53 protein-coding genes and 5 tRNA genes (2 of these 58 only partly in view) are annotated in these 57,671 nt (G+C 39.3%); 27 read left to right on the top strand and 31 right to left on the bottom strand.

Translation table 11 applies throughout. The features are described 5' to 3' along the window. The 18 genes from rpoB to PREBIDRAFT_RS06835 all read right to left on the bottom strand — a co-directional run. Window positions 1–3,383 carry the 5' portion of a DNA-directed RNA polymerase subunit beta gene (gene rpoB / locus PREBIDRAFT_RS06920; RefSeq protein WP_004335854.1) on the bottom strand. The gene continues 427 nt to the left of window position 1, outside the view, so only the first 3,383 of its 3,810 coding nucleotides appear in the window; the start codon lies at window positions 3,381–3,383; its stop codon lies beyond the left edge, outside the window. 141 nt (window positions 3,384–3,524) lie between these two features. Beyond that, window positions 3,525–3,902, bottom strand: coding sequence for a 50S ribosomal protein L7/L12 (rplL, locus tag PREBIDRAFT_RS06915; RefSeq protein WP_004335855.1), 378 nt, complete (start codon window positions 3,900–3,902; stop codon window positions 3,525–3,527). A gap of 59 nt (window positions 3,903–3,961) precedes the next feature. After that, window positions 3,962–4,480, bottom strand: coding sequence for a 50S ribosomal protein L10 (gene rplJ, locus PREBIDRAFT_RS06910; protein WP_004335857.1), 519 nt, complete (start codon window positions 4,478–4,480; stop codon window positions 3,962–3,964). A gap of 18 nt (window positions 4,481–4,498) precedes the next feature. After that, window positions 4,499–5,191, bottom strand: a complete 693-nt coding sequence (gene rplA, locus PREBIDRAFT_RS06905; RefSeq protein WP_004335860.1) for a 50S ribosomal protein L1 — start codon at window positions 5,189–5,191, stop codon at window positions 4,499–4,501. Window positions 5,192–5,212: 21 nt separating this feature from the next. Further along, window positions 5,213–5,653 carry a 50S ribosomal protein L11 gene (rplK, locus tag PREBIDRAFT_RS06900; protein WP_004335861.1) on the bottom strand — a complete coding sequence of 147 codons (441 nt, stop codon included), beginning with the start codon at window positions 5,651–5,653 and terminating at the stop codon, window positions 5,213–5,215. A gap of 59 nt (window positions 5,654–5,712) precedes the next feature. After that, on the bottom strand, window positions 5,713–6,258 hold the full coding sequence (nusG, locus tag PREBIDRAFT_RS06895; RefSeq protein WP_004335862.1) for a transcription termination/antitermination protein NusG: 546 nt from the start codon (window positions 6,256–6,258) through the stop codon (window positions 5,713–5,715). 13 nt (window positions 6,259–6,271) lie between these two features. Then, window positions 6,272–6,463, bottom strand: coding sequence for a preprotein translocase subunit SecE (secE, locus tag PREBIDRAFT_RS06890; protein WP_004335863.1), 192 nt, complete (start codon window positions 6,461–6,463; stop codon window positions 6,272–6,274). 16 nt (window positions 6,464–6,479) lie between these two features. Continuing rightward, window positions 6,480–6,552: transfer RNA gene (locus tag PREBIDRAFT_RS06885), tRNA-Trp, on the bottom strand. A gap of 63 nt (window positions 6,553–6,615) precedes the next feature. After that, window positions 6,616–7,812 (bottom strand): elongation factor Tu, encoded by a 1,197-nt coding sequence (gene tuf / locus PREBIDRAFT_RS06880; protein ID WP_004335864.1) that lies wholly within the window; start codon window positions 7,810–7,812, stop codon window positions 6,616–6,618. 68 nt (window positions 7,813–7,880) lie between these two features. After that, a tRNA-Thr gene (locus tag PREBIDRAFT_RS06875) sits at window positions 7,881–7,952 on the bottom strand. A 6-nt stretch (window positions 7,953–7,958) separates the two neighbouring features. Then, window positions 7,959–8,031 (bottom strand) — tRNA-Gly (locus PREBIDRAFT_RS06870). 8 nt (window positions 8,032–8,039) lie between these two features. Further along, window positions 8,040–8,121: transfer RNA gene (locus tag PREBIDRAFT_RS06865), tRNA-Tyr, on the bottom strand. A gap of 28 nt (window positions 8,122–8,149) precedes the next feature. Next, a tRNA-Thr gene (locus PREBIDRAFT_RS06860) sits at window positions 8,150–8,223 on the bottom strand. 98 nt (window positions 8,224–8,321) lie between these two features. Continuing rightward, on the bottom strand, window positions 8,322–8,621 hold the full coding sequence (gene hpf / locus PREBIDRAFT_RS06855; protein ID WP_004335865.1) for a ribosome hibernation-promoting factor, HPF/YfiA family: 300 nt from the start codon (window positions 8,619–8,621) through the stop codon (window positions 8,322–8,324). Between the two features lie 21 nt (window positions 8,622–8,642). Next, window positions 8,643–9,515 carry a tyrosine-type recombinase/integrase gene (locus PREBIDRAFT_RS06850; protein WP_004335866.1) on the bottom strand — a complete coding sequence of 291 codons (873 nt, stop codon included), beginning with the start codon at window positions 9,513–9,515 and terminating at the stop codon, window positions 8,643–8,645. Between the two features lie 79 nt (window positions 9,516–9,594). Next, window positions 9,595–9,786 (bottom strand): 30S ribosomal protein S21, encoded by a 192-nt coding sequence (gene rpsU, locus PREBIDRAFT_RS06845; RefSeq protein ID WP_004335867.1) that lies wholly within the window; start codon window positions 9,784–9,786, stop codon window positions 9,595–9,597. A 198-nt stretch (window positions 9,787–9,984) separates the two neighbouring features. After that, window positions 9,985–10,764, bottom strand: a complete 780-nt coding sequence (locus PREBIDRAFT_RS06840) for a HincII family type II restriction endonuclease (protein WP_004335868.1) — start codon at window positions 10,762–10,764, stop codon at window positions 9,985–9,987. Beyond that, window positions 10,761–12,305: an Eco57I restriction-modification methylase domain-containing protein gene (locus PREBIDRAFT_RS06835; RefSeq protein ID WP_004335869.1), complete on the bottom strand. Its 1,545-nt coding sequence runs from the start codon at window positions 12,303–12,305 to the stop codon at window positions 10,761–10,763. Before PREBIDRAFT_RS06835 ends, PREBIDRAFT_RS06840 begins: the two co-directional genes overlap by 4 nt. A gap of 646 nt (window positions 12,306–12,951) precedes the next feature. On the opposite strand from PREBIDRAFT_RS06835, the gene PREBIDRAFT_RS06830 reads away from it, so the two are divergent. Next, window positions 12,952–13,938 carry a malate dehydrogenase gene (locus PREBIDRAFT_RS06830; protein ID WP_004335870.1) on the top strand — a complete coding sequence of 329 codons (987 nt, stop codon included), beginning with the start codon at window positions 12,952–12,954 and terminating at the stop codon, window positions 13,936–13,938. A gap of 130 nt (window positions 13,939–14,068) precedes the next feature. Here the strand turns inward: PREBIDRAFT_RS06830 and PREBIDRAFT_RS06825 are convergent, their stop codons facing one another. Both PREBIDRAFT_RS06825 and PREBIDRAFT_RS06820 read right to left on the bottom strand, forming a co-directional pair. Beyond that, on the bottom strand, window positions 14,069–14,746 hold the full coding sequence (locus PREBIDRAFT_RS06825) for a phosphatase PAP2 family protein (protein WP_004335871.1): 678 nt from the start codon (window positions 14,744–14,746) through the stop codon (window positions 14,069–14,071). Between the two features lie 48 nt (window positions 14,747–14,794). Further along, entirely contained in the window at window positions 14,795–16,873 is a 2,079-nt protein-coding gene (locus PREBIDRAFT_RS06820) for an LTA synthase family protein (RefSeq protein ID WP_004335872.1), read from the bottom strand. Between the two features lie 247 nt (window positions 16,874–17,120). Here PREBIDRAFT_RS06820 and PREBIDRAFT_RS06815 point away from each other — a divergent pair, with 247 nt between their 5' ends. Together PREBIDRAFT_RS06815 and PREBIDRAFT_RS06810 are read left to right on the top strand one after the other, a co-directional pair. Next, a complete protein-coding gene (locus tag PREBIDRAFT_RS06815; protein ID WP_004335874.1) occupies window positions 17,121–17,963 on the top strand; it encodes a DUF3737 family protein in 843 nt (280 codons plus the stop codon). Between the two features lie 82 nt (window positions 17,964–18,045). Next, window positions 18,046–19,209 (top strand): MalY/PatB family protein, encoded by a 1,164-nt coding sequence (locus PREBIDRAFT_RS06810; protein WP_004335875.1) that lies wholly within the window; start codon window positions 18,046–18,048, stop codon window positions 19,207–19,209. Window positions 19,210–19,224: 15 nt separating this feature from the next. On the opposite strand, the gene PREBIDRAFT_RS06805 is transcribed toward PREBIDRAFT_RS06810, so the two are convergent. After that, window positions 19,225–19,863, bottom strand: coding sequence for a DUF4294 domain-containing protein (locus PREBIDRAFT_RS06805; RefSeq protein WP_004339554.1), 639 nt, complete (start codon window positions 19,861–19,863; stop codon window positions 19,225–19,227). A gap of 472 nt (window positions 19,864–20,335) precedes the next feature. Between PREBIDRAFT_RS06805 and PREBIDRAFT_RS06800 the strand changes: the two genes are divergently transcribed. The 4 genes from PREBIDRAFT_RS06800 to PREBIDRAFT_RS06785 all read left to right on the top strand — a co-directional run bounded on the left by PREBIDRAFT_RS06800 (window position 20,336) and on the right by PREBIDRAFT_RS06785 (window position 25,542). Further along, on the top strand, window positions 20,336–21,655 hold the full coding sequence (locus tag PREBIDRAFT_RS06800) for an anaerobic C4-dicarboxylate transporter family protein (RefSeq protein ID WP_004335877.1): 1,320 nt from the start codon (window positions 20,336–20,338) through the stop codon (window positions 21,653–21,655). A gap of 52 nt (window positions 21,656–21,707) precedes the next feature. Continuing rightward, on the top strand, window positions 21,708–22,763 hold the full coding sequence (ansB, locus tag PREBIDRAFT_RS06795) for an L-asparaginase 2 (protein WP_004335878.1): 1,056 nt from the start codon (window positions 21,708–21,710) through the stop codon (window positions 22,761–22,763). Window positions 22,764–22,839: 76 nt separating this feature from the next. After that, window positions 22,840–24,036 carry a porin gene (locus tag PREBIDRAFT_RS06790; RefSeq protein ID WP_004339553.1) on the top strand — a complete coding sequence of 399 codons (1,197 nt, stop codon included), beginning with the start codon at window positions 22,840–22,842 and terminating at the stop codon, window positions 24,034–24,036. Between the two features lie 75 nt (window positions 24,037–24,111). After that, window positions 24,112–25,542 (top strand): aspartate ammonia-lyase, encoded by a 1,431-nt coding sequence (locus PREBIDRAFT_RS06785; protein ID WP_004335880.1) that lies wholly within the window; start codon window positions 24,112–24,114, stop codon window positions 25,540–25,542. 84 nt (window positions 25,543–25,626) lie between these two features. On the opposite strand, the gene PREBIDRAFT_RS06780 is transcribed toward PREBIDRAFT_RS06785, so the two are convergent. From PREBIDRAFT_RS06780 to purL, 3 genes are all read right to left on the bottom strand, one after another. After that, a complete protein-coding gene (locus tag PREBIDRAFT_RS06780) occupies window positions 25,627–26,091 on the bottom strand; it encodes a lipocalin-like domain-containing protein (RefSeq protein ID WP_004339552.1) in 465 nt (154 codons plus the stop codon). A gap of 651 nt (window positions 26,092–26,742) precedes the next feature. Then, window positions 26,743–27,147, bottom strand: coding sequence for a hypothetical protein (locus tag PREBIDRAFT_RS10795; RefSeq protein WP_050772581.1), 405 nt, complete (start codon window positions 27,145–27,147; stop codon window positions 26,743–26,745). Between the two features lie 61 nt (window positions 27,148–27,208). Continuing rightward, a complete protein-coding gene (purL, locus tag PREBIDRAFT_RS06765; RefSeq protein ID WP_004335883.1) occupies window positions 27,209–30,952 on the bottom strand; it encodes a phosphoribosylformylglycinamidine synthase in 3,744 nt (1,247 codons plus the stop codon). 271 nt (window positions 30,953–31,223) lie between these two features. Between purL and PREBIDRAFT_RS06760 the strand changes: the two genes are divergently transcribed. Next, a complete protein-coding gene (locus PREBIDRAFT_RS06760; protein WP_004335884.1) occupies window positions 31,224–32,087 on the top strand; it encodes an OmpA family protein in 864 nt (287 codons plus the stop codon). A gap of 274 nt (window positions 32,088–32,361) precedes the next feature. On the opposite strand, the gene rseP is transcribed toward PREBIDRAFT_RS06760, so the two are convergent. From rseP to tsaB, 6 genes are all read right to left on the bottom strand, one after another. Further along, entirely contained in the window at window positions 32,362–33,765 is a 1,404-nt protein-coding gene (rseP, locus tag PREBIDRAFT_RS06755) for an RIP metalloprotease RseP (RefSeq protein ID WP_004335885.1), read from the bottom strand. A gap of 44 nt (window positions 33,766–33,809) precedes the next feature. Further along, window positions 33,810–34,964 carry a 1-deoxy-D-xylulose-5-phosphate reductoisomerase gene (locus PREBIDRAFT_RS06750; protein ID WP_004335886.1) on the bottom strand — a complete coding sequence of 385 codons (1,155 nt, stop codon included), beginning with the start codon at window positions 34,962–34,964 and terminating at the stop codon, window positions 33,810–33,812. A 65-nt stretch (window positions 34,965–35,029) separates the two neighbouring features. Then, window positions 35,030–35,551 carry a ribosome maturation factor RimM gene (rimM, locus tag PREBIDRAFT_RS06745; protein ID WP_004335887.1) on the bottom strand — a complete coding sequence of 174 codons (522 nt, stop codon included), beginning with the start codon at window positions 35,549–35,551 and terminating at the stop codon, window positions 35,030–35,032. A 20-nt stretch (window positions 35,552–35,571) separates the two neighbouring features. Further along, on the bottom strand, window positions 35,572–36,885 hold the full coding sequence (murA, locus tag PREBIDRAFT_RS06740; RefSeq protein ID WP_004335888.1) for a UDP-N-acetylglucosamine 1-carboxyvinyltransferase: 1,314 nt from the start codon (window positions 36,883–36,885) through the stop codon (window positions 35,572–35,574). A gap of 6 nt (window positions 36,886–36,891) precedes the next feature. Next, window positions 36,892–37,488, bottom strand: a complete 597-nt coding sequence (locus PREBIDRAFT_RS06735; protein ID WP_004335889.1) for a DUF4290 domain-containing protein — start codon at window positions 37,486–37,488, stop codon at window positions 36,892–36,894. 72 nt (window positions 37,489–37,560) lie between these two features. Further along, window positions 37,561–38,253: a tRNA (adenosine(37)-N6)-threonylcarbamoyltransferase complex dimerization subunit type 1 TsaB gene (tsaB, locus tag PREBIDRAFT_RS06730; RefSeq protein ID WP_004339548.1), complete on the bottom strand. Its 693-nt coding sequence runs from the start codon at window positions 38,251–38,253 to the stop codon at window positions 37,561–37,563. A 92-nt stretch (window positions 38,254–38,345) separates the two neighbouring features. Between tsaB and PREBIDRAFT_RS06725 the strand changes: the two genes are divergently transcribed. From PREBIDRAFT_RS06725 to PREBIDRAFT_RS06670, 12 genes are all read left to right on the top strand, one after another. Next, entirely contained in the window at window positions 38,346–39,224 is an 879-nt protein-coding gene (locus PREBIDRAFT_RS06725; RefSeq protein WP_004339545.1) for a YicC/YloC family endoribonuclease, read from the top strand. A 64-nt stretch (window positions 39,225–39,288) separates the two neighbouring features. Next, window positions 39,289–39,861: a guanylate kinase gene (gene gmk, locus PREBIDRAFT_RS06720; RefSeq protein ID WP_004335892.1), complete on the top strand. Its 573-nt coding sequence runs from the start codon at window positions 39,289–39,291 to the stop codon at window positions 39,859–39,861. Between the two features lie 100 nt (window positions 39,862–39,961). After that, on the top strand, window positions 39,962–40,528 hold the full coding sequence (gene nadD, locus PREBIDRAFT_RS06715) for a nicotinate (nicotinamide) nucleotide adenylyltransferase (RefSeq protein WP_004335893.1): 567 nt from the start codon (window positions 39,962–39,964) through the stop codon (window positions 40,526–40,528). A gap of 331 nt (window positions 40,529–40,859) precedes the next feature. Beyond that, window positions 40,860–42,767: a phosphoethanolamine transferase gene (locus PREBIDRAFT_RS06710; protein ID WP_004335894.1), complete on the top strand. Its 1,908-nt coding sequence runs from the start codon at window positions 40,860–40,862 to the stop codon at window positions 42,765–42,767. A 6-nt stretch (window positions 42,768–42,773) separates the two neighbouring features. Next, on the top strand, window positions 42,774–43,838 hold the full coding sequence (locus tag PREBIDRAFT_RS06705; RefSeq protein WP_004335895.1) for an acyltransferase family protein: 1,065 nt from the start codon (window positions 42,774–42,776) through the stop codon (window positions 43,836–43,838). Window positions 43,839–43,841: 3 nt separating this feature from the next. Further along, window positions 43,842–44,870, top strand: a complete 1,029-nt coding sequence (locus tag PREBIDRAFT_RS06700) for an acyltransferase family protein (protein ID WP_004335896.1) — start codon at window positions 43,842–43,844, stop codon at window positions 44,868–44,870. Then, window positions 44,867–45,745: a decaprenyl-phosphate phosphoribosyltransferase gene (locus tag PREBIDRAFT_RS06695; RefSeq protein WP_004335897.1), complete on the top strand. Its 879-nt coding sequence runs from the start codon at window positions 44,867–44,869 to the stop codon at window positions 45,743–45,745. Before PREBIDRAFT_RS06700 ends, PREBIDRAFT_RS06695 begins: the two co-directional genes overlap by 4 nt. Next, window positions 45,745–46,341 carry an HAD family hydrolase gene (locus PREBIDRAFT_RS06690; protein WP_004335898.1) on the top strand — a complete coding sequence of 199 codons (597 nt, stop codon included), beginning with the start codon at window positions 45,745–45,747 and terminating at the stop codon, window positions 46,339–46,341. Before PREBIDRAFT_RS06695 ends, PREBIDRAFT_RS06690 begins: the two co-directional genes overlap by 1 nt. Further along, window positions 46,301–46,711 (top strand): GtrA family protein, encoded by a 411-nt coding sequence (locus tag PREBIDRAFT_RS06685; RefSeq protein ID WP_004335899.1) that lies wholly within the window; start codon window positions 46,301–46,303, stop codon window positions 46,709–46,711. The genes PREBIDRAFT_RS06690 and PREBIDRAFT_RS06685 overlap by 41 nt, the downstream gene beginning before the upstream one ends. Before the next feature lie 49 nt (window positions 46,712–46,760). Beyond that, window positions 46,761–48,113 (top strand): DUF6080 domain-containing protein, encoded by a 1,353-nt coding sequence (locus PREBIDRAFT_RS06680; protein WP_004335900.1) that lies wholly within the window; start codon window positions 46,761–46,763, stop codon window positions 48,111–48,113. Then, window positions 48,110–49,540, top strand: a complete 1,431-nt coding sequence (locus tag PREBIDRAFT_RS06675) for a DUF6080 domain-containing protein (protein WP_004335901.1) — start codon at window positions 48,110–48,112, stop codon at window positions 49,538–49,540. The genes PREBIDRAFT_RS06680 and PREBIDRAFT_RS06675 overlap by 4 nt, the downstream gene beginning before the upstream one ends. A gap of 12 nt (window positions 49,541–49,552) precedes the next feature. Then, on the top strand, window positions 49,553–50,533 hold the full coding sequence (locus PREBIDRAFT_RS06670; RefSeq protein ID WP_004335902.1) for a glycosyltransferase: 981 nt from the start codon (window positions 49,553–49,555) through the stop codon (window positions 50,531–50,533). Here PREBIDRAFT_RS06670 and PREBIDRAFT_RS06665 read toward each other — a convergent pair. Then, window positions 50,506–51,951, bottom strand: coding sequence for a lipopolysaccharide biosynthesis protein (locus tag PREBIDRAFT_RS06665; protein ID WP_004335903.1), 1,446 nt, complete (start codon window positions 51,949–51,951; stop codon window positions 50,506–50,508). The two genes, PREBIDRAFT_RS06670 and PREBIDRAFT_RS06665, sit on opposite strands and share 28 nt — an antisense overlap. Window positions 51,952–52,142: 191 nt before the next feature. On the opposite strand from PREBIDRAFT_RS06665, the gene PREBIDRAFT_RS06660 reads away from it, so the two are divergent. From PREBIDRAFT_RS06660 to PREBIDRAFT_RS06630, 7 genes are all read left to right on the top strand, one after another. Next, window positions 52,143–52,976, top strand: a complete 834-nt coding sequence (locus tag PREBIDRAFT_RS06660; protein ID WP_004335904.1) for a LicD family protein — start codon at window positions 52,143–52,145, stop codon at window positions 52,974–52,976. Window positions 52,977–53,015: 39 nt separating this feature from the next. After that, a complete protein-coding gene (locus PREBIDRAFT_RS06655; RefSeq protein WP_004335905.1) occupies window positions 53,016–53,735 on the top strand; it encodes an IspD/TarI family cytidylyltransferase in 720 nt (239 codons plus the stop codon). Window position 53,736: 1 nt separating this feature from the next. Continuing rightward, window positions 53,737–54,777: an NAD-dependent epimerase/dehydratase family protein gene (locus PREBIDRAFT_RS06650; protein WP_004339537.1), complete on the top strand. Its 1,041-nt coding sequence runs from the start codon at window positions 53,737–53,739 to the stop codon at window positions 54,775–54,777. Further along, complete coding sequence (locus tag PREBIDRAFT_RS06645; protein ID WP_004335907.1) at window positions 54,777–55,676, top strand: hypothetical protein; 900 nt, start codon at window positions 54,777–54,779, stop codon at window positions 55,674–55,676. Before PREBIDRAFT_RS06650 ends, PREBIDRAFT_RS06645 begins: the two co-directional genes overlap by 1 nt. A 137-nt stretch (window positions 55,677–55,813) precedes the next feature. Continuing rightward, complete coding sequence (bcp, locus tag PREBIDRAFT_RS06640) at window positions 55,814–56,263, top strand: thioredoxin-dependent thiol peroxidase (RefSeq protein ID WP_004339534.1); 450 nt, start codon at window positions 55,814–55,816, stop codon at window positions 56,261–56,263. Window positions 56,264–56,317: 54 nt separating this feature from the next. Beyond that, on the top strand, window positions 56,318–57,109 hold the full coding sequence (locus PREBIDRAFT_RS06635; protein WP_004335909.1) for a TIGR02757 family protein: 792 nt from the start codon (window positions 56,318–56,320) through the stop codon (window positions 57,107–57,109). 46 nt (window positions 57,110–57,155) lie between these two features. After that, window positions 57,156–57,671, top strand: partial view of a helix-turn-helix transcriptional regulator gene (locus PREBIDRAFT_RS06630; protein WP_004335910.1) — the 5' portion only. It continues 411 nt past the right edge of the window; the window shows 516 of its 927 coding nt (coding positions 1–516); its start codon is at window positions 57,156–57,158; its stop codon lies off the right edge, out of view.

Raw genomic sequence — 57,671 nt, 5'->3', positions numbered from 1 at the left:
GTCCATTCTTTCAAATCTTCTAGCTTAGCACCATCGAAGATAGGAGTAGCAAACTTAACACCTAACTTACGACCTGCGGCACCAAGGATGGCCTCAAAAATCTGCCCAAGGTTCATACGGGAAGGCACACCCATAGGGTTCAATACCAAGTCTACAGGACGACCATCCTCAAGGAATGGCATATCCTCTGTACGAACAACCTTAGAAACAATACCCTTGTTACCATGACGACCTGCAAGCTTATCACCTACTTGGATCTTACGCTTCTTAGCAATATATACCTTAGCCATTTGAATCACACCTGAAGGAAGTTCATCGCCAATCGTAATAGCAAACTTACGACGCTTTAACTCAGCATCCATCTGTTTGTATTTACGAATGAAATTCATAATTAACTTCTGGATCAATGAGTTGGTATGATCATCATCTGTCCAGCCATTAGACTGTACACCCTCATAATCTAGGTTTTTCAAAGCTGCAACAGTAAACTTGCTACCCTTTGTGATAATCTCGGCATCAGAATAATCCTTCACTCCCTGTGATTCCTTACCTTCTGTAAGTTCCATCAACTTATCGACAAGGATATCTTTCAAGTCGTTAATCTTTGCCTCCTGCTCATCATCCAAACGCTGTAGCACAGCCTTGTCTTGACGTTTACTTTCGCGAGTTTTTATAGCACGGCTAAATAACTTCTTATCAATAACAACACCACTCAACGATGGATTTGCTTTCAATGAAGAATCCTTAACATCACCAGCTTTATCACCGAAAATAGCACGAAGCAACTTCTCTTCTGGAGAAGGATCACTCTCCCCCTTAGGTGAAATTTTACCAATCATAATATCGCCAGGTTCTACACGAGCACCTACACGGATAATACCATTATCATCAAGATCCTTTGTAGCTTCTTCGCTAACATTTGGAATATCAGCAGTAAACTCTTCTACACCACGCTTAGTCTCACGAACTTCAAGAGAGTATTCGTCAACGTGGACAGATGTTAGAACATCTTCACGTACCATACGCTCAGAAATAACCACTGCGTCCTCATAATTATAACCCTTCCAAGGCATATAAGCAACAAGGAGATTACGCCCAAGAGCTAGCTCGCCATTTTCTGTAGCATAGCCTTCTGTCAATATATCATTCTTCTTTACTCGCTGCCCCTTCTCGCAGATAGGACGAAGATCTATAACCATGTTTTGGTTAGTACGGCGGAATTTAGGAATACGATATTCCTTCAAAGCTGGTTCAAAGCTTACGAACTCATCATCTTCCGTACGATCGTAAAGAATACGAATAGTTGTAGCATCTACATATTCTATTACGCCTTCACCTTCAGCCATAATCATTGTACGTGAGTCTTCACATACCTGCTTTTCCAAACCTGTACCTACAATAGGAGCATCGTTATGAAGCAATGGCACAGCCTGACGCATCATATTACATCCCATCAATGCACGGTGACCGTCATCGTGTTCCAAGAAAGGAATCAAACCTGCAGACACAGAAGCAATCTGTTGAGGAGAAACATCCATCAACTTAACATTAGAAGGAGGTACTACTGGGTAGTCAGCATCCTGACGACACTTTACGGTAGTACGAATAAAGGTACCATCAGCATTCAAAGGAGCATTACCCTGTCCGATAATCTTCTCTTCTTCTTCCTCTGCTGTTAGGAACACAACATCTTTATTATCCATATCTACCTTAGCGTCACGAACCTGACGATAAGGAGTAATGATGAAACCAAGATCATTGATCTTAGCATACATACATAGAGATGATATCAAACCAATATTAGGACCTTCAGGCGACTCAATAGGACACAAACGACCATAGTGAGTATAGTGAACATCACGCACCTCAAAACCTGCACGCTCACGCGACAAACCACCAGGACCAAGCGCAGACAAACGACGCTTATGAGTAACCTCTGCCAATGGGTTTGTCTGATCCATAAACTGGCTCAAAGGGTTAGTTCCAAAGAATGAATTGATAACACTAGAAATAGTCTTAGCGTTAATCAAATCAGTTGGGCGGAACACTTCACTATCACGGACATTCATACGTTCGCGAATAGTACGACTCATACGTGCCAAACCAATAGAGAACTGATTAGCCAATTGCTCACCTACTGTACGAACACGACGGTTAGACAAGTGGTCAATATCATCAACGGTAGCATTAGAGTTTATCAAGTTAATGAGATACTTAACAATCTCTATAATATCTTCCTTAGTAAGAACACGAACTTCAGAATCTGTATCAAGACCTAACTTCTTGTTGATACGATAACGCCCAACTTCCCCTAAGTCATATCTCTTATCAGAGAAGAACAAATTCTGGAATACTTCACGTGCACTTGCATCATCAGCAGCATCGGCATTACGAAGCTGACGATAAATATAATTTACAGCTTCTATTTCAGAGTGGCTAGGATCCTTTGCTAAAGTATTGAAGATAATAGAATACTTATTAGCAGCATCCTCGTCCTTATGCAATAAGATAGTAGGAACAGAACTTTCCAAAATTACATCAACATTCTCATCTGTAACCAAAGTTTCACGCTCTACTACAACCTCATTACGCTCAATAGATACCACCTCACCAGTATCTTCATCAACAAAGTCCTCTGTCCAAGTCTTCATCACGTTACCAGCAATTCTTCTGCCGATAGCAGCTTTCATATTCTTCTTATTCACCTTTACTTCTTCGCAAAGATCAAAGATTTGAAGAATATCCTTATCACTTTCAAAGCCTATTGCACGCAACATCGTTGTTACAGGCAACTTTTTCTTACGATCAATGTAAGCATACATAACATTATTAATGTCTGTAGCAAACTCTATCCAAGAACCTTTGAAAGGAATAATACGAGCACTGTACAATACAGAACCGTTAGCATGAACACCCTGACCAAAGAAAACTCCCGGAGAACGATGTAACTGCGAAACAACAACACGCTCGGCACCATTAATAACAAAAGTACCATTGCTAGTCATATAAGGAATTGTTCCTAAAAAAACATCATCTGTTACTGTAGCGAAATCCTCGTGATCAGGATCGGTACAATACAACTTCATCTTAGCCTTCAAAGGAACACTATATGTTAATCCACGCTCTAAACACTCATCAATAGAGTAACGAGGTGGGTCAACGAAATAATCCAAGAACTCAAGAACAAAGTTATTACGAGTGTCGGTTATAGGGAAATTCTCTGTGAATACCTTATATAAACCGTCGTTCTTGCGTTCTTCAGGCGGTGTATCAAGCTGTAAGAAATCACTGAAAGATTTCAGCTGTACATCAAGAAAATCCGGATATGGATACGGATTCTTAACGCTTGCGAAATTTACTCTGGGTTTATTTTCTAATGCCATAAATTAAATGATAATAATCGAATGAATACAACCTTATTAAGAAAGGAAAAACACCCAATAAAAAGTCTTAAAGACATAAAAAGGTTAGGACTCACCTACTTGGTAAATCCTAACCTTGTAATTTTACGAGTTAATTGAAGCTTACTTCAACTCTACCTTAGCACCTTCTGCTTCGATAGCCTTCTTCAAGTTTTCAGCTTCATCCTTAGACATACCTTCCTTCAATGTAGAAGGTGCACCGTCAACTAGATCCTTAGCTTCCTTCAAACCAAGACCACAAGCTTCCTTAACAGCCTTAACAACCTTTAGCTTGTTTGCACCAGCGTCAGCAAGAACTACATCGAAAGATGTTTTTTCTTCTGCACCAGCAGCTGCGCCAGCAGCAGCAGGACCAGCAACAGCAACAGCTGCAGCTGCAGGTTCGATACCATACTCGTCCTTTAGGACAGTTGCCAACTCGTTTACTTCCTTAACAGTAAGATTTACTAATTCTTCTGCAATAGCTTTAATATCTGCCATTTTATTCTAACTTTTTAATTTTGTTCTAAAAATAAATATATCTTTGACTTTATTAGATTTTATTCAGCGCGTTCGCCTAAAGTCTTAAGCACACCATGAATAGTGTTCGCACCAGATTGAAGGGAAGAAATCACGTTCTTTGCAGGAGACTGTAGCAAAGCAACAACATCTGCAATAAGCTCATTCTTACTCTTGAGAGCCGCAAGTTCAGCTAGCTTATCTGCACCTATGAAAATAGATTCTTCAGCGTATGCTGCCTTCAAAGCAGGAATACTTTCTTTAGAATACTCTTTCAATAGCTTAGCAGGAACATTTGCTGTGTTTGAAAACATAACAGCAGTGTTACCAACTAGTGAACTATATAATGGTTCAAAATCTACATCTGAAGCCTCGAAAGCCTTATGAAGAAGGGTATTCTTAACAACAACCATCTTTATTTCGCTCTTGAAGCATTTACGACGGAGAGAGCTTGTAGCCTCTGCATTCAACCCAGTTACATCAACTAGATAGAAATGTGGATAGCTCTTAATTGTCTCACCGAGTTCAGTGATAATAGTATCTTTTACTTCTTTTTTCATCTTACCAAACTTTTAGAGTTATTCAGCTGATTTAGGATCAATCTTTATACCCTTACTCATTGTGCTAGAAATAAAGATACTCTTGATATATGTACCTTTAGCAGCAGCAGGCTTCAACTTGATAACTGTAGAAATAAATTCCTTTGCGTTACCTAAGATGTGTTCAGCAGGCATACTTACCTTACCGATTGATGTGTGGATAATACCAGCCTTATCAACCTTGAAATCAATCTTACCTTGCTTAACATCCTTTACTGCCTTAGCAACGTCCATTGTTACGGTACCACTCTTTGGGTTAGGCATAAGACCACGAGGACCGAGAATACGACCCAAAGGACCTAACTTACCCATACAAGATGGCATAGTAATAATAACATCTATATCAGTCCAACCGCCTTTGATCTTCTCAACATATTCGTCAAGACCTACATAATCAGCACCAGCTTCTTTAGCAGCAGCTTCCTGATCAGGTGTACATAGACAGAGAACACGGGTAACCTTACCTGTACCATTTGGAAGTGACACTACGCCACGAACCATTTGGTTAGCTTTACGAGGATCGACACCGAGACGTACATCGATATCAACTGAAGCATCAAACTTAGTAGTAGTAATATCTTTTACTAGCTGAGATGCCTCTGCCAATGTGTATGCTTTCCCTGTTTCAACCTTCTCAGCTACTGATTTCTGATTTTTTGTCAGTTTACTCATTTTTACTTCTGAAGTTTAAAATTATTCACCAGGGAAATCCCCTTTTACTGTAATACCCATACTACGAGCTGTACCAGCGATCAAACGCATTGCACTTTCAACAGTGAAGCAGTTTAAATCAGGCATCTTATCTTCAGCGATAGCCTTAATCTGATCCCAAGTAACAGTAGCTACTTTCTTTCGATTAGGCTCACCAGAACCACTCTTGATCTTTGCAGCGTCCATAAGCTGAACAGCAGCAGGAGGAGTCTTGATGATAAAGCTGAAAGACTTATCGTTGTAATAAGTAATTACTACTGGAAGTACTTTACCAGCCTTGTCCTGGGTACGGGCATTAAATTCCTTACAGAAGCCCATAATGTTAATACCCTTAGAACCAAGAGCAGGACCAACTGGGGGTGAAGGATTTGCAGCACCGCCTTTAATCTGTAGTTTGATTAAACCAGCAACTTCTTTAGCCATTTCCTTTGTTAATATTAAAAATTATACTATAAAAGACAGAATCGTATTCGTAACAACACTTATTCTTCTTTTGAAACTTGCATAAAACTCAATTCGAGTGGATTTTGTCTACCGAAAATCATTACCATAACCTTTAACTTGTGCTTCTCGGTATTTATCTCTTCGATAACACCGTGAAAACCAGCAAAAGGTCCTTCAATAACCTTAACCGACTCACCCACACTATATGGCACATCTTGCATACCGTTAACCTCTGTTTCTTCTACATTACCCAGCAAACGATTAATGTCAGCTTGGCGTATTGGAGAAGGCTCTGAAGTACCACCTAAAAATCCTAAAACATTAGGCATAAATCGGAGCGTTGAAGCAATATCAGGGGTCATATTGGCTTGAACAAGCACATAACCAGGAAGACTCAACTTCTCTTTAATTACGCGCTTACCATTACGCAAAGAGGCATGTTTTTCCATAGGTAGTAACACCTCAAAAACACGCTCAGCCAACTTCGTATTCAATCGTAATTGAGCATCGATATATTCTTTTACCTTTGCCTCCTTACCACTTATAGCACGAAGTACATACCATTTCTTTTCTGTATCAGCCATTTTCCCTAATATATTAACTTGGATATACAAAATTCATCACATGCTGGAATACGAAATCCATAATGAACACTACAACGGCAATGACAAGGGAAGCAGTTAAAACAACCATTGCACGATGTGTTAGTTCGGCACGAGATGGCCAAGTAGTTTTATGCGCAAGTTCTTCATAACAAGCCTTGCAATATTTAACTAACTTATTAAACATAAATTATATCTTTTAGCACGGGCTGCAGGGATCGAACCCACGACCTACGGTTTTGGAGACCGTCGCTCTACCAGCTGAGCTAAGCCCGTAAATAAGTTCCCCACCCCGAAGAGTCGGGAACTTGTATTATTGTAAGTTTAGATATTTCTAAATTACTTTACATCTTCTAGAATAGAAGTAATCTGACCAGAACCTACAGTACGACCACCCTCACGGATAGCGAAACGAAGACCTTCGTTCAAAGCAACCTTGTAAATCAATTCAACCTCGATTTCAACGTTATCACCAGGCATAACCATTTCTACACCCTCTGGCAACTTGATTTCACCAGTACAGTCCATTGTACGTAGATAGAACTGTGGACGATACTTGTTACCGAATGGAGTATGACGACCACCCTCTTCCTTCTTCAACACGTAGATAGAAGCCTTGAAATGATCGTGAGGAGTAATAGCACCTGGGTGTACAACTACCATACCACGCTTAACTTCTGCCTTATCAATACCACGAAGCAAAAGACCAACGTTATCACCAGCTTCACCTTCGCTCAAGTTCTTACGGAACATTTCAACACCAGTGATAACTGACTTCTTGTCTTCACCAAGACCTAGCAACTGTACTTCGTCACCTACTTTACACTTACCTGTCTCGATACGACCAGTAGCAACTGTACCACGACCAGTGATAGAGAATACATCCTCAACAGGCATCAAGAAAGGTTTATCAACCTCACGCTCTGGCTGCTGGATCCATGTATCAACAGTATCCATCAACTCCATTACAGAGTTTACCCACTTTTCAACACCGTTCAAAGCACCAAGTGCAGAACCACGAATGATTGGAGTATCCTCTTCATAACCATATTGCTCAAGGATCTCACGAACCTCCATTTCAACAAGGTCAAGCATTTCTTCATCGTCAACCATGTCGCACTTATTCAAGAAAACAACCAAGCGAGGTACGTTTACCTGACGAGCCAACAACACGTGTTCACGAGTCTGTGGCATAGGACCATCAGTAGCAGCTACAACAAGGATAGAACCGTCCATCTGAGCAGCACCAGTAACCATGTTCTTTACGTAGTCTGCGTGACCAGGACAGTCAACGTGAGCGTAGTGACGGTTTGCTGTTTCGTACTCAATGTGAGCTGAGTTAATAGTAATACCACGCTCTTTCTCCTCAGGTGCGTTGTCGATCTGATCGAAAGACTTGATATCACCAGAACCGAAACCCTTTTCATGAAGAGTCTTAGAGATAGCAGCAGTAAGAGTTGTCTTACCGTGGTCTACGTGACCAATAGTACCAATATTTACGTGCGGTTTGGTACGTACGAATTCTTCTTTAGCCATAGCTTATTTTTTATTTAATATTAAATTAATAATCAAAATTTAAGCCTACACTATTTAGTATAATGTAGAGCTGTAACTGAGAGTTGAACTCAGGACCTCTTCCTTACCAAGGAAGTGCTCTACCACTGAGCTATTACAGCAATAAGAGCGGAAAACGGGGCTCAAACCCGCGACCCCCAGCTTGGAAGGCTAGTGCTCTATCAACTGAGCTATTTCCGCATTGAGAGTGGGTAGTGATGGATTCGAACCACCGAAGCTAGAAGCAGCAGATTTACAGTCTGCCCCATTTGGCCACTCTGGAAACTACCCTTACTCTTTTTGTTTTCCTTTTCAGGAGAGCCTCTTGTCGGATTCGAACCAACGACCCCGAGATTACAAATCACGTGCTCTGGCCAACTGAGCTAAAGAGGCTTGATTGCAGCCGTCATACGGCTTACAGTCCTACTTGTCGTAAAACGGCTGCAAAGATAACGCTTATTTTTTAATCCTCAAAATTTTTAGGATAAAAATTAACGATTACGCTGTTTTTCTTTATATTTTGCGAGTTGTACCTTTACCGCATCTAAGCACGCATCTACACTTTCTTCAAATGTATCGCTCGTTTTTTCAACAAACAGTGCTGTTCCTGGAACATCTACTGTTATACTTGCTGTCTTATTTAATGCTGTAGCTGGTTTCTCGACTTTTAATTGCACCTCTACTTTCTGAATATCTTCGTAAGTTTTTTCTAACTTTTCAACCTTTTTATTTACAAAGGCTTGCAATTTTTCGGTAGCATCGAAATGAATCGACTTAATCAAAATCTCCATAGTGACCTCCATTTTTAAGGGTTAAGCCCTAGGATGGGCATTCTTATAAATTCGTTTTAATTGTTCAAAGGTGGTATGAGTATAAATCTCTGTTGTAGAGAGCGACTCATGTCCTAACAACTTTCGAACACTTTCCAATCCAGCATTATGATTTAACATTGCTGTGGCAAAACTATGACGTAAAACGTGAGGGGTACGTTTCTTCAAGGTCGACACTTTCGAAAGATTTTTCTTAACGAGATCTCTCACCTGATAATCATTTACCCTTTCTCCCTTTTCTGTAGTAAAGAAAGCCTCTTCGCCTGCTATTGCTTTTCTCTTACCAAGATAAGCCTTCAAACTACTCTCTAGCTCCTCACCAAAAGGAATTACACGCTGCTTGTTTCGTTTGCCTGTAACTTTTACGCTACTAGTATGAAAATCCACACTATTGAGATTAAGTCCTACTATCTCCCCCAATCGCATCCCAGTTTCATATAACACAACGATCAACGTACGTGCTAAAAGATCTTGATACGTATCTGCCCACATCTCATCTTGCAAGAGCTGATCCAACTCAGACTCCTTAACAAATTGTGGTAGGGACTTTGGTTTTTTCGGACCCTGAATTCCATATACGGGATCTTTCTCAACAAAACCATGCTTGAGTGAATAACGATATAAACTTCTCAGCGCACTCAATCTTCTGTTTACAGAAGCTGCGGCGGCTTTATTGTCCATCATAAATTCTACCCAATTGCGAACAATATCCGAATCTATACTTTCCCAAGAAAGTGTTTCATCAAAGTTCTTATAAAATCGTTCAAATCCTTTTAAATCATCACGATAATTATCTATCGTTTTTAAGGAATATCCCTTTTCTAGCCGTAAATAATCTAAGAACCTATCTACCATTCGCGTGTCATCATTACCATTTATTGGCAACTAATTTACGGAGATTATATGAAATCACCAAAAAATTAACAGAGTTTTTTTATTCCTCTGCATCGCGAAGACGCTGCACGTAAACGGCACGTTCCATCTTCAAGCGCTTCTTAACAGAAGGTTTGTCAAACTGCTGACGAGAGCGTAACTCCTTTACAACACCTGTTTTTTCAAACTTTCTCTTAAACTTCTTTAGCGCTCTTTCGATGTTCTCGCCATCTTTTACTGGTACAATAATCATGTTCTTTTGTTTTAATTATTTATTTGTTAAACAATACTTTAGGCACACTATATGCCATTAGTGGCTGCAAAATTACAGCTAATTTTCCTAACTAGCAAAGTTTTAGGACTTTTTTATTTAAGAAGTAAATGAGCATCTTCAAAAACTAAATCTTTCCAACTTCAAAGTAATCTTCGCTTTGATATGACTTACAAATTGTTATTGAATATACTTTATAAAAGGCTTAATAAACTTTTCTCTCATATTACTTATCCGCATATTAGCACTTGCTACAAAATGCTTTATGTATAGATAGCACCATTCCTTTTTTGTTCCTATAAAAGTTTGATCTACTTCATTAACATGAAATTGGATCTGCATAGCAGCAGCCCAATTTATATATAACGAGTTTGGATCAACCTTAAATAAGTTTGCATGATAAGCATTTACACATTCAAGATAATCATGCTTACTTTGCTCACACCAATCAATTTGAATATAATCTATATTGACAGTCAAATAATCATCATTATCTATCATATAAGCACACATTTGTGCTAATTTGAACGCAGATATAATATTGGGGGGTTGAGCATTTTTATTAACATTACGCGTCTTAACATCTATAATATTATAAAAACCATCTTTAATGTAAAGAATATCAGCAGTATCATTTTGTTTTTCTTCAAACAGATTATTTTCTGACCATTTTTTTGTTGCAGCATCACTTCTGCTTAACAGAAAGAAAGCTGTAGGAGAATCAAAAAGTTTATGCTTTTGCTCAATGGTGATAGATCGAGTATTTCGAAGAAATAAATCGTTTAAAAATTCATGCTGCTTAAAAATCTCGCATAGATAAGTCTTTTTAAGAATACGATATGTCTCTTTTTCAAAAGGTTCCCCTGCTGCATGCCCAGACAACGTGCCGTTCTCTATCCGATTAGGACGAGGAACTCTTTTCCCTTTAAGCTGCCTTATGAGTGCTGAATAATTTATCATCGCAATAATAGTTTGTTTATATTAAATCTAACATTCTTTAAATGATTAGCATCTAAATCCTGAAGATATGCTTTCACCTCTTCTGTAATTTTATGATGCAAATCCACTTCCTCCTTATTCTCCCACCTAATAGGTCTATATGGAATACTGGCAATAGGTGCTTCCGAAAATTCAATAATGGCACCTTTCACAATACCATTTAGATTAAGCCAATCAAAAATAATATTGGAATTTAAATACGCAAGAAGATAATACAAAGACTCTTTGCAACATTCTTTAGGAACAAGAGCCGTAACATCTTGCAGCGGATATACACCTTCAGGGGCAAAACAGAAACGGAAATGCTTTTTTTTCGATATTCTTTCTTTACATGGAACAAATATCTTATCTTGTTTCCTTTCAAACAACTTTTGATTTCGCAAAAAAACAAATTCCCAAAAAGGAATATCCCGATGATAATTATATCTTGAATATAATTTATCAATATGCCTTTCTAACTGTGTATAAAAATGTGGATATTCTATCCTAAGCAATTCCTTATTTATTTTTTCATCTTGCATAAACAAGTAATAAGATTCCTTTTTTGCGCTATAAGCCTCTATATCCTTAGCTTTATATACTCTTATAAGATGCCTTCTTTCTTTCTCATTAAGATCATCAATATTTGAAACAAGAAATGCTTTATCTGCGCCTGAAACCATACCATTACCTATATCGCAAATATCACCTATCCGATAAAGTTCTTTATCAAAAAAAGACTTTGAAGGCCTTGTACAAACCTCCTCAAACGATTTAAGCCTACTCTGTGTTTCTTCTGTTGCCAGCAACCATCTTTCATATTGACGGAATTGAGGAATAATCTGCTTGTTAAAACACTTTTTTGATAAGAGTTCATCCTCTTTAGGTTTCCCTATTTTGTTATATGTGTAAAAGTCTATTGTTTTTTTCAGACTATTGGATTTTATATATTTAAAAATAACAAATGAAGCTGTTACCTTATCAAAAAGAGGAGCTTCCTTGAAATGATAAATTTCACAAATGTAACCATGCTGACACATATAGTTCCGCAAAGTATCTGAATGAGTAGTACTCATCCAATATTCAGTACAAATAAAAATTAATTCACCATTATCGTTTAGTTGCTCTATGCTTTTAAGAATAAACAGAAACAAATAATCACAAAGATTATTAAAGTATTTATTCCATAAAGGATTAGCTGTCAATTCATTCTTTAACTCTTGCTCCAAATTTTTCCATCTAATATACGGAGGATTTCCTATCACCACATCGAACTTTTCATCTAATGGAGAAGATACGAAACTTTCATATTTAATAAAATCATATTCACTTATAAGACTTTTATCGATTTCATAAGCAGATAAACTGCAAAATCCATATCTTTGAAGATATTTCAAAAACACGCCTTCCCCACAAGACGGTTCTAAAACCTTAGCACCTTTGTCCTTACCTATCAAATTTACCATAAAAGAAGCTATCTCATCTATAGTAAAATATTGACCATACTTATTCTTTTCTGACATACCTAAGCGTTTATTGGGTATATTTTTTTTAACCCTTATATACCTTCAACAATTGTTAATTCTTTCTCTATAAATAAATGCCATGTTTTGTTCACAAAGATACAAAAATTACATTAACATTGCAACACACCCATATTAAAAAGATATTTTCTAGTTGGCAAAGTCGTTCGGCATACTACTGAGACTATAATTAAAATTCGGACTATGCCTAATTAAACAATATAATATTGTGATAAGTTTAAGATAATACTTGCTAAGCCCGTTGGCGGAATTAAAATAATAGATAAATTTATATGAAAGAAAAGTTGTACATACAAGAATTTATTTGTAACATTATCGGTAAAATCAGTGCCTTTACCGCAATGCAATATTTAAATCACATTAATAATAAACCCATTGAAAGAGTCAAGTATACACTGGCTTAATTTCGCCAATGGGTTATTTTAAAAAGATGTAGCTTATTCTATCAAAACAGAAATAAAACGTTTCCTTATGAAATTGCAAACCCCACTTATCAACCTTGTATGTTTTACATAAAATAACACATAGTAAAAGCCTATATCTTTTGTGCTTCTTCTTTTTTTTTATTACTTTTGTGGGAAAGTTATCCAAGATAATAAATACAAACTTATAATATAAACGACGTATGAATTATTTAACTAACGACAAACTTGTTATCGTAGGTGCTGGTGGTATGATCGGCTCAAACATGGTTCAGAGTGTACTCACTCTAGGTCTAACTCCTAATGTATGTCTTTACGACATTTACGAGCCAGGTGTACATGGTGTTTACGATGAAATATGTCAATGTGCCTTTGAAGGTGCTAACCTATGCTACACAACAGATCCTGAAAAGGCTTTCACAGATGCTAAGTATATCATTTCTTCAGGTGGTGCTCCACGTAAAGATGGTATGACACGTGAAGATCTTTTGAAGGGTAACTGCCAAATCGCAGCCGATTTCGGTGATAACATCAAGAAGTATTGCCCTAACGTTGAACACGTTGTTGTTATCTTCAATCCTGCTGATGTTACTGCGCTTACAACATTGATTCACTCAGGTTTGAAGCCAAACCAGTTGACATCACTTGCAGCACTTGACTCTACACGTCTTCAGCAGGCTCTAGCAGACGAGTTTGGTGTTCAGCAAGATAAGGTTGTTGGTGCTCACACATACGGCGGTCACGGTGAGCAGATGGCTGTTTTTGCTTCTAAGGTTAGCATTGATGGCAAGCCATTGTCTGAAATGGGTCTTTCTGAAGAGAAGTGGGCTGCTATTAAGCTCCGCACTACACAGGGTGGCTCTAATATCATTAAGCTTCGTGGTCGTAGCTCGTTCCAGAGCCCAGCTTACTGCGCTGTTAAGATGATCCAAGCTGCTATGGGTGGCGATAAGTTCACATTGCCTGCTGGTTGCTATGTTAACAACGAGAAGTTCAAGAATGTTATGATGGCTATGCCTACAACTATCGACAAGACTGGTGTTCACTTTGCAGAGCCTACAGGTACTCCTGAGGAGCTAGCTGCTCTTGAAGCTTCTTACGAGCATTTGTGCAAGATGCGCGAAGAAATCATAGAGTTAGGTATCGTTCCTGCTGTTGACCAGTGGAAAGAAATGAACCCAAACTTGTAAGATAAGGTTTTTGCTCGCATCTCTATCCGTATAGAGGAAGAAGAGATGCGGCTTTGAGGAAAATAAAAAGGTGTAATTCGCTCTATGTGAATTACACCTTTTCGTTATATGATAACGAATACTGTTTAAATTAGAAATGAGTTATTCCCATCAAAATAGGGAAAGAGAAGGTTACTAAAAGCGAGTAAAAGAGGTAATTACTCGTTTGTGCTACAAGGGAATAACTAGGTAAGCTATTTATTCTGCGATGTGTAAACACTAGCCCATAGTAGGAAGTGGTACCCACAGTTGCGCCTACTAGTACACCCCCAAGAATATCACCAGGATAATGAACTCCAAGATAAATGCGAGAATAGCAGATAAAAATGGTGAAAAGAAGTAGTGGATAAGTAACTTTCTTACGACGATATAATAAGCTCACAAAAGTAAACGCGCTAAAAGAGGTGGCTGCATGACTTGAGACAAAGCCCAATTGACCTCCACGATAGCCATCAACATAATGTAACATTCCGCAAATGGCAACACAATGGGACGGGCGCAAACGCTCACAATAGGGCTTAATAATGCCAGAGGCGATAAAGTCGGACAAACCGATTGCTGCTGCTAAAAAAACTGTAACAATTAGTATCGCTAGCACTGGCACACGATGGCGTATCAAACCAAAGATAAACATTAACGCTATAAGGAGCCATATTTTGGGTAAAGAAAAGATTGCCCAAATAGTATCCATCACTACTCCACCATCAAAGTTGAGACAGAGCATGGACATTTTATCATAATGATCAAGAAAGCAAATAATAGGCTCCATAAGTTAAACGTTTATATTGCGTATTTGAAAGACTTTCAGCATACTTCTTTAATGTCGCTTCAGATAGAGATTTACAAACTGATAATAGGTTTGTGCTTTCTTAACGAGTGCTGGGTTTTGTCGTGGCAAGAGAATTTCCTCTGCCTCAGCTCCTTTATGATACTTCACAGCATACTGCTGTATCTTGCTTACTGGAGATAATACCGTAAGTGTATTATTCTCTAAATAGCCAAGATCTTGATAAGTAGCCATAAAAGCACGTGGCTTATAAGAAGGTGAGAAAATATTCTGACCCGCAAACTGTACCTTTATTGGAAGTTGTAACATTGAAAGAATGGTAGGCATAATATCTATCTGGGAACAGAGCGTTGATACCACTTTAGGTTGTACAAAGCTAGGAGCATAAACCACACAAGGAATGTGATACTTATCTATAGGTAAGGAGGTACTACCAGCACTAGAAGCACAGTGGTCGGCAATAACAACAAAGATGGTATTCTTAAACCATGCCTTCTTTGTTGCATCAGCAATGAATTTACCAATAGCATAGTCGGTATATTTCACTGCGGCCTCACGACAATGTGGGTCGCTATCAAACTTTATCTTGCCCTCTGGGTAAGTATAAGGGCGGTGGTTGCTCGTGGTCATAATCTGAGCAAAGAAAGGTTTGCCCTTAGCTGCATTTTTATCGAATACTTCAAGGCTCTTTGCGAACATATCACCATCGCATACTCCCCAGATGTTTGCAAAAGTAATCTTTGAAGGATCAATACTATTACGGTCGATGACTTCATAACCATTATGCGAGAAGAAATCGCCCATATTATCAAAATAGCTATCACCTCCATAGAGGTACTGCACGGTATAACCTTGCTTCTTCAACTGCGCTCCCACAGAAAGATTGCCCATTCGGTTTTGTTTCTGCTTGATAATACTTTCTCCAGCACTTGGTGGAATACATAAAGAAAGGGCTTCCAATCCACGTACAGTACGGTTCCCATTCGCAAATAAGCTATCGAAAACCATTCCTTCCTTCATCAATTTATCAAGGTTTGGAGTGATGCCTTGCGTGTTTCCATAACGAGCAAAGAACTCTGCACTAAGACTTTCTACCGTAATAAGCACAATATTCTTCTTTTGCGGATTACTACCACTTGCTAAGGTCTTTTCGCCTTGAGCATTCAAGCCTGCTAACTTATAATAGTTATGCTTTACTTCCGTTTCAGAAAGCATAGCATAAAACTTATTATACGCTAGCGTATTATTTATAAAAGCACGTACAAAACAGTTGGCTCCATTACGTTCCACTTGATCAACATACTGATTTTTTGCGGTAATAGGATCGACTAATGACAATATACCCCATCCTATCAAGGCTGAAACGACAAAGATCATAGTGTGAATACCAAAGTATTTAAGATCATAAAGCTTCTCTAACTTGAAACGACGTTTACGCGATTGTATCCAGATAATACCAACGGTAAGTACCACAATAGCTATGATCATAGGGGTAATAGCGTATGACTCCATAATATTACCTATTACCTCGTGGGTATAGACAAGGTAATCTACAGCTATAAAATTGTATCGTACACCAAACTCATCCCAGAAAAGATACTCGCCAATGGATACAAAAAGCAACAAGCCTATATACAGAGCCCATGCAAAATAAAGCGAACAACGACGCCAAGGTATGCGAAGTTTAGGGATCAGGAAACGCATTGTAAAGCTAAAAAACTTCCACCCCAAAAGTATTTGTGCCACCCTTGGAGCTCCTCCACCATATTCATAAAAGATACTCTTTCCCCAAAAGCTATAAGCAAGACTTATGGCAAGCAACACCTCAAGACAAATGCCTATTACCTTATTATATTTCACCTCATTAAGCGTAGGATAAAGCATAAAAAGAGGAATAGAAAGAAGGAAGCCTGTACCAATATCGGAAAGTATACCTAATCCGATACAGCGTAACACTTCCACAAATGAAAAAGAAGCATCGGCTGGGGCTGTTAGCATTAATATTACTCGAAGAAGGAATCCTATGATAATATAAACTTTTAAAAACCTATCCACAATAAGGAAGATAGGATTTCGCTTGATAATACCTTTGTTTTTTATAGATGTCATTACGCTATTATTTTTAGTCTACAAAATTAAGGATAAAGTTTGGAGTAAGGGTGTATTATGTCATTACTTTCTACTAAAACAATAAAAAAAAGAAGTTTTTGTAGAATTTACAATAAATCTTCCTTAGATAATTATACCTTTGCAACACAAAAGACAAAGTATATCGAAAAAGACTTTGGCATTGTATTTGTAATTTTTCAATAGATAATATCTCCTACGAATAAAAGGAAGAAATAAAGAACTAACGATGAAACTGATAAAAGATAAAAAGCTAGGAGGCGAGCGTCCTCTCTTTGGGATTAAGGATACACGCCTTGAGAATATAGAGATTATTGATGGAGAGTCGGGCATCAAGTGTTGCGAGAACTTAGCGTGCGACAACTCTAAGTTTTATGGTAAATATCCTTGGTGGCATGTAGATAAGAGCCTTATCACAAACTGCTATTTTGCAGAAGGATCACGGTCTGCTATTTGGTATTCTAACGACATGATGATGAAAGATTGCGTTATTGATGGTCCAAAGTTCTTCCGCGAAATGAAGAACCTTGAACTAGAGAATGTAAAAATCAACGATGCTGATGAAACATTTTGGAAGGTAGACGGCTTAAAACTAAAGAACGTAGTTTTACATGAGGGTACTTATCCCTTTATGTTTTCAAAAAATATCTATGTAGATGGCTTGGTTTCTGATGCTAAATATGTATTCCAATATTGTGATAATGTAGAAGTTCACAATGCTAAAATCGACACTAAAGATGCGTTTTGGGAGTGTGATAATGTTGTTATCTACGACTCTGAACTCAATGGAGAATACCTTGGCTGGCATAGTAAGAATGTGAAACTAGTACGTTGTCATATCAGTGGAGAACAACCACTCTGCTATATGGACGGCATTATCCTCGACGATTGCACCTTTGATGCTGCATGCGATCGTTGTTTTGAAGATTCTAAAAACATCAATGCCGATATTGTTGGGGCTATTACCGAAATAAAGAACCCTATTTCAGGACGCATTGCTGCTCACAATGTAGGTAAAGTAACCTATGATGAGTTTGCCAAAGGAAAGCAAGCAATGATCACACTTCGATAAATACTTGAAGGCTTTAAGCACTTGGCTATTACCTCTTTAATTACTTTTGCTTTTCAGCATATAACCCTTAATGCACAAGAAAATGTATAACTTCGACCAACAAATTACACGCCGTGGCACAAATTCAGTGAAATGGGACGAGACCGATGGCAATGATATTATTCCAATGTGGGTAGCTGATATGGATTTCCTTGCGGCTCCTGCAATACAAAAAGCACTAGAAGAGCGCGTAAAGCACGGAGTTTTTGGCTATACCATTGTTACCAATAGCTATTACGAAGCTATCATAAGCTGGTTTAGCCGTCGGCATCAATGGCAGATAGAAAACGATTGGATTATCTATACCACTGGTGTTGTGCCTGCTATTAGTGCTGTAATCCATGCATTAGCAATGCCTGGAGAAAAGGTGTTGATACAGAGTCCTGCTTACAATTGTTTCTTCTCTAGCATCAAAAACCAAGGATGTGAAGTTGTAGAAGCTCCGCTAAAGCGAGAAGGTGATAGTTATGTAATGGACTGGGGTGACTTTGAAGCAAAGTGTTCTGATGAGAAAACAACACTCTTCTTACTATGCAACCCTCATAATCCTAGTGGGCGTGTGTGGACAAAAGATGAACTAGCCAAGATCAATGATATTTGTTTGCGCCATAATGTCATAGTCATTAGCGATGAGATACATTGTGAACTCATTATGCCCGACTATACTTTCACACCATTTGCTGCCGTTAATGAAGCTTGCCAAAACAATAGTATTACGCTCAACTCGCCTACAAAGAATTTCAATATTGCTGGACTTCAGATTGCTAACATTATCTGTAAGAACCCAACATGGCGAAGAAGAGTAAACCGTGTTGTGAATATCTTCGAGATTTGCGATGTCAACCCATTTGGACCTATAGCCTTAGAAGCAGCTTATAACGAGAGTGAGGATTGGCTTGATGAACTGAATATCTACCTTAATAACAACTATCTTGCCCTAAAAGACTTCTTCAAAACAGAAATGCCTCAACTAGAAGTATTGAAGCTAGAAGGAACTTATCTTGTATGGGTAGATATTAAGCGTTTAGGTATTAAATCAAAAATACTTGCAAAAAGGCTCTTAGCCGAAGGGCATGTATTTATCAATAGTGGTACCTTATATAGTAAAGACTTTGGTGAAGGCTATCTTCGCATCAACATAGCCACCCCACGTGCCACAATGCTTGAAGGTTTACGACGTATGGCAAAAGTGGTAAAAGCATTATAAAGCATATTCAAAAGCCTATAGTTGCCCCGCCTCTACCTGCAAAACTATGCGTTCAACCAAACGATCTGCCCCTTTAGGATCATAACGTTTCTTCAAACTACTACCAAAGCTCCAAGCAAAAATTTGATAAAAACCAGCACGAACAGGACCAAGAAAAGCTTTCACAAGATCGTAAGAAGTGGAATGACACTCACGATCTATCAACTTAATCAATAGCTTTCCTTGCGTAAAAGTAAGTTTCTTCATACGAGGTTTATAGGTCTCCCAAATCTCTTTTTCCACCCTTTTTATATGAGCTTCACGTTCCTTTTTATTTGGAATAGTCTCTAAATAAGCACCCGTTTCGAGGATCATCTGATTACACTCTTTGGCTATAGGCAAGGTCTTCTTGATATTATACACCAAACGATTGTATGCCATCCTTTGTTTATCATCCTTAAATTCTATAGGCGGAAATACATAAACATTGCTTGTTCTTACGTATTGTATGCTATCCCCTCCCAACTTTACCTTACCTATATGCACCATAGGGACAAAGGTAGGAGAGTCCATATCCACTACCCTATCCTCTGGATTAATATGATTTTGTGCTAGAGCAGATGAAGAAAACATCATCACACACATTAATATACACAATAGTTTCTTACTTGACATACCGCAAAATTACTTATTATTTCTGAACTTAAATCTACCTTTTAGGAATAATTTATTTTTTCAACATATATCTATACTCAAAAAAACTATTTGAATACCGATTGATCCAATACTTGATGCGAACAAAAATAGAGGAAAAACACTAACTTTTGAACGAGGGCTTTCACTTTCAAAACGAAAGCTAGTATTTTCAAACAAAAAGAAAGCATTCTCCTTTATCGTTCCACACATTACTATCATATTGTCAATAAAAATAATAAAAAAGCTACCAAACCACAAATATACATTTCTTTATGAAAGCAAAATAGTCGATTTTTGCATATTTTTTTATTAAAACAAACCCTCCTAAATAGCAAAACAATGTTAATGCTCGATAAAAAGATATGCAAAAAACGTGTGCGGTGATGATTATTTGGGTACATTTGCACTATCAATACTCTAATAAGGTGCATTATTAAATAATACAACATATATGACTTTATTACTTATAGAGCTACTCATCGTGCTTGCTATGATTTTTATTGGCGCACGAATAGGAGGCTTAGGACTTGGAATTTATGGAATGATAGGCGTATTCATTCTAGTTTATGGATTTGGTTTAAAACCTGGTGACCCACCTATTGATGTAATGATGATTATCGTTGCAGTAATTACTGCAGCTTCAGCACTGCAAGCTTCGGGTGGTTTAGATTATTTAGTAGGTGTGGCAGCCAAATTCTTAAAGAAGCACCCAGAGAACATTACCTACTTTGGTCCCATCACATGCTGGCTCTTTTGCGTAGTTGCAGGCACTGCACACACATCATATTCGCTACTTCCCATTATCTCTGAAATAGCTCAAGCCAAAAAGATTCGCCCTGAACGTCCATTAAGTTTGAGCGTTATTGCAGCTTCATTGGGTATCACTTGTAGCCCTGTTAGTGCTGCTACAGGTGCACTAATCAGCCAAAACCTACTAGGTGCTAAAGGTGTAGAGCTAGGCACAGTGATGCTCGTTTGTGTACCTACAGCTTTTATTTCTATCTTAGTTGCCGCTTTCGTTCAGAACCATATCGGTAAAAATCTTGAAGCAGACCCTGAATATAAACGACGCATAGCTGTAGGAATTATCAATCCTGAAGAAGACAAAAAAGCACTAGAAATAGCAGAAACCGATCCTAATCCACGTGCAAAATACTCTGTCTTTGCTTTCCTTCTTGGTGTAGCAATAGTAGTTTTATTTGGTTTCGCACCAAGCTTGCGCCCTGAAGGCGTTACAATGAGTCAGACCATCGAAATGGTTATGATGTCGGATGCTGCTTTGATCCTCTTCGCTGGCAAGGCAGATGTAGCTAAAGCCGTGAATGGAAACATTTTTAAAGCAGGTCTGAATGCTGTTATAGCCATTTTTGGTATTGCTTGGATGGGTAGCACTTTCTACCTAGGAAATCAAGAACTCATCAACAATGGCTTATCAGGTATGGTAGCATCAGCCCCTATTCTTTTTGCTCTAGCACTCTTTGTAATGAGCATAATGCTCTTCTCACAAGGAGCTACCGTTACCACGCTTTACCCCGTTGGTATTGCGCTAGGTATCAATCCCCTACTACTCGTAGCCATTTTCCCTGCAGTAAATGGTTATTTCTTCCTACCAAACTACCCTACCGAAGTTGCAGCCATCGGTTTCGACCGTACTGGCTCTACCCACGTTGGCAAGTATGTTATCAATCATAGCTTCCAAATTCCGGGCTTTATCACGACCATTGTTTCAATAGCTTTGGGACTACTAATGATCCAATTTCTACACATATAGGAACCTTGCGTTTAAACAAATCTATCATAGCAACATAAATAAATTAAAACTTATGAGAACTTTTAAAATTTCTTTCCTCATGGTTATGGCATTGGTAATGTCAACCATCGCTTTCGCACAGAAGCCAAAGATTCGTATTATTGCTACGGGTGGTACTATCGCAGGTGTATCTGCATCAGCTACTAGCTCTGCTTATGGTGCAGGACAAGTAGGCATTCAAACTTTGATTGATGCCGTTCCACAGATTAAGGACATCGCTGAAGTTAGCGGTGAGCAATTGGTTAATATCGGTAGCCAAGACATGAACGATGAAGTATGGCTAAAGCTTGCAAAGCGTATTAATCAACTATTGAACAAAGAAGGCTACGATGGCGTATTGGTTACTCACGGAACCGATACAATGGAAGAAACAGCTTACTTCCTTTCTTTGACCGTTCACTCAGACAAACCTGTAGTTCTTGTAGGTTCAATGCGTCCTTCAACAGCTATCAGTGCTGATGGTCCAGCCAACCTTTACAATGGTGTATGTACCCTTGTAGACCCTTCTTCTAAGGGACATGGCGTAATGGCATGTATGAACAACGAGCTATTCGAAGCTAAAGCTTTGGTAAAGACCCACACCACCGACTGCGCTACTTTCAAGGGCGGTATCTACGGTGAAATGGGTTATGTTTACAATGGCAAGCCATATTTCTTGCACACTCCTGTAGCTAAGCAAGGTCTTACCTCTGAATTTAATGTAGACAATTTGGATAAGCTTCCACAAGTAGGTATTACATACGGATATGCTAATACTTCTGCGCTTCCATTTAAGGCATTCGTCGATGCTAAGTTTGATGGTATTGTAAATGCAGGCGTAGGTGATGGTAACTTCTACAAGGATGTTCAGCCTTTGGCAGAACAAGCTGTTAAAAATGGTATCGTTGTGGTACGTGCTAGCCGTGTTCCTTTTGGTCCTACAAACTTGAATGGTGAGGTTGACGATGCAAAGTATCACTTTGTTGCTTCTCTAAATCTTAACCCACAAAAAGCTCGTATCTTATTGATGCTTGCATTAACTAAGACTCGCGATTGGCAAAAGATCCAACAATATTTCAACGAATATTAATCTCTTTATGCTCACTTGATCGTCTTTTATCAAGTGAGCATAATCTAATTAAAAACCAACCTTTTACCATTTTTTTATGAAACATATTATATTAGGCACTCTCCTTTTAGGTGCTTCTTTAAGTGTAAGTGCGCAAGATAACCATAGCTACGGTGCTAGCGATAATCAATTTAAATCGTTAGCAGAAGAAGTTGCAAAACTTCAGAAGCATAACGATATGTTTAATGTTTACCTCAACTGGTCTGGTGCTTTCAATGCAGAGCAAGATGCCAATAAAGATTGGGGTACACGCTTTGCTAATAAGCAGCTCCGCCTCGAAATAAAAGGTAATCTAACCGATAAACTTTACTATCGTTTACGCCATCGTTTGAATAAGTCGCAAGCAGGACGTGGCAATGACAACTTTGCTAAAGCTACCGACATTATGATGGTGGGATATAAGTTTTCTGACAAGTTTAAACTAGAAGCTGGTAAAATGTGCCAGTACTGGGGTGGTTTTGAATTTGACGAAAACCACGAGTTTTCTGATATGGTGGGCAATATGGACAACTACCACATGGGTGTAGCTGCTAGTATCAAGCCTATCCCTACTCAGGAATTAATATTAATGGTTACCAATACCGATAACGATAAGTTTGCCGACTACTATGCTCCAAACGCTCAGTCTGTAGAAGGCACAGGTAAGAGTGTTCGCGACCTTGAACCAACAAAGAACGGTTTAACTTACATCGCAAACTGGAATGGTAGCTTCCTAGGTGATAAGCTCCGCACCCGCTGGGCATGGGGATTGCTCACACAAGCAAAACACAAGTACAGTCGTATGATGTCATTAGGACAGCAACTCAACTTACCAAAGGTACAATGGTATTTCGACTATATGAACGAATATGCAGGGCTTGACCGTTTGCGTATAGCCTCATCAGAAATTCAAGCAGCCGATCCTGCACTCTTACCAGAAAATCATTTCCTAAGCGATGTACATTACGATTCATTTATCACTAAGGTAAACTGGCAATTTGCTCCACAATGGAACTTCATGGCAAAGGGTATGTACGAAACTGCTAGCGTTTCTAAGGTAGAAAAATATAAGAACTACCGCAAACACTTTAGCTGGATTACTAGTGTAGAATACTACCCTGTAAAGAGCCAAGACTTCCGTTTATACCTAGCTTACATCGGTCATAAGGTGAACTACAGCGAACTTTCTGGTTTGAAGAACTACAACACGAACCGCATCGAACTAGGTTTCATGTACCGCATCAAGGCTTATTAATAAAACATCTAATAATACATTATAGTTAATTTTATCGTCCCAACTAATTCTTGGGAGATGTAAATCAAAAAAATTATGGCAAACATTACAAACAATGGCGAACAAAAGTTTCGCATTGAAAGCGACCTTTTAGGTGAGTTGCAAGTACCTGCTGACGTACTTTATGGTGTACAGACACAGCGTGCAGTAAACAATTATCACATTTCGCGCAAGCGTATGTGTGCTTACCCTGAGTATGTAATTGCTATTGCATACGTTAAGATGGCAGCCGCACAAACCAACATCCAGCTCGGACAGATCGACGAGAAGGTTGGTAATGCTATGATCGAAGCTTGTAAGGAAATCATTGCTGGTAAGCATCACGAAAACTTTGTTACCGATATGGTACAAGGTGGTGCTGGTACTTCTGTTAACATGAATGCCAACGAGGTTATCGCTAACCGTGCTTTGGAAATCATGGGCTATGAAAAGGCTGATTACAAGCACTGTTCTCCTAACGATGATGCTAACTGTGGACAGTCTACCAACGATGTCTACCCTACTGCTATTCGCTACGCATTCATCCGTATGAACAAGAACTTGGTTAAGTCTTTAAGCCTTTTAATTGAGTCTTTCCGCAAAAAGGGTGAAGAGTTTAAGAGCGTTATCAAGATGGGACGCACACAGCTTCAAGATGCTGTGCCTATGACAGCAGGTCAGGAGTTCAACGCCTTCGCTGATAACTTAGAGGAAGAAATCGCTAACTTGCAGCGCAATGTCGATTTATTGCTAGAGATCAATATGGGTGGCACTGCCATTGGTACAGGACTCAACGCTGCTCCTGGCTTCCCAAAGATTTGTGCCGACTACCTTTCAAAAGCTACTGGCGAAAACTTTGTTGCAGGTCATAACCTTATCGAAGCTACTCCTGACACGGGTGCATACGTAAGCTATAGCTCTGCTTTGAAGCGTTTGGCAGTGAAGCTTTCTAAGATTTGTAACGACCTTCGTTTGCTGGCTTCAGGCCCTCGCTGTGGTTTCAATGAGATCAACCTTCCTGCAATGGCACCGGGTTCTTCTATTATGCCGGGTAAGGTTAATCCTGTAATCCCAGAGGTTACTAACCAAACATGCTTTAAGGTTATCGGTAACGACACCACTATAATGATCGCAGCAGAAGCTGGTCAGCTACAGTTGAACGTTATGGAACCTATCATTACCGAATGTTTGATGGAAGACCTTACATGGTTGCCTAACGCTATGGATACGCTCCGCGAACTATGTATTGATGGTATCACTGTTAATCAAGAGCGCACACTAGATATGGTGAAACATTCTATCGGTATCGTTACCGCTTTAAATCCATACATAGGCTACAAGAACTCTACAAAGATTGCTAAGGAAGCACTTGAGATTGGTGGTTCGGTTTACGATTTAGTATTAGAACACAAGCTCCTAACAAAGGAGAAACTTGATGCAATCCTAGACCCTACTCACATGCTAGACTCTACTGATATTGTGAAGTAAACAACTAAATGGATCACAAACCCATATAAAAAAAAGGGTGCAACTTTGAATAGTTGCACCCTTCTTCGTTATATATATTGTCTTTTAATTTTTCTTATCCTTTGCAATAAAGGCATCCATATCCGCATCAGTTACACGATTAAACTTCATAACAGTCTCTCTCTTTTCTTCCTCATCATAAAAACTTACTGTGAGAAGATCCTTCTTTAGCTCTACTATTTTAGCATTAAGGTTCTCCTCTTCATCACGACCTTCTGCCTTATAGCGCATTAACAGCCTGTCTTTTTCTATCTTCCATGTACCTTTACTTACTTCAATAGGATCAGATCCATCTTTATATGCCCCGATTAAAGTACCTTCTTTTATAAAACGGAAATAGACTACTTGAGGATCTACACCCTCATTAGCTATTGTAGCTTTCCAAGTACCAACGATGGAAGTTTCTGCCGTAGGTGGCGCATCAGGACCATCGTTATTACTACAGCTTACAAAGCCTAAAGATAATACAGCCACAAAGGCAATCGCAAATACATAAAGTATTCTTTTCATAATAGCTAAAAAAGTTTTTAAATAAAAAAATAATACTGCAAAGGTAGAGAAAAAGATTATATTACCAAAGAATAGTAAAAAAAACATTTATATGCAATTCCTACAGAAAGAGAAAGGATCTTCATTTAGACTATATACCCTCTATCCGCTAATAGATAACCTTTAAAATAGCAAAACATCATCTTTGAAGTGGCAAAAGGTCATGTTTTGAAAATATTTTTAATTTATTTTTTGAACAGAAATAAATTAAAAACAGCATAAAAATAAATTATTTTTCCACGCCAAATACGCCCTTTTATCACATCATTGGGCATCGTTTACCACTTGAAAAGACATCTACAGCGTTACGAAAACAGCGAAATGATTAACACAGTGATGATTAGCAGCAAAATAAAAGATAAGGGAATACTCGCTATTAACAATGCGAATTTATTTTTTTTGAGAACTCTCCTTATAGAGAAATGCTCCTCCTTGAGAATAGCAAAGAAATGTACAAAGACAGAAACAACAAATAAGATCAAAAAAACTAAAGTTAGTGTCTCGATCAATGGATTATCCTTTAAAAAGAAATAGTGTACTATCATCCCAACAATATAAAGGACACAAAGCACATCTTCAATAATACTAAACGTACGACGCATAATGTTTACTTTAATACAACAACACCATTCCTGCCAAAGCTGCAAAGCCTACGATGCGAAGAACACTAATTTTCAGCAGCAAGTAACCTACCAATGCAAAGCTAAAAATAAAAATACTCACCCAGAAGAACCAAGGATAAAGCGAGAGAGAAGGGAAGTTTGAGGCATTGAAGAGCATTATAGTAATAACTGCAAGCACACCAACAACAGTAGGGCGCACCCACTTGCTATAGGCAAACAAAATTATATTCGACTTATAACAAGCCATTATCGTCCATGAAGCTAAGAGTGCTACCAAGGCAGGACGCAAGCCATGCAGCATAGCGCTAACAACCGTTAAATCTTTAAAGTAATAAAAGAAGGTGGCAGCAAACAAAATCCCCATTCCCGTTTGTATATATTTTCCCTCTATCATAGGCAAAAAAAGACGTGCCAAACAAAGTTATCTCTGCCTAACACGTCTTATTATTAAGTTCTTATAATAGCTTTTCCACCCAACGGCGAGCGTTCACAAAAGCTTCAATCCATGGGGTTACTTCATCGTTTCTACGCTCACGAGGATACCAACCCAACTGCCATGGGAAGATAGCACGTTCCAAGTGAGGCATCATAGCTAAATGACGACCATCTGCCGAGCATATACCTGCCACGTTATAATCCGATCCGTTAGGATTGGCTGGATATGCTGCATAGTTGTATTTAGCTACAACGTTATACTTATCCTCCGTCTCAGGCATATAGAAACGACCCTCACCGTGAGCCACCCAAATACCAAGCTTATTACCACTCAACGAGCCAAACATCACACTATTGTTTTCTGGAATAGCCAAACTAATAAAGCCACTCTCAAACTTCTTACTTGCGTTATGGCACAAATGTGTGCGATGAGGATGTTCTGGGTTGATCAAGTTGAGCTCTACCATAAGCTGACAACCATTGCAAATACCGAGCGAAAGGGTGTCCTTACGTGCATAGAACGCATCTAAAGCCTTCTTCGCTTTTTCGTTATAGAGGAAGGCACCAGCCCAGCCTTTTGCCGATCCAAGCACATCAGAGTTAGAGAAACCACCGCAGAAAACAATGAAGTTGACCTCTTCCAAGGTTTCACGACCACTGATAAGATCGGTCATCATAACGTCTTTCACATCAAAGCCAGCTAAATACAAGCTATAAGCCATTTCGCGTTCGCCATTGGTACCTTTCTCACGAATAATTGCTGCTGTAGGACGTTTAGCATGATGAACAGGTGTTTCTTCCTTCCAACGATCAGCATTCAAGCCATATTGTGCCAAAGTTCCCTTAAAATCATCATTGAATTTCATCTCCAATGGTTGCTTCTTATAGTTGGTGAAGCGCTTCTTTGCCATACCATTAAAGCTCTGCTTACGGTCGAGCAAATAGGAAGTTTTATACCATGACTCGCGCATCTCGTCGATATTAAGGTCAAGCGAGAAGTTGCCATCGGCTAATGTAAGCACTCTCCCCTCTTCCACTGGTCGTCCAATACGTGCGAAACCTATGTTATTATCTTCCAAATAAGTCTTTACGTTGTCATAATCAGCTTCGTTAATTTGGATAACAACACCAGGGTTTTCAGCAAAGAGCTTCTTTATTACATCATTGCCCTGCATATCATGAAGGTTGATCTTTAGTCCACCCCTCGTATTAGCGAATGTCATTTCAAGTAAAGTGGTAATCAAGCCACCAGCAGAAATATCATGCCCAGCGAGGATCCAGCCACGACTAATCATCTCTTGAATAGCCTCAAAACAATCGCAGAAGTATTGCGCATCCTTTACAGTAGGCACATCGCTACCCACCTTACCCAAGCTTTGGGCAAAGGCTGAACCACCGAGTCGCTGTTCGTCATAGCTAAAATCAATATGAAGTAAGCGAGTATTCTTATCATTGACAAGAACAGGAGAAACTACTTTCTTCACATCCGACACCTCACCACCACTAGTTACGATCACTGTTCCTGGAGCAATAATCTTCTCGCCATTAGGATATTGTTGTGTCATAGAGAGCGAGTCCTTACCCGTAGGCACATTGATACCGATAGCACAACAGAAGTCGGATAAGGCTTTTACAGCACTATACAAGCGTGCATCCTCACCCTTTTGTGAGCGACAGGGCCACATCCAGTTAGCAGAAAGGCTCAAAGAGTCCATACCATCGGCAAGTGGCGCCCAAACAATATTAGTCAACGACTCAGCAACAGAGAGTACTGACCCTGCCTCCGGGCTAGCCAAACCAGCTTGAGGGGCATGACCTAGCGCCGTGGCAACACCACTCTTACCACGATAATCGAGGGCTACAACACCACAATCGGACAAAGGTAATTGGATTTCGCCCTGACATTGCTGGCGTGCCACCTTACCCGTTACCGAGCGATCGACCTTATTGGTGAGCCAATCCTTACATGCTACAGCCTCCATCTGTAATACACGCTGGATATATTCCTTAGCTTTTGATGTGTCGTAAGTGGCATTTTCGTAAGTACGCACTACGGTTTCGTCGGTCATCACCGTCTTTGGAGAGTGTCCGAACATCTGCGCTACATCGAGGTCGAATGGTTTAACACCATCGGTTTGTTCAAAGCTAAAATGAGCATCGCCCGTAGTTTCGCCCACAACATACATTGGAGCACGTTCGCGTTCAGCTATTTTCTGCACATGAGCAAGGTGCTTCTCATCAATGAGCAAGCCCATACGCTCCTGACTTTCATTAGCAATGATTTCCTTAGCACTCAACGTTTTATCGCCAATAGGCAAATTGCCCATTTCTATTTTTCCACCACATTCCTCTACAAGCTCGCTCAAACAGTTAAGATGACCTGCTGATCCGTGATCGTGGATACTAACAACAGGATTTTGATCTTCCTCCACAAGCGCACGCACCAAGTTGTAAGCACGCTTCTGCATTTCTGGATTGGCACGCTGAACAGCGTTTAGCTCGATACCATTTGAGTAACGACCTGTATCAACAGACGATACCGATCCGCCACCCAAACCAATGCGATAGTTGTCGCCACCCACAACAACAACCTTATTACCAGCCTGTGGAGTACCCTTCAAACAGTCGCGTTTAGTGCCATAGCCCACACCACCAGCAAGCATAATAACTTTATCGTAAGCGTATTTTTCACCATTCTCTTGATGCTCAAAGGTAAGCAAAGAACCCGTAATCAGTGGTTGACCAAACTTATTTCCAAAGTCGCTTGCACCATTTGAAGCCTTAATCAAGATCTGTTCAGGTGTTTGATAGAGCCACTGACGCACAGGAAGCAAGTATTCCCATGTACGCAAAGCAGGGGTAGCACCATCGTCTTCCTTGAGACGTGGGTAAGAGGTCATATAAACAGCAGTACCTGCAATAGGCCATGATCCTACTCCTCCACCCATACGATCGCGAATTTCTCCACCAGTACCAGTAGCCGCTCCATTGAAAGGTTCTACGGTCGTAGGGAAGTTATGAGTCTCTGCTTTAAGAGAGATTACGCTCTCAATAGGTTTTACACGGAAGTAATCGGCTGTGGATTGATCCTTTGGGGCAAACTGCTCGATGATAGGACCTTCGGCAAAAGCTACATTATCTTTATAAGCAGAAAGAATTTTTCCAGGATTTTCCTTCGTTGTTTTCTTAATCATAGAAAACAAACTGCTCTCCATTACCTTACCATCTATCACAAATTCTCCACCAAAAATCTTATGGCGACAGTGTTCACTATTGATCTGTGCAAAGCCAAAAATCTCCGAGTCGGTTAATGGACGACCGTTTTGCTTCTCAATATTCTCAAGGTAAGCTATTTCTTCTTTTGAAAGTGCCAATCCCTCTTCTTCATTGAATTTTTGAAGATCCTCCACACGACGGATGGGCTGTGGGGTGAGCGATGTTGAAAAAATATCTTGGTTCAGACCGTCGTACATACGCTGCAACATAGCATCGTGTTCGGCTTCTAGGCTACTCACAGGATAGTATTCCTCTATACGCAAAATGCCGCTAAGACCCATATTCTGTGTGATCTCAACGGCATTTGTACTCCATGGAGTAACCATTTCTCGGCGAGGACCTACGAAGTATCCCTTTAGGTTTTCTTCGTTTAGGTATGTAGCATCGCCATATAACCAACAAAGTTCTTTGATTTCTGCGTCAGACAGTTTGTGATTGACTTCTGTAGCAATCACATTCTTCTGCTGGGTTCTGAAGAAATGGATCATTATTTAATGTCTTAATTAGGTGTTGTTAATATCTTGCAAAGATACTATTTTCAAATGAATATATTGATAATATACAATGCTATTTTAGAAGATATTTTCGAGTTTTGAATACTTTTAAAAACTAGTTAATAGATTATCTTAAAATCAAAATGTAAACAAACCAACCTTATAAAGTGGTTAAAAATACCTAAACCCTTTTTACTTTTTATACTTTCTTACTTCATAATAATAACTTTGTATTATAAACAAATAATTAATTATCAATACTATTATGAAGAAAACTAGTTTTATAGTATGCGTTCTAGCAGCAACTTTAGGCTTCTCTAGTTGTGCTAGTAAGAAAGACTTAGAGAGCTGTCGCACTCAAAACAACCAATTGATGAGCGATTATCAGAGTGCAAAGGAGACGATTGCTGCTAACAATGCCCGTATTAAGAGTTTAGAAGATCAGCTAACACAGGCTAGAGAGAGTGCTGCTGCTTTGCAAGGTAGCCTTGATAAGAGTTTGACAAGTGCAAATTCTAACAACATAAATATCTCTAAACTTGTTGATCAAATTAACGAAAGCAATCAGTATATTCGCCATTTGGTAGAGGTAAAGAGCAAGAGCGACTCGCTTAATATGGCACTTCAGAACAATCTAACACGCTCGTTGAGCAAAGAAGAATTGAAAGAAGTGGACGTACAAGTTTTGAAGGGTGTAGTATATATATCTTTGGCTGATAATATGTTGTACAAGAGTGGTTCTTACGAAATAAACGATCGTGCAGAACAGACACTAAGCAAGATTGCAAAGATCATCTCCGATTATAACGACTATGATGTGCTTATAGAAGGTAACACTGACAATGTGCCTATCAATACGGCTAACAAGATGATGACAAACATTCGTAACAACTGGGATCTTTCTGCCCTCCGTGCTACCTCTGTGGCTAAGTACTTACAGGAGCATTTCGGTGTAAATCCTAAGCGTATCACCGCTGGTGGTCGTGGCGAATACAATCCTCTTGTAGCTAATAACACAGAGCTTGGTCGTCAACGTAACCGCCGTACACAGATTATCATCACGCCTAAGCTTGACCAATTCATGGACTTGATCGGTAAAGCTCCAAAGGATACTGAAGCTGTAAAGTAAATAGTTGAATATTATTAAATAATAACAGGCTGAATTTCAATGTGAAGTTCAGCCTGTTATCGTATAAAATACCCCTAAAATATTACTCTACTGTTATGCTAACCATAGATGCAACTATAGTTTAGACCTCATGGCAGTGCTTTCCTTATAACCTTATTGCACTCAATAATTATTTCTATTATGCAATAGGAAAGTGCCTTCATAAAAAAGAAAAAGCGGTATTCTGCCTCCTCAAAGGTGAATACCACTTATTTTTACTTATATCTTTCAATACTTACATGATCCCTATCCAACGCAGAATATCATTTAAGTTTGCCCACACCATAAGAAGAATAAGGAGACCAAAGCCTATATACTCGGCATAGATAAGAAACTTTTCGGAAGGTTTACGGCGAGTAATCATCTCATAAAGAAGGAATACAACGTGTCCACCATCTAAGGCTGGAATGGGTAAAATATTCATGAAAGCAAGGATAATGCTAAAGAATGCTGTAAGGTTCCAGAACAAATACCAATCGAAAACAGAAGGGAAGAGACTACCAATAGAGCCAAACCCACCTAAACTCTTTGCTCCATCAGCCGAAGCGAGGTACTTAAAGTTGCCTACATAACCCTTTAAAATCTTCAAGCCATGCTTCACACCAGCAGGAATACTCTCGAAAAAGCCGTATGTTTCGTGTGTAGGCTTATAGTAAGAAGCTATGTTTGCTTGGTAAACTCCCATTTTAAGATCAGGCGTTAACACTAGCTTTAGCGTATCCAACTGCTTAGCAACACCACCACGAGCCACGACTACTTCAACAGTTCTTAGTACTAAAGAGTCCTTATGTGTATTCTTTACAGCCATAACATCATTAAGGACAGTAGTCTGATAATTCATATCTGTCCATGTCTTTATTGGCTTTCCGTTGAACGAAACTATTAAATCCTTAGCATGAATGCCTGCTTTTGCCGCAGGAGAACCTGCTTGCACACTGTCAATACGACTAGGAATATAGGGTTCTGCAAAGAGCGGACGTCCCTTAATCATTGATAACATATCAAGGTCTCCGGGCAAGTTGATACTTTGCTTCTTGCCATCTCGGATTATATCCACACGCTTAGCCTCTGCTATTTGGCGGAAAAAGTCGCCATTCATATTGGCATATTCGCGGAAAGCTCCTGTGTTGGTACCAATCAAAACATCCTTATCACGAAATCCAAGTGCCTTAGCTTGCTCATTAAAACGCATACCCATTGACATGTCTGACACCTTATAATAAGTATCACCCCATGTAAACATGATCATCGTATAGATGAAAAGTGCTAGGAAGAAATTCACCATTACACCGCCTAACATAATCAACAACCGTTGCCAAGCTGGCTTCGTGCGAAATTCCCAAGGCTGAGGATCCTGTTTAAGTTGCTCGGTGTCCATACTTTCATCGACCATTCCTGAGATCTTACAGTAGCCACCGAAAGGCAACCAACCAATACCATACTCGGTATCGCTATTCTTTGGCTTAAATTTAAATAGTTTACCACTCCACTTTCCGATAGAGACATCGAAGAACATATAAAACTTCTCTACACGAACACCAAAGAGTTTAGAGAAGAACATGTGTCCACCTTCGTGGAGAAGCACAAGGATAGAGAGTGCCAACAATAGTTGAAGCGCTTTTATCAAAAATACTTCCATTAAATATTTACTTGTTTGTTTGTTATTATTCTATGTTTCATTAATTATCGTAACATCAATTCTCGTGCCACTTTTCGTGCTTCAGCATCCGTCTGTACATAAACATCATAATCAGGATACGCATCGAAAGCCACACGTTGCATTGTTTTTTCGATTATCTCGCCCATACCTAAGAATGAGCAATTACCCTTTCGGAAACCCTCATTTACGATTTCATTGGCTGCATTTACGATACAAGGCATATTGCCACCCTTGCTAATTGCTTCGTATGCCATTGCCAAACATTTAAACTTCTCCACATCAGGCTCGAAAAATTCAAGCGGCTTTGCAAATGGATCTAAACGATCCCCATTGAGGTAAAGACGCTCTGGAAAGGAGAAAGCATACTGTATTGGAAGGCGCATATCTGGCACTCCGAGTTGTGCTTTTATACCACCATCGGCAAATTGGACAGCACTATGCACAATGCTTTGTGGATGAACCAACACTTGTATCTTCTCGGCTGGTACACCAAAAAGCCACTTTGCCTCAATCACCTCAAAGCCTTTATTCATAAGAGAAGCCGAATCAATCGTGATTTTAGCCCCCATATCCCATGTAGGATGCTTGAGGGCATCGGCAGCCGTTACAGCCTTTAACTGCTCATAACTGAACAATCGGAAAGGTCCCCCAGAACAAGTGAGGAGAATTTTCTCAATCTCGTTATCGCCTTCGCCCACCAAACTTTGGAAAATAGCACTATGTTCGCTATCCACAGGGAGAATAGGCACGTGGTATTCTTGTGCTAATTTCACAATCAACTCACCAGCAACAACAAGTGTTTCCTTATTGGCTAAACAAATTTTCTTTCTCGCTTTGATTGCATGAATTGTAGGTTCTAACCCCGAATAACCCACCATTGCCGTAAGAACCATGTGGATTTCGCTCGACGCTACTATTTCATTCAACGCCTTTTTCCCAGCATATACCTTTACTTCTGGAACATCTTCTAAAGTTTTAGACAATGCTTCATAATGCTCTTCATTCGCTATTATCACTGCTGCAGGACGATACTTACGAGCTTGCTCTGCAAGCATTTCCCAACGATTGTTAGCCGTTAGTGCGTATACCTCATAGCGATCAGGGTGTTGTTCTATTACCTCTAAGGCTTGTGTACCAATACTTCCTGTAGCGCCTAAGATACATATTTGCTGTTTCATATACTATATTTCTCCTAAAAGACGATTTTTCTTTTAACCAAAAAGGCGAATTATTACAACACCGTTTAGAGTTCTAATAACCCGTCAGGAATTACCAATGTTATTGTTTTTTGCGTTGTATCTACCGCTGTTATGAGCTTGTCATTAGCTGGAATAAGCAGTTCTCCGCCTTCAGTATCTTCCACTTCAAAGAGCGTATTCACCGTACTATCGTCCACTCCACAGATCTTTCCCACAACCTTTCTCGAGTTATTATCCAACAAGGTATAACCCACTATTTGCGCCCAAGAAAGATTTTCCGAACTTTCATCGACTATATGACGAGGGAAAAATACCGAGCAACCTGTAAGTTGGCGTGCTTTCTCCTCCGTATCAATATCCTCAAACTTCATGAGTGCAATCTCATCTGAGCGGAAACGATACTCCTCTATAAAGAAAGGTACGAGTATTCCTTCCACTTCCAACACAAGATAATCGGCATCGGCTGTATCAAAAACATCATCATTAAACTGCAATTGAATCTCTCCATGCACTCCATGTGGTTTACCCAAACGACCTATCTTATATACTTCTTCTTGTTTTATCATTCCAGACGACCCGCTCTTACTTATTTATTCATCACACGTTTAATGTTAGCACCTAAGGCGTTAAGACGATCTTCTATGTTTTCATACCCCCGATCAATCTGTGCAATATTGTCAATACGGCTTGTTCCCGGTGCTGAAAGGGCAGCTATCAAAAGGGCAATACCCGCTCTAATATCAGGACTCGACATACGCCCTGCTCTCAAAGTACGCTGATGATCGTGTCCTATTACTACTGCTCTATGCGGATCACACAAGATAATCTGAGCACCCATATCAATAAGTTTATCGACAAAGAAGAGCCTACTCTCAAACATCTTTTGATGGAAAAGTACGCTTCCTTGAGCTTGCGTAGCCACAACGAGCAATACGGAAATAAGATCAGGACTTAGTCCAGGCCATGGAGCATCGCTAATGGTCATGATAGAACCATCTATGAACGAATCGATAACATAGTGGTCTTGACGAGGAATGAAAAGATCATCACCATCAACCATAACCTGCACACCTAGTCTTCGGAATATATCAAGCATAATACCAAGGTTTTCCACCGAAGCATCCTTTATTCTTACTCCATCACCCACCATAGCAGCCATACTGATAAACGATCCTACCTCGATCATATCTGGCAAAATTTTATGGCTCGTACCATGCAGTTCCTTTACTCCTTCTATGGTGAGCAAGTTGCTTGCAATACCCGAAATCTTAGCCCCCATACCGTTAAGCATCTTACAAAGTTGCTGAATGTAAGGCTCGCAAGCTGCATTATAAATAGTTGTAGTACCTTCTGCAAGAACAGCAGCCATAATAATATTAGCAGTACCTGTTACTGAAGCCTCATCAAGCAGCATATAAGTACCTACTAGCTTATCAGCTTTTAGCTCATAAACGCCACGATCTTCAAGGTATATAAAACGTGCTCCAAGATTTTTAAACCCAATAAAATGCGTATCTAAACGACGACGCCCAATCTTATCGCCACCGGGTTTGGCTATGGTAGCAAGTCCGAAACGCCCTAATAAAGGCCCATACATCAGCACACTTCCACGAAGCGAAGCACACTTTTTTACAAACTCAGCACTCTCCAAATATTCCAAATTGATCTCATCAGCCTGAAAAGAATACTTGTTTGGAGCTAGTTTTTTTACCTTCACCCCTATATCTTTCAGTAATTGAATAAGATTGTTTACATCAAGAATATTAGGCACATTCTCCATTATCACTTCTTCCTTGGTAAGGATAATAGCACTAATTACCTCTAAAGCTTCATTCTTAGCACCTTGAGGCATAATAGTTCCACTGAGTTGATGACCACCTTCTATAAGAAAGGACTCCATAAGCGTTTACCTCTTCTTTTTTCTTGTTTGAATAAAATCTTTCTCATTTATTTTCTCGAAACGGAAGTTATCAAGATCTAACTGGATAACACCATTGGTAAGACGAGCAAGATCTGACGCCACTCGAGCATCATCACAAGCTCCACGTCCCCACTGTACAAGGTCGCGTTTCATTTGGTTTGCTACCGAGCATACCAAGCTATCACGCTCCTCACCAGGCTTCATCGTTTGGAGTTGTTCGCATAACTGATGGATAATACTTCCATAATGCCTAATCGGATTAACAGTTTGTGGATAAGACAATGGCTCTGGTTTCTTAGCAATGGACAAGGCTTGCGCCACATCAAAAGGGTAATCAATGTCTAGTTTGAAATTAGACATCAATGCCAAATGGTCCCAAAGCTTCTGCAAATAACCTTCATTACCACGATTTTGAGGGTTCATTCTGTCCATAATGGCTACGATACTCTCAGCACACGCCTGACGCTCTTCCTTGGTAGGAAGCGTTACAGCATAATCGATCATACTCTGAATTTCTCTGCCATACTGGGGCAAAACTAACTTCTCTCGTTGGGTATTATAGTCTAATCCTTCTATATTCATTCGGGAAAAAATATTTTTAATTTGGGAATATTTTATTTTCTATTCAAGAAAAAATATTCGTTTAACAAGCTATTACAACAAAGGCTTGGCAGCTTTTGCTACAAAGTCCTTCAAATAAGTTGGCACAAAGTAAGCTACATCTTCAAACTTATCGTTTAAGAAGCGCTTTTCGGCAAGTGGGAACATATATTTTGCCAAAGGCTCTATACCTTCAATAAAGTGTGCATTAGGGTGTTTGATCACGTCCTTACACTTCTCCGCACCATTACCAAAAAAATAAACAGCCCCTTTGTCAAGATAATCCTTATAGCTATTCTCATCGATCACCACAGCTTCTAAGGCCTTCTTTTCCGTTAAAGCACGATCGAAAACCTGAGCATAAACCTCCATTCTACGTGCATCAAGCATCGGAACAAGCAATGCGTTATCCTCCATCTCTTCATGGCGAAGCAACACTGGCACCGTTAAGAGTTCGAGTGTAGGAACAGCTATCAACTTAACATCATGACCATAACAAATGCCTTTTGCCATTGACACACCTATACGCAATCCTGTATAAGAACCAGGACCACAACTCACAGCTACCGCATCCAACGGAATAGCATGACTATCAGCAAATGATAAAGCCTCATCAACAAAGGTGCCGAGGCGTTCTGCGTGGTTAGGACCACTATGATCTTGTAGCTCAAAGATGCAAACACCATCTTCACTCACAGCTACTGAGCACACATTTGTACTCGTTTCAATACTTAAAATACAAGACATAAAACCATAATTATGTTCTAAATTAATATGCAAATTTACTCTTTTTCCGCTCGAAATTAGTACTTTTGCAGAAATTTAACGCGAAAAAGCTCATGATATTATCAATGACAGGTTATGGCAAAGCAGTCGTAACTTACAAGGAAAAGAAAATTAACGTTGAGATCAAATCGCTTAATAGCAAATCGCTTGACCTCTCGGCGCGCATCGCCCCTCTATACAGAGAGAAAGAAATGGACATTCGTCGACTCCTCGCTCAACAACTAGAGCGCGGCAAAGTAGACTTCTCTCTATGGGTAGAAAAGGACGAAAGTATAGATGCAAGCTCCATAAATACAGCTTTAGTGGAAAGCTATTATAAGCAGATTAAGGATATTTCAAAAACCGTTGGTATTCCAGAACCTACCGATTGGTTTAACACCTTGCTCCGCTTACCTGATGTAACAGCAAAGGCTGAAACAGAAATTCTTGAAGAAGAGGAATGGGAAGTAGTACTCAACGGCATTCATCAAGCCATAGACCACTTTACAGAGTTCCGCAAGCAAGAGGGTAAAGCGCTTCAAAAGAAGTTTAATGAGAAGCTTGATAACATTGAGGCTTATATGAAGAGTATTGAGCCTTATGAGCAGAGCCGTGTACCAAAGATCCGCGAGCGCATCATTGAAGGTTTGAAGCAAATTCCTGATGTGGAATATGATAAAAACCGTTTGGAGCAGGAACTCATCTACTACATCGAAAAGCTTGATATTAGTGAGGAGAAACAACGCTTAACCAACCACCTACGTTACTTCCGTGAAACTATGGAGGAAAATGGTCATGGACTAGGCAAAAAGCTCGGTTTCATCGCACAAGAAATGGGTAGAGAAATCAACACAACGGGCTCAAAGAGCAACCAAGCAGAGATGCAAAACATCGTTGTGAAGATGAAAGACGAACTAGAACAGATAAAGGAACAAGTGCTCAACGCACTCTAATCATTATGCCCCTATTAGCCCTATCGCAGAGATAAAGCTAATAGGGGCTTTTTATTTTTACGATATGCAAGGTAAACTAATTATTTTTTCAGCCCCATCAGGCTCGGGTAAGAGTACCATTGTACAATGGTTAATGCAAGAACACCCAGAGCTTCAATTGGCTTTTTCTATCAGTTGCACTACTCGCCAACCACGTGGTACGGAGCGTGATGGTGTGGAATATATCTTCCTTTCTCCAGAGGCTTTCAAAGGAAAGATTGCCAATAACGAGTTTTTAGAGTATGAGGAGGTATATAAAGACCGCTTTTATGGCACTCTGAAACAGCAAGTGGAGAGCCAGTCGGAATCAGGACAAAACGTGGTATTCGATGTAGATGTAAAGGGTGGCTGTAACATAAAAGAATATTACAAGGAGCGCGCTTTAAGCGTATTCATTCAGCCTCCTTCTATCGAAGAGCTGCGCAAACGTCTTATCAATAGAAACACCGACACGCCTGAAGCTATCGAAACACGCATTGCTAAGGCAGCACATGAGTTGTCTTTTGCCGATAAATTCGATGTTATTATTGTCAATGACAACCTTGAGACGGCAAAGGCAGAGGCTTTAAAAATAGTTTCTGAGTTTTTAGTACGATAATTCTTTATGAGCAAACTATAACTTTCTACAGAGACAATATTTGTATTTCTTCTACAAAAGGAGGGAAGCAAAAAAAAACAGAAAAACTACGGTTTCATCGATGGAAATAGGCATTTTCGGAGGATCTTTCAATCCTATTCATAACGGACACATAGCGCTTGCAGAGACTTTCTTAAAGGAAGCTCTCTTAGACGAGGTATGGCTAATGGTTGCTCCACAAAATCCTTTTAAGATCAACCAGCAACTTTTAGAGGATGCTAAACGCTTTGAGCTAGCAAAAGAAGCACTTATTAATTATCCTCACCTTGTGGCTTCCAATTATGAATTTTCATTACCCAAGCCCTCTTATACATGGAACACGCTTCAACAGCTTGCCATATCTTATCCTCTGCATAACTTTACCCTACTCATAGGGGGCGACAACTGGCAAGCATTCGATCGTTGGAATCATGCCGAAGACATTCTTGCCAACTATCAAATCTGCGTTTATCCTCGCAAAGATGACACTTTCGATGAGACTTCTCTCCCTAAAAACGTTCGTTGTTTACATGCTCCTCTTCTAAACATTAGTAGCACTATGATACGCGAAAGGGTGCAACTAGAAAAGCCTATTAATGACCTTGTACCTGAAAACATTGTGCGCAAAATAGAGCTATATTACAAGTAATTTGTAAATATTTATCATAACACTTTTAAAAAGATTATCGTTTTAAACGCAAAAGATGACCTTTTACTCGGTAAAAGGTCATCTTTTACCGAGTAAAAGGTCATGTTTTGCAAGGTAAAAGATGATGTTTTACAGAGCTACTGATAACCAACCACTTACAAAGACATTTATTAAAACACCCTTCATCTTTTAATGTTACGTTTTTTCACAACAAACCCTTCGTAAGAATTAAGACCTAAACATCTTCTTGTTTTTCTCTTTCGTGAAATGTTAATTCTCGCATTCTGTCCCCACTTATAACAAAATAAGGGTAACTTTGCACATTAATTAAATGGCAGAGAATATTACATCTATGAAAATTTTCGCAAAGATAGCCCTTATATCCCACAAACTATTAGCTCCTATCAGGGCTAATAACGCTTTCTTTATTTTCATGTATTTGCTGGGCATCTTAGTGGCTTATATAGAAATACCCCATCAGCCAAAAGCCACAGTATATGCAAACCTATGGGCAGAACTATTTCTCGACTTATATATAGTTTGCCTTTTCCTTATGATTTTCCCAAAGCATGTGCGCCGATGGATACGCGCTATATTGTATTTTATGCTATACGGTATTAGCTTGGTAGATGTTTTCTGCTGGGAAAAGTTTCAAACAACTATCAACCCTTCAATGCTTCTATTGGTGGGCGAGACCAATGGCAGAGAGGCTAGCGAGTTTTTTACAAGTTATTTCTCGAAAGATATATTCTTTTCTAATGTTGGCTTAGTACTGCTACTCTTGCTCATTCATATCCTAGTGAGCCGTTTTCCGCTTCTAGCAAGACACGTTAGCTGCATAACAAGGATAAAAGAGAAATTGCCAAACTTTTATAAAAAGCCATTACTTATCAAAAGTATAGGCGGAATATTGGTTCTCATTTTTCTTATAATTTCTGCCATTTCATCGGCTCATAACAAGGAGATGATGCGCCGTATGTTTTCCCTCCGCACCATAGGGGCTGTAGAACGAGAGCTAAGTTTATACCAACGCCAGCCCGGAACCGAAGCACAGTTTTATCTACCTCCTTACCGTTTGGCTTTTGCGATATTCTCAAATGAATTGGCATCACACCAAATCGACCAACTCATCGCTACAAAAGACAAGGTGCAAGTGGATAGCTGTACATATACCACCCCTAATATCGTACTCATTATTGGTGAAAGCTACGGCAAACACCACTCACATCAGTATGGTTATTTTATGCCTACCACACCACGCCAAGAGGCTTTAGAACGACAAGGACTATTAGTGCCTTTCAGGGATGTGGTATCGCCGTACAACCTGACAAGCTTTGTTTTTAAGAATATCTTCTCCCTACAAGTAATAGGCGACACAAAAGATTGGTGCGACTACCCGCTCTTTCCAGAGGTTTTCCGCAAAGCTGGCTATCACGTAACGTTTATTACTAACCAGTTTTTACCACGTGCTAAGCAGGCTGTTTACGACTTTAGTGGGGGATTTTTCCTAAACCACCCCGAACTTTCTAAGGCGATGTTCGATAGCCGAAACAGTACACTTTATAAGTATGACGCTGGTTTGTTGAACGATTACGACAACCATCAAGCACAAAATAACACTGAACACAATCTCATTTTATTCCATCTCATGGGGCAACATGTCAACTATGGTCAGCGTACGCCCGCACGTGCGAAGCATTTTAAGGCAGAGGACTACAAGACTATTCGCCACGACTTGGGAGAAAAACGCCGCCAAACCCTCGCCGACTATGATAATGCTGTGCTTTATAACGACTCTATCGTAGATCAAATAATAGAGCGGTTTAAGGATAAAGAAGCCATAGTTATCTACACGCCCGACCATGGGGAAGAATGTTACGAAGGACGTCGAGGCTTTATTTGCCGTAACCATTCATCGAACATCGACTATAACTTAGCTCGCTATGAGTTTGAGATACCGTTCTGGATTTACACCTCACCAAGCTACAAGGCTAAACATCCAGAGGTATTTCAGCAAATAGTAGCGGCAAAGGATAAGAAGTTTATGATTGATGCGCTGCCTCATTTGTTGCTATACCTTGGTGGTATCCACACTAAAGATTATAGGGACGAACACAACATCTTGAGCAAAAACTATCGAGAAAACCGCCCTCGTATATTGAAAGGAACAACCGATTACGATAAGTTGGATCGGTCGAAGAAGGAACTTCAAGTACCTTTACGAAAGAAAAAGAAATAAGATAAGATGAAAAGAGAATTGCTCTCACGAACAGAATGTAACGCACTGCGCGGAATAGCCATTATCGGTATCTTCTTGCACAACTATTGCCACTGGCTCAGACACGTGGTGCAGGAGAACGAATACCAATACTTTTGGCATAACTTTGCATGGCTAAACCATGAAATGGAAAGGGATTTTAATACGCTATCCCTCTTCCATATCATTTCTTTCTTTGGACATTATGGAGTACCTATATTCCTTTTCCTCTCTGCTTACGGCTTGTATATGAAGTATGAAAAGGGCGATTTCATCGGTACAAAAAAGCCTTCAGTTATGGCTTTCGTCAAATACCATTGGCTAAAACTATTTAGAATGATGATTGTAGGTTTTGTGGCTTTCACGATGATAGATGCCATCACCCCCGGGCAACATCATTATGCGTCATTAGATATTATTGCCCAACTAGGCTTATTCAATAACCTATTACCCCACCCCGATGATGTTATTTGGCCTGGTCCTTATTGGTATTTCGGTTTGATGATACAGATTTATATTGTATATCGCCTCTTATTGTATCGTCGTCATTGGGGATATACAGTAGGACTAATCTTGTTGTGCGCCATTATTCAAGTGGAATGTAGCCCAGAGAGCGATGAGCTAAACCGCTGGAGATACAACTTTATAGGTGGAGTTCTTCCTTTTGGCTTCGGCTTATTGTATGCTAAGTTTATGCCTCAAGTGGCTAAGATAGGGCATATACTTATCTTCTGTGTATCGCTCGTAGCAATTTATGCTTTCAACTTTACTTACCTTACATGGTATCTTATTCCTATTTTTATTTGTACAGCAGCAATAAGTTTTATCAAGTTGGTGCAAGTGTGGGGATCATTATTCCACTTAATGGCATGGGTAGGAGGCATCTCTTCTGCACTATTTGTATGCCATCCTATCACAAGAAAGATATTCATTCCCATTTCAAGAGGTGGTGATCACTGGACAGGATTGCTACTTTACATCATAAGTTCCATTTGCTTGGCATGGCTATTTAAAGAGTTAATGAAGCGAATACCTAGCCCTAAACTCAAATAAACTATGAAGATTAAGGACATAGAACTAGAAAATATTAGCCGTTATCGTGGCGAGTTGATGGGAGCAGCAATGCTCTTCGTCATTCTCTTCCATGTAGGTTTGCCACGCGATGATATGTTCTTCGGATTACGAAGAATGGGTAATATTGGCGTAGACATTTTCCTTTTCTTGAGTGGTATGGGCTTATGGTTTTCATGGTCAAAGCACCCCGACACCAAAGATTTTTATCTTCGTCGTTGGCTCCGTGTTTATCCTACGTGGCTCATTATGGCTTGCTTATACTATATCCCTGATTTTACTTGCCCTAATTGGGTACATCATAGAGGACATAGTACAAATATCATCGATTTAATCGGAGATATTTCTATCAACTGGGACTTTTGGTTGAACGACGAACTTACCTTTTGGTATATTCCTGCAACAATGATGCTATACCTTGTAACACCACTTTATCTAAAAGTAATCATTAAGCACCCCATTTATAGATGGTCGCCTATTGTGATGCTGATGTGGTGTATTTTGGTGCAATACGTTACTCCTATCCATGAAGCTGTTGGACATTTGGAGATATTTTGGAGTCGTGTACCCATCTATTTCATCGGTATTAACATGGGGGCAGCTATCAAACGCAAGGACAGAATGGATGGGGCTGCCATCTGGATGATCTTATTAATGTTTTTTATGGCATTGGCTTCTAGCATCTTCCTAGAGCAAGTGAAACACGGACAATTTCCTATTTTCCTAGAACGTATGCTGTATATTCCGCTTACAGTAACGAGTGTTTTGATGCTTAACCGCGTGTTCAGACGCACCCCAAAATGGTTTAATAAATCGGTTAAATTTATTGGTATGGTAAGTTTAGAGGCTTATTTAATACACGATCATTTCGTACTTCGCTATTTAGAAACCTTCGATTGGACTTATTGGAACACCTTCTTTGCCACAATAGTCATTACCATTCCCCTTGCATGGACGCTCCATTTCGTCGTTGAAAAAATAGTGATAACTCCTTTAGAAAGGCTCATCAAATGAAAAATATATTAGCACTTATTCGCCCACATCAGTGGGTAAAAAACCTTATCGTTATGCTACCCATTTTCTTTTCTGGGCAGTTGTTTAATATAAGCGTACTTATTTCAGGCTTCATTGCTTTCTTTTCGTTTTCATTTGCCGCCTCATCTATATATTGTTTAAATGATATTATAGATGTGGAAGAAGATCGTCGGCATCCCGTAAAATGCAAACGTCCATTGGCTTCGGGGGCTGTAAGCATTGCTCAAGGATATGTATTAATCATCACTATGTTGGCTTTGTCAATGCTAACCCTCCTATTTCTACCTTCAGGACATGCAAAAACCTACGGTGTCATCGGCTTTTATTGGCTACTAAACATTGGATATTGTCTCAAGTTTAAGCAATATGCCATTATTGATGTATGTATCGTTGCCTTCGGATTTGTGCTAAGAGTGCTGGCTGGAGGTTGGGCTACTAATATCGTACTGAGCAAGTGGATCGTACTCATGACTTTTCTTTTAATGCTCTTCCTTGCCTTTGCTAAACGCAGAGATGACGTCGTTCGAATGATGGAAACGGGCAGACCAACACGCCAAAATACCATAAGATACAATTTAGAGTTTATCAATCAGGCAATCACGATTACTTCAAGTATCACGCTAGTATGCTATATTATGTACACTGTGAGCGAAGAAACGATAGCCCACTTCCACACACAATATCTTTATCTTACGAGTATATTTGTACTTGTGGGTATCCTTCGCTATATTCAGCTTGCTGTTGTCGATCAAAAGAGTGGTGATCCTACAAAGGTGATGCTAAAGGATAGGTTTATGCAGATTATTGTTTTGCTCTTTGGTTTATCTTTCCTCTTTATTATTTATTTCTTGTAATGAAAGTATATGCCTTCGACTTTGATGGTACAATTACCACAAAGGATACGTTTATTGAGTTTATTCGTTTTGCAAAAGGAGATATAGGCACCTTTGCAGGCTTTATGCTTTATGCTCCTATTCTTGCAATGATGAAGCTAAAGCTTTATCCCAATTGGAAAGCAAAGCAGCAACTCTTTGCTCACTTCTTTAAGGGAACAAATACAGAAGTCTTTGAAACGCTATGCGAACGGTTTGCGAAAGAACGTGCAACGATCATTCGGCCACAAGCTTTTGAGGAGATACGCCGAGCTTTACAAGCGGAGAATAAAGTACTAGTGATAACGGCTAGTATTGACAAATGGGTACGCCCTTTCTTCGATGAATTCGGAGAAAAAATACAAGTATTGGGTACTAACATTGAAAGTAAAGAGGGAAAGATAACAGGAAAGTTTATTTCGCGCAACTGCTATGGTAAGGAGAAAGTAAACCGCTTGAAAGAGATTTTCCCTAACAGAAATGAATATGAACTTATTGCCTTTGGTGATTCCAAAGGCGATAAAGAATTATTAGAATATGCAGATAAAGGATATTTTAAACCGTTTAGAGGAGAGTAAGCGAGAAAAGTTGTTGGAAGTGATGCGTTTTGGCATTGTAGGATGCTGTGCTGCACTGATACAACTCATCGTTTACCGCCTTCTTATCATAAAAGTTAGTTCTGAATCGGTGTGTGTAGCCGTAAGTTATGGCATTAGTTTGTGTTTTAACTATTATGCTTCCACTAAGTTTACCTTCAAGGTAAAATCATCTTCTAAGAAAGGGGCGGGCTTTCTCTTGTCGCATGGGGTTAACATAACACTTCAGATAATCTTCGTTCATCTTTTCATTTATTTTGGTGTTACAAAGCAAATCGCTTTGATACCCACCATATTAATCTGCTTCCCCATCAACTTCCTGTTGGTGCGTTTCTTCCTCAAAAGGAAATAGTATTTACCAACTTATTTTGTAACTTTGCAGACTATATTACATATTAATAATGTCTGCACTAGGAATTTTTAAGATAAAAAAAGAAGAGCGTTGGTTAGCTTTCGCCCTATTATTGGTATTTGTGAGCTTCAATGCGATGCTCATTTATAGCCATTATGGTGTCTATACAATGGGAGCACATGGTGGTTTTTGGTCATTATTCACTAAAAACTTCCGTATGTCAGGTTATGACAACTGGTCGTGGATTACTATTTCGGGGATGCGTATCCACTTTGAAACGATCCGACATCCACTTTATCTCACCTTCTTAATGCCACTCTTTCTTATCAACTCGTGGCTAATTGATAATTTAGGATACAACTTTGCGGTATATTTTATGGCTGTAATTCTTATTTTCTCTGCCCTTTATGCTGCTATTTTTATGTATAGAGTATTCCGAGAAGTGATGGAATTAAAGCAAAGTCAAGCTACCCTTCTTACCTTATTCCTCTTTTCGTTTGCCCATATTTTATTACCAACAATGGTACCCGACCATTTCATTATCTCAATGATGTTCCTTGCAATGACACTCTATATTGTAGGTATCAAGATGAAGAAGGGGGTACATCTAAAGGCGTGGCAATCGTTCGTACTATTATTCTTCACCACAGGTATGGCAACATCTAATGCTGCTAAGACGATGTTGGCAGGACTGTTCACCAATGGTTGGAAAGGATTTTTTAGCAAAAAGTTCCTTTTCATCGGTATTATCTTACCTTTTTTATCCCTCATCGGTATTCGTCAATACCAATATTATACCCTTGAAGTGCCACAAAAGGAAGTGATAAAAGGTATCGTAGATAAGAAAATGAAGAAAGATGCGGCTAAGACAACGGCTCATTTCAATGCTCGAAATAAATGGATGAAAGAACATACGGGTAAGCCTGCCGGTGATGGTCCTATCACAAAAATGATGGATATATCGACTCCTCGTATAAAAACATTGGTAGAAAATGTTTTTGGCGAGTCGATTATCTTACATAAACACTACTTGCTGAAAGATGTTTCGTGGGATCGTCCCATCTTCGTTGCTTATACCCATTGGTATAAATATGTCATTGAAGCCACCATAGTATTGCTCTTTATAGCAGGTATCTTTGTGGCACGACGTGAGAAATTCTTCCAAATGCTCTTGGCTTGGTTAGCTTGCGATGTTACACTTCATCTTATTCTAGGCTTCGGTATCAATGAAGTGTATATTATGACTGCAGGTTGGGCTTTCATCATTCCTATTGCTATTGGATTTTTATTACGTAAACTTTCCACAAAGTATGCTTACTTTTTAAATTTTCTACTAATACTTTTTACCGTATATCTAGCGATATATAATGGTGGAAACATTGCTCAATATCTACTATTATGAAACTAAAAGAAATATTCACCATTCGTAGAGAAGAAAAGTTTCCTGTATTACTCTTCTTCCTATGGCAACTCACCTTGCAAATAATGGTGATTGCTAAATACTATAATGTATTTTCACAGATAAGAAAAGAGTATAATAAGATAATATTAGATACTTTTGGCATTTCGGGCTTTGATCCGCTAACATGTGTTGTAGTTTCCGATTGGCGTTTGTCTTACGATATTGTGCGCCACCCCTTACTTGCACCATTCTATTATCCGCTCTATCTTGTCAATAAGGGATTGATGCTCCTCACGGGTGTCAACTGTATGCATCCACTCATTGCTATCGTTCTGCTTTTCTGTTCGGTGTTTGGTTTCATCTTCCTTATACGTATAGGGCGAGAAGTGATAAAGCTATCGCAAGGGGAGGCGGTAATACTTGCTACTATGTTCTATGCTTTTGCCTACGTACTTTTAGCCTCTATTTCGCCCGATCATTTCATCATCTCTGCTTTCTTGTTACTACTCACTTTATACATTAGTGGGTTAAAGATAGAAACAAAAACACAATTTAGTAAACGTACTACTATTTTGCTTTTTATCATTACTGCAGGAACTACGCTTAATAACGGATTGAAGATTTTTATGGCAAACTTTATGTGCAATAGAAAGCGTTTCTTCCGACCAGCTAATCTAATCTTAGCTATTCTCCTGCCAGGAGCATTAATGTTATACTTCGGGAAATGGGAAGATAACACCTTTCGCGAGCCACAAAGGAAAGAAAGAAGACAGAAAGAACGAAAATTCCGTGCAAAAGAAAGGGCACAGATGCTTGCCATTTTCCGCGATACTACACAAATAAGGGATACCGCAGAGCAATCAAAAGTATTTCAAAAGATATGGATTGACCATCGTAAAGCACAAATAGCTAAGAAGAATAAAAAACCAGTCTTTGCACATGCAGGCAAGCCTATTACAAAAAAGTTTTTCCTTAGCTGGAGTGATATATCAACGCCACGTATTCCTTCTATCGTAGAAAACCTTTTTGGCGAAGGATTACAACTTCATCAAAAGAACACTTTACAAGATGTATTGCGTAGTCGTCCTATTATTGTTCAATACTCTGCTACCTATAATTATATTGTAGAGGGAGTTCTTTTCTTACTCTTCGTTGCAGGTATTTGGGCTGGCAGACGCAAACGTTTTTTATGGCTTGTACTATCGTTCTTTGCACTGGATATGGTGCTTCATCTCGGATTAGGCTTCGGACTCAATGAAGTTTATATTATGACAGCCCATTGGGCTTATGCTATCCCTATTGCTATAGGTTATTTGCTTTGTACGCTTAGGGGTAAAACACGCAAGAGAGTAACGATCCTTGTAGCAGGTCTGACAGCTTACCTACTCGTGTATAACACCACGCTCTTTGTTTCTCACTTCTTATAACCCTTCTTTCCTATGTCAGCAACCGTATCTATTGTTATCTGCACCTATAACGGAGCTAAGTATTTGCGAGAACAGCTTGATTCTATTTTTGCACAAACTTACCCTTTGTATGAAGTCATTGTGCAAGACGATGGATCGACTGATGAAACATGGGACATACTAAAAGAATATGACAACATATTCCCTCAGATGCGCACTTTTCATAACATGGGTGCACATGGGGTAAACGCTAATTTCCTTTCAGCTATGCAACGTGCCACAGGGGAATACATTGCCATTGCCGATCAAGATGATATTTGGGAGAAAGATAAGATAGCCTCACAAATGGAAGCTATAGGAAACAAGTTGCTATGTAGTGGACATAGCCGACCATTTTCTACCGATGGATCCTTTGCTCATTTCGATAATCGCCCTAGAAACGTAAGCATCTTTCGTATGCTCTTTCTATGTTTGCCGGGACATACCTTGCTTTTTAAGCGTGAGCTTCTTGCAATGCTTCCACCACTTCATCACCCTTTTTATCGTATTTCGTTATACGATGCAGCCCTATCTATCACAGCTAGTGCGCACAATAGTATCGTATTTATTGATAAAATACTGGTCAACTTCCGCCGTCATGCCGAAGCTAGCACCTATACTGATTATAGTAAGAGCTTGCCTTCATGGCGTAATGCGCTTACAGAACTAGTATGGGGCTTAAAGCATTATCATGAAACACGTGAAGTGGCAATCCCTATTTATGAAGGAAAATTAGCCTTACTAAACTACTTTAAAGACATAAAAACACAAGATTTCATCGATGCAAAACGCATGATGCTACTAGAATGTAAAAGTGATATAATAAGTTTAATACACCTTCAATACTTGTTTATGAAGCATGCTAAACAACTATTCCATACTTCTAATGGAGGAATTACTAAACAGATACGTGCTATTCTCTATCCTTTTATGCAACTATACATGTATCACGATGCTCTCTTACGTAAAAAATAAGCCATACATTCGTTAAGTATCTGTGATCCTAAAAGCTTCATTATCACAAAATAAAGTACACCTGCCATAAGAATGCGTGCCACTAATAATATGACAAGGTTGGTAATAAAGCTAGTTACAAAATAAGTAAAGATCATAATTCCTAGCGAAATCAAGAAATAAGGCATAATATCTTTCATAACATCAAGAAGGCGAATGCCTATTTCTTTATGGGCAAAATATTGCCAAACAAAGAGCCATAACACCGTTGCAAAGGTGTATATGCTCACCATTATCACAATACCATAGCGGAAACAAGCCAAGACTGTTGCTAGTTGAACAAGGATTAGCGCAATTGTACACCACATATAGATAGCCGACTTCCCTCTACTCACTATCAAATTCTGATACATTGTATAGAAAGGCAAGAAGGCACCACTCACACAAAGGATACGCAACAAAGGAATACTATCTACCCATTTGGCTGAAATTAAAAGCATAATAAACTCATTAGCTATCATTGCCAATCCAAACATTGCGGGAAAAGCTAAAAAGGCTGTGAAGCGAAGCATCTTGCGAAAGACCTGAAGCTGACGATCTTTATCTTTGTTTACTTCCACCAATATAGGTTGAGCCACCATTGCAATAGTACCAGACACAAAGGTACTTGCCATCGTATCCCACTTAAAAGCTTGTGAAAAGTTGCCCACCGACTTTGCCGAATAGCAACGCCCAAAGATAAATGTTAGGAGATTTTGGCTTAAAGCGTTGACCACCGTTGTAAGCAAAATCTTATAACTAAAGGAAAACATCTGCTTAATAGGATCAAAATCTATCTTCAGGGTTGGGCGCCATGGTATGATAAAAAACCTACCAATACTCATCAAAGCAATGAACAAGAATTGTTGCCATGCCAAACTCCAATAAGCATATCCCTGAAAAGCAAGTATTATTCCCACAATACCTGAAACAAAAAGTGAAAGAATACGCAAAATAGTAGTTTCCCTCACTATCATATTTTTAAATAAATAGGCTGTAGGAGCAGTACCCAATGCAGAGAAAAGCAAAGAAGCAAAGAGGAAGCGAGATAAAAGGATAAGTTCAGGATGATGGAAGAAGTTGGCTATCAAAGGGGCTGCAAAGAAGAGCAAAGCGTATGAACAGCAACTCACTAAAGTGCTAAACCAAAACACTGCATTGTAATCTTTATCCGAGGGATTCTCCATATTAGCCAAAGCAGATGTGAAACCACTTTCTTGCAAAGCACCTGCCACAGCAGTGAAAACAGCAAGCATACCCACCAATCCATAATCGGCAGGTGATAATAATCGAGCTAGGAAAATACCAATAACAGCATTCAGAACCTGCATCGTACCATTATTAAGCGCTCCCCAAAACAAGCCCTTTGCTGTTTTTTCCTTTAGTGTTTCTTTCTCCATTATAACTATAACACAAACTTTTATATTTGCCTTTGCGTAAGTTTACAAAAGTACGATAAAACGAAAGAAAAGCCAAATGAAAACAGACCTAATAAGAACTATTATTAAAATACCCCTTAAAAGATTAATCTCTTTTCCTTTGCTCATCCACCATTTAATATTATTTTTGCAATAACAAAGGAAAAACAGTGATGATAACAACTTTCAATACAGGCGAAACACAAGCATCTTTGCGTGAGGAATACAATCCTGACGGATCAGTTTTACGACGCGCACAGCTACGTTTACTTGATATGGCTATCTACCTCCAGCAAACAGCAAAGGAGATAGGCATACCATGCCGATTAGATGGTGGCAATGTGTTAGGAGCTTTGCGCCACCAAGGATTTATTCCTTGGGATGACGACATAGACTTTGTTGTACACCAAAAGGACTTCAAACGCCTTTGCGACTACCTTAAAGCACACCCGCATCCACAATTTATATTGCAAGATAACAGCACCGATGCAGGCTTTTATAAGGAATGGGCATGCTTACGCGACTTAAAAACTGAAAACCGAAGCCACGACGAAGGCGAGAGCGAGGATCGTAGAATGCACGAAGCACAGAAATTTCGCGGCTTACACATTGACATTTTTCCTTACGAGGGATATATGATACCTTGGCTACAACGCTTTGCTGCAAAGTTGTCGGTGAATGTCAACTTAAAGTTTGCTGGTAAGCACCCACACTTAGCACAATTAGGCTATAAAACACTTCACAACATTATCTTCCCGCTATTTCGTAACTTTGGAAAAATGTTTGGCGATCCAACCAACTACATGCACTCCTATGGTGCTTGGTTTTACGAGCAAAACCCAGAACGTATTATGTTTCCACATAAAGATATAATGTTTGAAGGGCATATCTTTGAAGGTCCTGCCAATCCTGAAGAAATATGTCGTATTGCCTATGGCAACTATATGAACCTACCGCCAAAAGATAAACGCGACAGGCATAAAATAGATGTAGTTTTTCTCGATTAAATCGATATTTTTTTTATTATTCATCTTAGTTTTCAAGTTATGAATATAGCAGTAATCTTCGCTGGTGGATCTGGTCAGCGCATGCACACACAAGGAAAGCCAAAACAATTCCTTGAACTAAATGGTAAACCCATTATCATTTATACCCTCGAACTCTTCGATAATCACCCAATGATAGATGCTATTGTGGTATCGTGCATTGAGGACTGGATACCATTCTTGGAAAAAATGATCCGCAAATTCGAGATTAATAAAGTGGTAAAGATTGTTCATGGAGGAAAAACGGGACAAGATTCTATCTATAATGGTCTTTGTGCTGCAGAAGAATATGCCCATGACGACAAGTCTATAGTGCTAATCCACGATGGTGTTCGCCCTCTCATCACCACTACAACAATTACCGATAATATCAATAAGGTAGCAGAGTGTGGTAGTTGTATCACCTGTGTACCTGCCACAGAAACCTTTATTGTACGACAAGAAGACAAAACTTTGCGCATTCCTTCCCGCGAAAATTCGCTCATTGCACGCGCTCCACAAAGTTTTCTTTTAGGCGATATAATGGAGGTTCATCGCAAGGCTAGAGCTGAAGAAAAGCACGATTTCATCGATTCTTGTACCATTATGAGCCACTATGGAAAGATATTAGGGACTATTATTGGACCGATGGAAAATATTAAGATCACAACGCCTACCGACTTCTTTGTGCTTCGTGCTATGATCGCAGTACGAGAAGATCAGCAAATATTTGGATTTTAAGATGAATACGGTATTAACTCAAGATATTAAACAGTTTGCGGATAACTTTCCGCTCAAAGACAAACTTCGCAACCAAACAATAGCTATTACTGGTGCAACAGGTCTGTTAGGTTCGTGTATGACGCGGTGTTTGCTTATGCTCAATCGTAAACACCAACTCAAACTACGTGTTATTGCCATAGTGCGCAATGCGGAAAAAGCACGTCAGATGTTTGGCGAAGAAACGAAATCGTTTGGTATTCTCACTTACGACTTTGCGCAACATGTTCCCTTTGATGCGCCCGAGCATATAGATTCCCTCATCCATTTTGCTGCTCCTACTGCTTCAAAAGCTTTTGTCGAACAACCTATTGAAACGATGAATACGGTGTTTTTTGGCACTAACTCCTTACTCGATTATGCTCGAAAAACCCATTTGTCATCATTTGTTTTAGCTTCTACGCTGGAGGTTTATGGCACTATTTACGACGATTCCAACGCCCTAACAGAGGAAAAGCAAGGCTATCTTGACCCAATGGCCACACGAAGTAGTTATCCTTTAGCAAAAAGAGCTGCTGAAGCTCTCTGCCACAACTATGCTTCGGAATATGGAGTGAGTGCAAAGGTAGCACGATTAGCACAAACCTTTGGTGCTGGCGTGGCAATAGAAGATAACCGCGTGTTTGCCCAATTTGCCAAAGCGGTGATTAAGCAGCAAGATATAACACTGAACACAACGGGCGAATTAAGCCGAAGTTATTGCTATACAACCGATGCTGTATCAGCAATGTTATACATAATGCTACGTGGAGAAGCAGGAGAAGCATATAACGTAGCCAACGAAAAGAGCTATATATCAATATGCGATATGGCAAAAATGGTACTCCATCGCTTCTATCCACAAGGCAAACTCATCTTTAACCTACAAGAGGGACTAGGCTTTTCGCCAACAACAAAACTTCGCCTATCAACAACGAAGATAGAACACTTGGGCTGGCAAGCTACATTTAGCCTTGAAGAGATGTTTGATCGCTTAATTAAACATTTAAAAGAATCGATGTAATGGGTATTTTTAGAAGAATATACAATAGCTTTTTTCATACATATACCACACGAGACCTAAGCCAATGGGAACATTTTCCAGAGACAAAAATGCCCATTTATGGTGTATATCACGTTATGATGGATATTGGATGGGAACCCGTTGTTGCAGCACAAATTACGACTTTAAAAGAAAGTGGACTACTTGATGCGACAAAGAAGCTTTATCTTAGTTGTGTAACTAACAATGAGGCTAGCATCGAACACTTAAAAGATATGATAGGAAGTGATAAAGTAGAGATTATCGCACAACATCAAGACCCTACATGTTACGAATATCCAGCCCTTGAATTTATCAAGCAATTAAGCGAAAAAGAGAATGCTTTGGTATATTACTTCCACACAAAAGGCATAACCTACCAATCACTTACTAGCAAAGATAAACGCTTCCTTGCTTTCAAGCGCAAGATAGAGGCTTGGAGAGAACTCTTAGAATACTTCATATTTACTAAATGGAAAGTAGCAGTAAACACGCTATCCAACGGCTACGATACCTATGGCTGCTATCGCTGGCCTCCTAAAAACTATAAGATGTATAGTGGAAGTTTCTGGTGGGCGCGTACCGATTTTGTAAGAACACTGCCCAACTTTGATCCAAATATTATCTCAAACGACCGCTTCTACTCGGAAATATGGCTTTTTCAAAAACCTAATCGCCAGTTTTCTGCTTTCGATTCCATTGTCGATTTCTATTTTGTATATGTGCCGCACAGCATCTACACAGAAGGGAAAACACTGTTTATAGATCGCTTCAAGTTTGTGATTACCTATAATTTCCGCAAGATAGAAAAACATATCTTTGGATATAACTATAAGAAAGTAAACCAAAAACGGTTCCAAAAGTTGAAAGAAAAAATCTAAAAACACCCCTATATTATAAGCCTCTAGGAAAAGTCCTAAAGGCTTTTTTTTAGCTAAAATAACAAGTAGAATGTGCCATTTATAGTAATAAATTGTATCTTTGTAACGTAAACGATAAATATATAAATAAAAAAATGATGAACATTGGAGACAAAGCACCTGAGGTTCTAGGAACCGATCAGAATGGAAAAGAAATAAAGGTAAGCGACTATAAAGGTAAGAAGATAGTGCTATACTTTTATCCAAAAGATTCTACCCCTGGCTGTACAAGCCAAGCATGTAACTTGCGCGACAACTATAGTGAATTACAACGTCAAGGCTATGTGGTCATAGGGGCGAGTATTCAAGACGAGAAATCGCACAAACGCTTTATTGAAAAAAATAATCTTCCTTTCCCTATCATTGCCGACAAGGATTTGAAGCTAGTGGAAACATTCGGCGTTTATGGTGAGAAAAAAATGTGTGGACGCACCTATATGGGAACTTTCCGCACCACCTTCATCATCAACGAAGAAGGTATTATTGAGCGCATCCTTAACCCTAAAGAAATAAAAGTAAAGGAACACGCTGCTCAGATTTTAGGTTAATAGCCTTAAATAGCAAGTCCTTCCTACGGGAAGGACTATCCAATAATACCTCTCATGCAAAAAACCACGATAAGACTGTCGGCAAACATACGACAAGAGCTACAACTATTGTCAGAAAAGTACGAAACCATCGAGTTTCTACAAGGCGACCCTGCGTGGTTTATGCATCAGGTTATAGGCGAAAAAAATCAAGAAACAATAGCTTTTATAGCCTCTTGCTTGAGCTATGGCAACCGCAAAGCATTCTTTCCAAAGCTACAGAATATTTTAGCTTTTACAAACGGTGAACCTTATAACTGGGTAAAAAAGGGACTATTTCTCAATAACATTCCCGACGATACAAACAGCTTTTACCGCTTGTATTCTAACAAAATGATGCGCAACTTTCTTGCTTCTTTACAAAAAATGCTCATCAAACACAATAGCATAAAGGAATATATCCAGCAATATTCCAAAACAAAAACTACTATATCTCCCCATAAAATAGACACTATTCTTGCTGTAGAAGCACTATGCCAATACTTCTCAGCACAAGGATTTATGGGAATAGTCCCCAAGGACACATCCTCTTCATGCAAGCGAGTATGTATGTTTCTGCGCTGGATGGTACGCGATCACTCCCCTGTTGATATTGGAATTTGGGGCGATTTCATCGATAAAAAAACGCTCATCATTCCTCTCGACACTCACGTCCTACAACAATCTATGCGCTTAGGCATTAATAAAAGTAAGACTACATCTATGACTACTGCGCGCAACATAACAGCACAACTTCGTAAGGTATTCCCTAACGATCCCCTTAAAGGCGACTTTGCTCTCTTTGGATATGGTATCAATGCCCAATAAAAAAAGATAAAAATAATCCCTCCTAACCAACCTTTTACCAAAGCCTATGAGACTTGATAAACTAAAGAACCAATTGGATCTTATTCTCCTGCTAGTCGATAACAGAGACTTTACCATTGACGAACTTTGCAATAAGATAGATATTTCTAGGCGCAACCTTTATTATTTAATAGATTTTCTTAAACATGCAGGCTTCACACTCTATAAGCGCAAAGGCTGTTATCACATTGATTATCATTCACCGTTTATCGCTAACTTGCTGCACAGCGTGCAGTTTACTGATAATGAGATACGTGCTATCTACGATGTACTCAACCTCTCGGGCATAAACAACGAAACCATCAACCACTTACGCCACCGCCTTGATAATGCTTATAACCTATCAAGTACTAACAACACCACTATTCGCAAGCAGATTGATAATAATCTTAAAATTATCATACAAGCTATGAAAGAAAAGAAGCTGGTTACTATTTTAGGATATTCTAGCCCAAATAGTAGTACGGTGCGCGATCGTATCGTAGAACCCTTCTTCCTGATGAATAACAATCAAGATGTGCGA

Source organism: Prevotella bivia DSM 20514 (assembly GCF_000262545.1).
GTDB lineage: Bacteria > Bacteroidota > Bacteroidia > Bacteroidales > Bacteroidaceae > Prevotella > Prevotella bivia.
This window is presented reverse-complemented; position numbering and strand designations above follow the sequence as displayed.

What these genes read in the sequence shown, in the direction of transcription:
- tuf (WP_004335864.1), bottom strand. Translation starts at nt 7,812, where the DNA reads ATGGCTAAAGAAGAATTCGTACGTACCAAACCGCACGTAAATATTGGT.
- tsaB (WP_004339548.1), bottom strand. Translation starts at nt 38,253, where the DNA reads ATGTCTTGTATTTTAAGTATTGAAACGAGTACAAATGTGTGCTCAGTA.
- PREBIDRAFT_RS10795 (WP_050772581.1), bottom strand. Translation starts at nt 27,147, where the DNA reads ATGATAGAGGGAAAATATATACAAACGGGAATGGGGATTTTGTTTGCT.
- rplL (WP_004335855.1), bottom strand. Translation starts at nt 3,902, where the DNA reads ATGGCAGATATTAAAGCTATTGCAGAAGAATTAGTAAATCTTACTGTT.
- PREBIDRAFT_RS06695 (WP_004335897.1), top strand. Translation starts at nt 44,867, where the DNA reads ATGAAAAATATATTAGCACTTATTCGCCCACATCAGTGGGTAAAAAAC.
- secE (WP_004335863.1), bottom strand. Translation starts at nt 6,463, where the DNA reads ATGTTTAATAAGTTAGTTAAATATTGCAAGGCTTGTTATGAAGAACTT.
- PREBIDRAFT_RS06780 (WP_004339552.1), bottom strand. Translation starts at nt 26,091, where the DNA reads ATGAAAAGAATACTTTATGTATTTGCGATTGCCTTTGTGGCTGTATTA.
- PREBIDRAFT_RS06850 (WP_004335866.1), bottom strand. Translation starts at nt 9,515, where the DNA reads ATGGTAGATAGGTTCTTAGATTATTTACGGCTAGAAAAGGGATATTCC.
- PREBIDRAFT_RS06710 (WP_004335894.1), top strand. Translation starts at nt 40,860, where the DNA reads ATGGCAGAGAATATTACATCTATGAAAATTTTCGCAAAGATAGCCCTT.
- hpf (WP_004335865.1), bottom strand. Translation starts at nt 8,621, where the DNA reads ATGGAGATTTTGATTAAGTCGATTCATTTCGATGCTACCGAAAAATTG.
- PREBIDRAFT_RS06830 (WP_004335870.1), top strand. Translation starts at nt 12,952, where the DNA reads ATGAATTATTTAACTAACGACAAACTTGTTATCGTAGGTGCTGGTGGT.
- rplK (WP_004335861.1), bottom strand. Translation starts at nt 5,653, where the DNA reads ATGGCTAAAGAAGTTGCTGGTTTAATCAAACTACAGATTAAAGGCGGT.
- PREBIDRAFT_RS06650 (WP_004339537.1), top strand. Translation starts at nt 53,737, where the DNA reads ATGAATACGGTATTAACTCAAGATATTAAACAGTTTGCGGATAACTTT.
- PREBIDRAFT_RS06800 (WP_004335877.1), top strand. Translation starts at nt 20,336, where the DNA reads ATGACTTTATTACTTATAGAGCTACTCATCGTGCTTGCTATGATTTTT.
- ansB (WP_004335878.1), top strand. Translation starts at nt 21,708, where the DNA reads ATGAGAACTTTTAAAATTTCTTTCCTCATGGTTATGGCATTGGTAATG.
- PREBIDRAFT_RS06785 (WP_004335880.1), top strand. Translation starts at nt 24,112, where the DNA reads ATGGCAAACATTACAAACAATGGCGAACAAAAGTTTCGCATTGAAAGC.
- bcp (WP_004339534.1), top strand. Translation starts at nt 55,814, where the DNA reads ATGAACATTGGAGACAAAGCACCTGAGGTTCTAGGAACCGATCAGAAT.
- PREBIDRAFT_RS06665 (WP_004335903.1), bottom strand. Translation starts at nt 51,951, where the DNA reads ATGGAGAAAGAAACACTAAAGGAAAAAACAGCAAAGGGCTTGTTTTGG.
- PREBIDRAFT_RS06805 (WP_004339554.1), bottom strand. Translation starts at nt 19,863, where the DNA reads ATGTCAAGTAAGAAACTATTGTGTATATTAATGTGTGTGATGATGTTT.
- PREBIDRAFT_RS06685 (WP_004335899.1), top strand. Translation starts at nt 46,301, where the DNA reads ATGCAGATAAAGGATATTTTAAACCGTTTAGAGGAGAGTAAGCGAGAA.
- PREBIDRAFT_RS06835 (WP_004335869.1), bottom strand. Translation starts at nt 12,305, where the DNA reads ATGTCAGAAAAGAATAAGTATGGTCAATATTTTACTATAGATGAGATA.
- PREBIDRAFT_RS06840 (WP_004335868.1), bottom strand. Translation starts at nt 10,764, where the DNA reads ATGATAAATTATTCAGCACTCATAAGGCAGCTTAAAGGGAAAAGAGTT.
- PREBIDRAFT_RS06810 (WP_004335875.1), top strand. Translation starts at nt 18,046, where the DNA reads ATGTATAACTTCGACCAACAAATTACACGCCGTGGCACAAATTCAGTG.
- PREBIDRAFT_RS06815 (WP_004335874.1), top strand. Translation starts at nt 17,121, where the DNA reads ATGAAACTGATAAAAGATAAAAAGCTAGGAGGCGAGCGTCCTCTCTTT.
- PREBIDRAFT_RS06705 (WP_004335895.1), top strand. Translation starts at nt 42,774, where the DNA reads ATGAAAAGAGAATTGCTCTCACGAACAGAATGTAACGCACTGCGCGGA.
- rimM (WP_004335887.1), bottom strand. Translation starts at nt 35,551, where the DNA reads ATGATAAAACAAGAAGAAGTATATAAGATAGGTCGTTTGGGTAAACCA.
- PREBIDRAFT_RS06645 (WP_004335907.1), top strand. Translation starts at nt 54,777, where the DNA reads ATGGGTATTTTTAGAAGAATATACAATAGCTTTTTTCATACATATACC.
- PREBIDRAFT_RS06750 (WP_004335886.1), bottom strand. Translation starts at nt 34,964, where the DNA reads ATGAAACAGCAAATATGTATCTTAGGCGCTACAGGAAGTATTGGTACA.
- nusG (WP_004335862.1), bottom strand. Translation starts at nt 6,258, where the DNA reads ATGGCTGATACAGAAAAGAAATGGTATGTACTTCGTGCTATAAGTGGT.
- PREBIDRAFT_RS06700 (WP_004335896.1), top strand. Translation starts at nt 43,842, where the DNA reads ATGAAGATTAAGGACATAGAACTAGAAAATATTAGCCGTTATCGTGGC.
- PREBIDRAFT_RS06735 (WP_004335889.1), bottom strand. Translation starts at nt 37,488, where the DNA reads ATGAATATAGAAGGATTAGACTATAATACCCAACGAGAGAAGTTAGTT.
- gmk (WP_004335892.1), top strand. Translation starts at nt 39,289, where the DNA reads ATGCAAGGTAAACTAATTATTTTTTCAGCCCCATCAGGCTCGGGTAAG.
- PREBIDRAFT_RS06725 (WP_004339545.1), top strand. Translation starts at nt 38,346, where the DNA reads ATGATATTATCAATGACAGGTTATGGCAAAGCAGTCGTAACTTACAAG.
- rplJ (WP_004335857.1), bottom strand. Translation starts at nt 4,480, where the DNA reads ATGAAAAAAGAAGTAAAAGATACTATTATCACTGAACTCGGTGAGACA.
- nadD (WP_004335893.1), top strand. Translation starts at nt 39,962, where the DNA reads ATGGAAATAGGCATTTTCGGAGGATCTTTCAATCCTATTCATAACGGA.
- PREBIDRAFT_RS06760 (WP_004335884.1), top strand. Translation starts at nt 31,224, where the DNA reads ATGAAGAAAACTAGTTTTATAGTATGCGTTCTAGCAGCAACTTTAGGC.
- purL (WP_004335883.1), bottom strand. Translation starts at nt 30,952, where the DNA reads ATGATCCATTTCTTCAGAACCCAGCAGAAGAATGTGATTGCTACAGAA.
- PREBIDRAFT_RS06690 (WP_004335898.1), top strand. Translation starts at nt 45,745, where the DNA reads ATGAAAGTATATGCCTTCGACTTTGATGGTACAATTACCACAAAGGAT.
- PREBIDRAFT_RS06660 (WP_004335904.1), top strand. Translation starts at nt 52,143, where the DNA reads ATGATAACAACTTTCAATACAGGCGAAACACAAGCATCTTTGCGTGAG.
- PREBIDRAFT_RS06820 (WP_004335872.1), bottom strand. Translation starts at nt 16,873, where the DNA reads ATGACATCTATAAAAAACAAAGGTATTATCAAGCGAAATCCTATCTTC.
- PREBIDRAFT_RS06675 (WP_004335901.1), top strand. Translation starts at nt 48,110, where the DNA reads ATGAAACTAAAAGAAATATTCACCATTCGTAGAGAAGAAAAGTTTCCT.
- PREBIDRAFT_RS06825 (WP_004335871.1), bottom strand. Translation starts at nt 14,746, where the DNA reads ATGGAGCCTATTATTTGCTTTCTTGATCATTATGATAAAATGTCCATG.
- PREBIDRAFT_RS06670 (WP_004335902.1), top strand. Translation starts at nt 49,553, where the DNA reads ATGTCAGCAACCGTATCTATTGTTATCTGCACCTATAACGGAGCTAAG.
- PREBIDRAFT_RS06655 (WP_004335905.1), top strand. Translation starts at nt 53,016, where the DNA reads ATGAATATAGCAGTAATCTTCGCTGGTGGATCTGGTCAGCGCATGCAC.
- murA (WP_004335888.1), bottom strand. Translation starts at nt 36,885, where the DNA reads ATGGAGTCCTTTCTTATAGAAGGTGGTCATCAACTCAGTGGAACTATT.
- rseP (WP_004335885.1), bottom strand. Translation starts at nt 33,765, where the DNA reads ATGGAAGTATTTTTGATAAAAGCGCTTCAACTATTGTTGGCACTCTCT.
- PREBIDRAFT_RS06790 (WP_004339553.1), top strand. Translation starts at nt 22,840, where the DNA reads ATGAAACATATTATATTAGGCACTCTCCTTTTAGGTGCTTCTTTAAGT.
- PREBIDRAFT_RS06680 (WP_004335900.1), top strand. Translation starts at nt 46,761, where the DNA reads ATGTCTGCACTAGGAATTTTTAAGATAAAAAAAGAAGAGCGTTGGTTA.
- rplA (WP_004335860.1), bottom strand. Translation starts at nt 5,191, where the DNA reads ATGAGTAAACTGACAAAAAATCAGAAATCAGTAGCTGAGAAGGTTGAA.
- PREBIDRAFT_RS06635 (WP_004335909.1), top strand. Translation starts at nt 56,318, where the DNA reads ATGCAAAAAACCACGATAAGACTGTCGGCAAACATACGACAAGAGCTA.
- rpsU (WP_004335867.1), bottom strand. Translation starts at nt 9,786, where the DNA reads ATGATTATTGTACCAGTAAAAGATGGCGAGAACATCGAAAGAGCGCTA.